The organism is Candidatus Zixiibacteriota bacterium (genome assembly GCA_034003725.1).
In the GTDB taxonomy this organism is placed as follows: Bacteria; Zixibacteria; MSB-5A5; order GN15; family FEB-12; genus WJMS01.
The window spans coordinates 57,672-115,342 of the sequence record JAVEYB010000010.1 but is presented as its reverse complement, the minus strand read 5'-3'; the positions used below and the strand labels follow the sequence as shown (position 1 = coordinate 115,342).

Annotated in this window: 56 protein-coding genes (2 of these 56 cut by a window edge); 42 read left to right on the top strand and 14 right to left on the bottom strand. The window is 58.9% G+C overall.

Annotation, left to right across the window (positions count from 1 at the left end; genetic code table 11):
• Positions 1 to 715, top strand: partial view of a hypothetical protein gene (locus RBT76_11980; GenBank protein ID MDX9858503.1) — the 3' portion only. It extends 251 nt beyond the left edge of the window; the window shows 715 of its 966 coding nt (coding positions 252-966); its start codon lies beyond the left edge, outside the window; it ends in the stop codon at positions 713 to 715.
• Here the strand turns inward: RBT76_11980 and RBT76_11975 are convergent, their stop codons facing one another.
• Together RBT76_11975 and RBT76_11970 are read right to left on the bottom strand one after the other, a co-directional pair.
• A complete protein-coding gene (locus RBT76_11975) occupies positions 716 to 1,261 on the bottom strand; it encodes a hypothetical protein (protein ID MDX9858502.1) in 546 nt (181 codons plus the stop codon).
• A 106-nt stretch (positions 1,262 to 1,367) separates the two neighbouring features.
• Complete coding sequence (locus RBT76_11970; protein MDX9858501.1) at positions 1,368 to 2,009, bottom strand: DUF3365 domain-containing protein; 642 nt, start codon at positions 2,007 to 2,009, stop codon at positions 1,368 to 1,370.
• A gap of 263 nt (positions 2,010 to 2,272) precedes the next feature.
• Here RBT76_11970 and RBT76_11965 point away from each other — a divergent pair, with 263 nt between their 5' ends.
• The 29 genes from RBT76_11965 to RBT76_11825 all read left to right on the top strand — a co-directional run bounded on the left by RBT76_11965 (position 2,273) and on the right by RBT76_11825 (position 30,029).
• Positions 2,273 to 2,539: an AtpZ/AtpI family protein gene (locus tag RBT76_11965; GenBank protein ID MDX9858500.1), complete on the top strand. Its 267-nt coding sequence runs from the start codon at positions 2,273 to 2,275 to the stop codon at positions 2,537 to 2,539.
• A complete protein-coding gene (locus tag RBT76_11960) occupies positions 2,529 to 2,933 on the top strand; it encodes a hypothetical protein (GenBank protein MDX9858499.1) in 405 nt (134 codons plus the stop codon). The genes RBT76_11965 and RBT76_11960 overlap by 11 nt, the downstream gene beginning before the upstream one ends.
• Positions 2,930 to 3,811 carry a F0F1 ATP synthase subunit A gene (gene atpB / locus RBT76_11955; GenBank protein ID MDX9858498.1) on the top strand — a complete coding sequence of 294 codons (882 nt, stop codon included), beginning with the start codon at positions 2,930 to 2,932 and terminating at the stop codon, positions 3,809 to 3,811. The genes RBT76_11960 and atpB overlap by 4 nt, the downstream gene beginning before the upstream one ends.
• 55 nt (positions 3,812 to 3,866) lie before the next feature.
• Entirely contained in the window at positions 3,867 to 4,103 is a 237-nt protein-coding gene (atpE, locus tag RBT76_11950; protein ID MDX9858497.1) for an ATP synthase F0 subunit C, read from the top strand.
• 67 nt (positions 4,104 to 4,170) lie between these two features.
• Entirely contained in the window at positions 4,171 to 4,665 is a 495-nt protein-coding gene (atpF, locus tag RBT76_11945; GenBank protein MDX9858496.1) for a F0F1 ATP synthase subunit B, read from the top strand.
• Positions 4,666 to 4,670: 5 nt separating this feature from the next.
• Positions 4,671 to 5,219, top strand: coding sequence for an ATP synthase F1 subunit delta (atpH, locus tag RBT76_11940; GenBank protein ID MDX9858495.1), 549 nt, complete (start codon positions 4,671 to 4,673; stop codon positions 5,217 to 5,219).
• 165 nt (positions 5,220 to 5,384) lie between these two features.
• On the top strand, positions 5,385 to 6,896 hold the full coding sequence (gene atpA, locus RBT76_11935; GenBank protein ID MDX9858494.1) for a F0F1 ATP synthase subunit alpha: 1,512 nt from the start codon (positions 5,385 to 5,387) through the stop codon (positions 6,894 to 6,896).
• Between the two features lie 31 nt (positions 6,897 to 6,927).
• A complete protein-coding gene (locus RBT76_11930) occupies positions 6,928 to 7,587 on the top strand; it encodes a porin family protein (protein MDX9858493.1) in 660 nt (219 codons plus the stop codon).
• 114 nt (positions 7,588 to 7,701) lie between these two features.
• Positions 7,702 to 8,574 (top strand): ATP synthase F1 subunit gamma, encoded by an 873-nt coding sequence (gene atpG, locus RBT76_11925; protein MDX9858492.1) that lies wholly within the window; start codon positions 7,702 to 7,704, stop codon positions 8,572 to 8,574.
• 42 nt (positions 8,575 to 8,616) lie between these two features.
• A complete protein-coding gene (atpD, locus tag RBT76_11920) occupies positions 8,617 to 10,020 on the top strand; it encodes a F0F1 ATP synthase subunit beta (GenBank protein ID MDX9858491.1) in 1,404 nt (467 codons plus the stop codon).
• Between the two features lie 6 nt (positions 10,021 to 10,026).
• Positions 10,027 to 10,446, top strand: a complete 420-nt coding sequence (gene atpC / locus RBT76_11915; GenBank protein MDX9858490.1) for an ATP synthase F1 subunit epsilon — start codon at positions 10,027 to 10,029, stop codon at positions 10,444 to 10,446.
• Between the two features lie 232 nt (positions 10,447 to 10,678).
• A complete protein-coding gene (locus RBT76_11910; GenBank protein ID MDX9858489.1) occupies positions 10,679 to 11,197 on the top strand; it encodes a DUF177 domain-containing protein in 519 nt (172 codons plus the stop codon).
• Positions 11,198 to 11,377, top strand: coding sequence for a 50S ribosomal protein L32 (rpmF, locus tag RBT76_11905; GenBank protein MDX9858488.1), 180 nt, complete (start codon positions 11,198 to 11,200; stop codon positions 11,375 to 11,377).
• Between the two features lie 33 nt (positions 11,378 to 11,410).
• On the top strand, positions 11,411 to 12,511 hold the full coding sequence (gene plsX, locus RBT76_11900) for a phosphate acyltransferase PlsX (GenBank protein MDX9858487.1): 1,101 nt from the start codon (positions 11,411 to 11,413) through the stop codon (positions 12,509 to 12,511).
• Positions 12,438 to 13,427, top strand: a complete 990-nt coding sequence (locus tag RBT76_11895; GenBank protein ID MDX9858486.1) for a beta-ketoacyl-ACP synthase III — start codon at positions 12,438 to 12,440, stop codon at positions 13,425 to 13,427. The genes plsX and RBT76_11895 overlap by 74 nt, the downstream gene beginning before the upstream one ends.
• A gap of 9 nt (positions 13,428 to 13,436) precedes the next feature.
• Positions 13,437 to 14,375 carry an ACP S-malonyltransferase gene (gene fabD / locus RBT76_11890; GenBank protein ID MDX9858485.1) on the top strand — a complete coding sequence of 313 codons (939 nt, stop codon included), beginning with the start codon at positions 13,437 to 13,439 and terminating at the stop codon, positions 14,373 to 14,375.
• An 8-nt stretch (positions 14,376 to 14,383) separates the two neighbouring features.
• Positions 14,384 to 15,115, top strand: coding sequence for a 3-oxoacyl-[acyl-carrier-protein] reductase (gene fabG / locus RBT76_11885; GenBank protein MDX9858484.1), 732 nt, complete (start codon positions 14,384 to 14,386; stop codon positions 15,113 to 15,115).
• Positions 15,116 to 15,152: 37 nt separating this feature from the next.
• Entirely contained in the window at positions 15,153 to 15,395 is a 243-nt protein-coding gene (acpP, locus tag RBT76_11880; protein MDX9858483.1) for an acyl carrier protein, read from the top strand.
• A 55-nt stretch (positions 15,396 to 15,450) separates the two neighbouring features.
• Positions 15,451 to 16,698, top strand: a complete 1,248-nt coding sequence (gene fabF / locus RBT76_11875; GenBank protein MDX9858482.1) for a beta-ketoacyl-ACP synthase II — start codon at positions 15,451 to 15,453, stop codon at positions 16,696 to 16,698.
• The gene (gene rnc / locus RBT76_11870; GenBank protein ID MDX9858481.1) at positions 16,699 to 17,457 is read left to right on the top strand and encodes a ribonuclease III; all 759 of its coding nucleotides are present in this window, start codon (positions 16,699 to 16,701) and stop codon (positions 17,455 to 17,457) included.
• Positions 17,458 to 17,820: 363 nt separating this feature from the next.
• Complete coding sequence (locus RBT76_11865; GenBank protein ID MDX9858480.1) at positions 17,821 to 18,246, top strand: histidine biosynthesis protein HisIE; 426 nt, start codon at positions 17,821 to 17,823, stop codon at positions 18,244 to 18,246.
• A gap of 154 nt (positions 18,247 to 18,400) precedes the next feature.
• Entirely contained in the window at positions 18,401 to 19,186 is a 786-nt protein-coding gene (locus tag RBT76_11860; GenBank protein MDX9858479.1) for an electron transfer flavoprotein subunit beta/FixA family protein, read from the top strand.
• 112 nt (positions 19,187 to 19,298) lie between these two features.
• Positions 19,299 to 21,542 (top strand): hypothetical protein, encoded by a 2,244-nt coding sequence (locus tag RBT76_11855; GenBank protein MDX9858478.1) that lies wholly within the window; start codon positions 19,299 to 19,301, stop codon positions 21,540 to 21,542.
• A 51-nt stretch (positions 21,543 to 21,593) separates the two neighbouring features.
• On the top strand, positions 21,594 to 23,414 hold the full coding sequence (locus RBT76_11850; protein MDX9858477.1) for an ABC transporter ATP-binding protein: 1,821 nt from the start codon (positions 21,594 to 21,596) through the stop codon (positions 23,412 to 23,414).
• Entirely contained in the window at positions 23,414 to 25,243 is a 1,830-nt protein-coding gene (locus tag RBT76_11845; protein MDX9858476.1) for an ABC transporter ATP-binding protein, read from the top strand. The genes RBT76_11850 and RBT76_11845 overlap by 1 nt, the downstream gene beginning before the upstream one ends.
• Complete coding sequence (locus tag RBT76_11840; GenBank protein ID MDX9858475.1) at positions 25,240 to 26,025, top strand: inositol monophosphatase family protein; 786 nt, start codon at positions 25,240 to 25,242, stop codon at positions 26,023 to 26,025. Before RBT76_11845 ends, RBT76_11840 begins: the two co-directional genes overlap by 4 nt.
• A 90-nt stretch (positions 26,026 to 26,115) precedes the next feature.
• Positions 26,116 to 27,474 (top strand): phosphoglucosamine mutase, encoded by a 1,359-nt coding sequence (gene glmM, locus RBT76_11835; GenBank protein MDX9858474.1) that lies wholly within the window; start codon positions 26,116 to 26,118, stop codon positions 27,472 to 27,474.
• A 15-nt stretch (positions 27,475 to 27,489) separates the two neighbouring features.
• Positions 27,490 to 29,316 (top strand): glutamine--fructose-6-phosphate transaminase (isomerizing), encoded by a 1,827-nt coding sequence (gene glmS / locus RBT76_11830; protein MDX9858473.1) that lies wholly within the window; start codon positions 27,490 to 27,492, stop codon positions 29,314 to 29,316.
• Positions 29,317 to 29,594: 278 nt separating this feature from the next.
• Positions 29,595 to 30,029, top strand: coding sequence for a DoxX family protein (locus RBT76_11825; GenBank protein MDX9858472.1), 435 nt, complete (start codon positions 29,595 to 29,597; stop codon positions 30,027 to 30,029).
• A 984-nt stretch (positions 30,030 to 31,013) separates the two neighbouring features.
• Here the strand turns inward: RBT76_11825 and RBT76_11820 are convergent.
• The 4 genes from RBT76_11820 to RBT76_11805 all read right to left on the bottom strand — a co-directional run bounded on the left by RBT76_11820 (position 31,014) and on the right by RBT76_11805 (position 36,501).
• Entirely contained in the window at positions 31,014 to 32,213 is a 1,200-nt protein-coding gene (locus RBT76_11820; protein ID MDX9858471.1) for an acyl-CoA dehydrogenase family protein, read from the bottom strand.
• A 471-nt stretch (positions 32,214 to 32,684) separates the two neighbouring features.
• The gene (locus RBT76_11815; protein ID MDX9858470.1) at positions 32,685 to 33,938 is read right to left on the bottom strand and encodes an ABC transporter permease; all 1,254 of its coding nucleotides are present in this window, start codon (positions 33,936 to 33,938) and stop codon (positions 32,685 to 32,687) included.
• The gene (locus tag RBT76_11810; GenBank protein ID MDX9858469.1) at positions 33,931 to 35,160 is read right to left on the bottom strand and encodes an ABC transporter permease; all 1,230 of its coding nucleotides are present in this window, start codon (positions 35,158 to 35,160) and stop codon (positions 33,931 to 33,933) included. Before RBT76_11810 ends, RBT76_11815 begins: the two co-directional genes overlap by 8 nt.
• 21 nt (positions 35,161 to 35,181) lie before the next feature.
• Complete coding sequence (locus RBT76_11805) at positions 35,182 to 36,501, bottom strand: efflux RND transporter periplasmic adaptor subunit (GenBank protein MDX9858468.1); 1,320 nt, start codon at positions 36,499 to 36,501, stop codon at positions 35,182 to 35,184.
• A gap of 236 nt (positions 36,502 to 36,737) precedes the next feature.
• Here RBT76_11805 and RBT76_11800 point away from each other — a divergent pair, with 236 nt between their 5' ends.
• The 4 genes from RBT76_11800 (at position 36,738) to RBT76_11785 (ending at position 42,276) form a co-directional block, all read left to right on the top strand.
• On the top strand, positions 36,738 to 37,223 hold the full coding sequence (locus tag RBT76_11800; protein ID MDX9858467.1) for a GNAT family N-acetyltransferase: 486 nt from the start codon (positions 36,738 to 36,740) through the stop codon (positions 37,221 to 37,223).
• A gap of 27 nt (positions 37,224 to 37,250) precedes the next feature.
• Positions 37,251 to 38,105, top strand: a complete 855-nt coding sequence (locus RBT76_11795) for a 3-hydroxybutyryl-CoA dehydrogenase (GenBank protein ID MDX9858466.1) — start codon at positions 37,251 to 37,253, stop codon at positions 38,103 to 38,105.
• Positions 38,106 to 38,139: 34 nt separating this feature from the next.
• Positions 38,140 to 38,925, top strand: a complete 786-nt coding sequence (locus tag RBT76_11790; GenBank protein MDX9858465.1) for an enoyl-CoA hydratase-related protein — start codon at positions 38,140 to 38,142, stop codon at positions 38,923 to 38,925.
• 165 nt (positions 38,926 to 39,090) lie between these two features.
• Positions 39,091 to 42,276: a M1 family metallopeptidase gene (locus RBT76_11785; protein ID MDX9858464.1), complete on the top strand. Its 3,186-nt coding sequence runs from the start codon at positions 39,091 to 39,093 to the stop codon at positions 42,274 to 42,276.
• Positions 42,277 to 42,328: 52 nt separating this feature from the next.
• On the opposite strand, the gene RBT76_11780 is transcribed toward RBT76_11785, so the two are convergent.
• Together RBT76_11780 and RBT76_11775 are read right to left on the bottom strand one after the other, a co-directional pair.
• Positions 42,329 to 43,315: a hypothetical protein gene (locus RBT76_11780; GenBank protein ID MDX9858463.1), complete on the bottom strand. Its 987-nt coding sequence runs from the start codon at positions 43,313 to 43,315 to the stop codon at positions 42,329 to 42,331.
• Between the two features lie 65 nt (positions 43,316 to 43,380).
• Positions 43,381 to 43,863 carry a hypothetical protein gene (locus tag RBT76_11775; GenBank protein MDX9858462.1) on the bottom strand — a complete coding sequence of 161 codons (483 nt, stop codon included), beginning with the start codon at positions 43,861 to 43,863 and terminating at the stop codon, positions 43,381 to 43,383.
• A gap of 254 nt (positions 43,864 to 44,117) precedes the next feature.
• On the opposite strand from RBT76_11775, the gene RBT76_11770 reads away from it, so the two are divergent.
• The 4 genes from RBT76_11770 (at position 44,118) to RBT76_11755 (ending at position 49,526) form a co-directional block, all read left to right on the top strand.
• Positions 44,118 to 44,597: a GNAT family N-acetyltransferase gene (locus RBT76_11770; protein ID MDX9858461.1), complete on the top strand. Its 480-nt coding sequence runs from the start codon at positions 44,118 to 44,120 to the stop codon at positions 44,595 to 44,597.
• Positions 44,598 to 44,880: 283 nt separating this feature from the next.
• A complete protein-coding gene (locus tag RBT76_11765; protein ID MDX9858460.1) occupies positions 44,881 to 48,327 on the top strand; it encodes a DNA polymerase III subunit alpha in 3,447 nt (1,148 codons plus the stop codon).
• A gap of 77 nt (positions 48,328 to 48,404) precedes the next feature.
• Positions 48,405 to 48,932: a thioredoxin family protein gene (locus RBT76_11760; protein ID MDX9858459.1), complete on the top strand. Its 528-nt coding sequence runs from the start codon at positions 48,405 to 48,407 to the stop codon at positions 48,930 to 48,932.
• A gap of 42 nt (positions 48,933 to 48,974) precedes the next feature.
• Positions 48,975 to 49,526: a TlpA disulfide reductase family protein gene (locus RBT76_11755; GenBank protein MDX9858458.1), complete on the top strand. Its 552-nt coding sequence runs from the start codon at positions 48,975 to 48,977 to the stop codon at positions 49,524 to 49,526.
• Positions 49,527 to 49,622: 96 nt separating this feature from the next.
• Here RBT76_11755 and RBT76_11750 read toward each other — a convergent pair whose 3' ends face one another.
• The 5 genes from RBT76_11750 to RBT76_11730 all read right to left on the bottom strand — a co-directional run bounded on the left by RBT76_11750 (position 49,623) and on the right by RBT76_11730 (position 53,190).
• On the bottom strand, positions 49,623 to 49,988 hold the full coding sequence (locus RBT76_11750) for a hypothetical protein (protein MDX9858457.1): 366 nt from the start codon (positions 49,986 to 49,988) through the stop codon (positions 49,623 to 49,625).
• Positions 49,989 to 50,157: 169 nt separating this feature from the next.
• Positions 50,158 to 50,850 carry a hypothetical protein gene (locus tag RBT76_11745; GenBank protein ID MDX9858456.1) on the bottom strand — a complete coding sequence of 231 codons (693 nt, stop codon included), beginning with the start codon at positions 50,848 to 50,850 and terminating at the stop codon, positions 50,158 to 50,160.
• Positions 50,851 to 51,441 (bottom strand): hypothetical protein, encoded by a 591-nt coding sequence (locus tag RBT76_11740; GenBank protein MDX9858455.1) that lies wholly within the window; start codon positions 51,439 to 51,441, stop codon positions 50,851 to 50,853.
• 172 nt (positions 51,442 to 51,613) lie between these two features.
• Positions 51,614 to 52,435, bottom strand: coding sequence for a hypothetical protein (locus RBT76_11735; protein MDX9858454.1), 822 nt, complete (start codon positions 52,433 to 52,435; stop codon positions 51,614 to 51,616).
• A gap of 326 nt (positions 52,436 to 52,761) precedes the next feature.
• Positions 52,762 to 53,190: a GNAT family N-acetyltransferase gene (locus RBT76_11730; GenBank protein MDX9858453.1), complete on the bottom strand. Its 429-nt coding sequence runs from the start codon at positions 53,188 to 53,190 to the stop codon at positions 52,762 to 52,764.
• 422 nt (positions 53,191 to 53,612) lie between these two features.
• On the opposite strand from RBT76_11730, the gene RBT76_11725 reads away from it, so the two are divergent.
• The 4 genes from RBT76_11725 (at position 53,613) to groL (ending at position 56,921) form a co-directional block, all read left to right on the top strand.
• Positions 53,613 to 53,921 (top strand): hypothetical protein, encoded by a 309-nt coding sequence (locus tag RBT76_11725; GenBank protein MDX9858452.1) that lies wholly within the window; start codon positions 53,613 to 53,615, stop codon positions 53,919 to 53,921.
• Between the two features lie 12 nt (positions 53,922 to 53,933).
• Positions 53,934 to 54,698 carry a type III pantothenate kinase gene (locus tag RBT76_11720; protein MDX9858451.1) on the top strand — a complete coding sequence of 255 codons (765 nt, stop codon included), beginning with the start codon at positions 53,934 to 53,936 and terminating at the stop codon, positions 54,696 to 54,698.
• A gap of 247 nt (positions 54,699 to 54,945) precedes the next feature.
• On the top strand, positions 54,946 to 55,239 hold the full coding sequence (gene groES / locus RBT76_11715) for a co-chaperone GroES (protein MDX9858450.1): 294 nt from the start codon (positions 54,946 to 54,948) through the stop codon (positions 55,237 to 55,239).
• A 41-nt stretch (positions 55,240 to 55,280) separates the two neighbouring features.
• On the top strand, positions 55,281 to 56,921 hold the full coding sequence (gene groL, locus RBT76_11710; protein ID MDX9858449.1) for a chaperonin GroEL: 1,641 nt from the start codon (positions 55,281 to 55,283) through the stop codon (positions 56,919 to 56,921).
• Positions 56,922 to 57,116: 195 nt separating this feature from the next.
• On the opposite strand, the gene RBT76_11705 is transcribed toward groL, so the two are convergent.
• Positions 57,117 to 57,671 carry the 3' end of a hypothetical protein gene (locus RBT76_11705; protein ID MDX9858448.1) on the bottom strand. It continues 1,488 nt past the right edge of the window, so only the last 555 of its 2,043 coding nucleotides appear in the window; the start codon falls outside the window, past its right edge; its stop codon occupies positions 57,117 to 57,119.

The following is a 57,671-nucleotide window of genomic DNA, read 5'->3' as shown; positions in this document are numbered from 1 at the left end:
GGACTTTCTCGCGTATATCGACGCCCGTCCACGACCGAACAGCGCCCTGCGCGCGTTCGGCTTTTACGTCTATTATCTCGGCGGCGGCGGGATCAAAATCACCCAGCTCAACGAATTCGAACGCCCCGAAGTAGTGCGGGAGGAGTCGCACGGTGATTTCCTCTTTTCCGCCGCCGTTTCCGGCAAGCTCTGGGGAAAAGTCGATTTCGGACTCACCGGGAAAATCATCTATCGCGACCTGGGAACCGAGTCCGGCTATGGCCTCACCCTGGATGCAGGGGCGCTTTACCAGCTCTATCCTTTCGCGAGGCTTGGAGTAACCGTGACCGATATCACCAGCGGTTTCATCAGATATTCGGGCGACACATTCGACTCAGGCGCCAACACGGAATCGATCTACCCGGCGATCAAGCCCGGCCTGCTGCTTGAACACGCCGTATCGGATTTTACCGGCCGATTTGCGATGAGCGGCGATATTCGCTTCGAAGGAATCAAGTACGGGGCACAGTACTGGTCGGGGGAAGTCTCTCTGGACACGCACTACGGGTGGGAGATCGGCTGGCGCGAGATGGTTTTCGGCCGCGCCGGGTTCGACATCGGCCGGTTCACCGCCGGTGGCGGGGTCGATATCCGCAGTATCACCGTCGACTTCGCCTACCTGCACGATGATGCGCTCGACGAGACCTTTCGGGTCAGCGCCGGCTATCGCTTCTGATCAGCGCACGCGCTCGTAATCGAGCCGCCACTGGATTCGCCAGCTTTCCCCGTTATCGTCGGAGCTCTCCCAGAACCAGATAAAGCTGCTGTCGGTTATCTCGGTGAAACGCATCCGTTGCACATATCGCCCGCTCTCCGTATCCACCGTTCGGCCCAGCGTCATCACGCCGTCGACGAACTCCCCCTCGAAGGCCATGTACGATCCGTTGTTGTCGACCCAGGTCTGTTGCCACTTGCCGAGTTCCGCGTTGTAGACCGACAACGAGCGCCCCACCAGACCGATCGTGGCGCCATCGAAGTTCTCCACGATCACGCAGCCGCCGAGTTCCCTGGTGATCGTGTTGCGAACCGTGTACGGGTGATCGACGCCCAGTGAGTCCGTGTATGACGAGTGACAGTGCCACTCACCCAGCCAGAAGTCGAACTGCGACGTTTCCGGCGCTCCGCAGGGGGAAGGTGCGGCCCCCGAATCGGTCTGAGCCGCTGTTGATGAGAACAAAACGCCCGCGATCACGCAAGCGCCCAGAACCGCACGAATTTTCATGAACGGACTCCTCGGTTTCCGATTGAACGGGCGTGGGCAAGATTTCCCGGCCCGCCTTTATCGACGAATCACGAGCCGATTGTGCTGAACGTGAATGCCGACCGACCTACAACGAGTCGTTCACGAGTTCCCGTGCAAGTGCTTCGCCGTCCGGCCACGCTGCCGTCACGACAAACATGCCGCGAAGATCGCCCACCTGGTAACCGGTGGCTTTGTCGCTGGGATACCGGTTCCGCACCGCCTGCATGACGCCGGGCGCGAGCGTCTGCAATTCGCCGTGGCAGTTCAGGCACATCGACCCGATCCGGATCGGCTCATAGTAGACGTACGCGTTGGTCGAGTCGGTCTTCTCCCAGCGCTCGACAAACTTCGGAGCCGTGCTGTCGCCAAAGGCCGCCAGGATTTCCAGTTCCGTCATGGTGGCCCGGTTGTCGGGATTGCGGAAACGATCCGTGACCCGGCGAATACTCCATCCCTTGACCGAGAAGCTGTCGGCTATCGCCGGCGCGACCTCTTTGCAGACGTTGATCGCTCCGGCCGGCTCGTGTGCTGCGACTGCGGCCAGCAATTCGCCTTTCAACCGACCGGTAAACGACATGACGAGTCGCGTAGCAGCGTTTCTCGCCAGGACTGTCTCGGTGTCAAGGGTCGTATGGGTAGCGTTGCTGTCAGGCTTTTTGGCCGTTTCCGATGACTGACAGCCGATCACTACCGCGCCGCATATCAGAGTCCAAACTAACAAACGCAACAATTGTCTCACGCGACACCTCCAGCTTGATGTGGGGTCAAAGTAAAGCCGGATGCGGGCGCGATCAAGCGATTACTTCGTGAAGAATGTCACTTGGTCCGGTGTCGATTCACCATGATCTGAGTTCGCTAAGCTGTTGTTTTATATGGTATATATCCGTATCCTGACACAATCGGTGCGAATGCCGGGAAAAGGCAAAAATCGGTTGACTTTGCCTGAACGGTTCCTATATTTCCGGCTTAAATTTGGCGGGTTGGGACGTTATGCCCCTGTTACACGGTCCGTCCGGCTCTGACAAGCAAAAAAGCTACCGTCAGATCGGGTTGCTGACGGCGATCCCGGCGATTTTGGTGGCGGCTCCGCTGGTCGGCTATTTTTTTGGTGAATGGCTGGATGGTAAATGGAATACCGAACCCTACCTGGCCGTAGCTGGGGTGGTTCTGGGGTTTGCAGCTGCGGGTCGGGAGATAGCCTCTCTCATTAAAAAAGCCCAGGCACTGGACAGCGAAGACAAAGACAATGGGAATTGAGTTTCTTCACCGTACCCTCAAGACATTCAGCGCCGTGCTGCTGCTCTTTCTGCCGTTCGGCGCCTTTTATTTCGGTGTCTATCCGACTCTGGCGGTGCTGTCCGGCGGCGTGTGGGGCATTATCAATCTCCTGCTGCTGATTCGTCTGGTCCGCCTGGTTATTCGTCCCGGCGGCGTCGAATCCGCCAGGCCCGTGGTCATGGTGCTGGCGCTGATGGCGCTGTTGTTTGTCGCCGGGTACTACCTGCTGACTGTCCCGCAGTTCGAGGCCTGGCAGCTGCTTATCGGGTTCACGGGCCTGTTTCTTATCTTGTTTTTGAAAGCGCTCGGACGCGTACTGGTGAAGGCTGATAATCAGTCATCGGTCCACACAGATATACAAAAGGTACTATGATTTTGCTGCTCCTGCACAAGTTGGCGCTTATCGCTCCCACGTGGCTGCCGACCCTGATTACCGCGGTTACCGGTGCGGACCACGATGCCGGCCACGCCGCCGGGGACGATCATGGCGGTGACCACGGCGAGGACCATAGCGGCCCGCCGCACCTGCCGTCGCTCATCAAGCTGGTCTTCGGACACGGCCTGCTCTACGACTGGTCCGATATCATCTACGCCTGGGGAACCATCCTGTTTCTCGTGGCGGTGGCGATCACGGCCTACAGCCGCCGGTCGATGATTCCCGCCGGCGTGCAGAACGTAGTCGAGATGTATGTCGAGGGAATGTACAGCTTCTTCAAGAGCATTCTGGGCGACCACGAGGCGCGGCGCTACACGCCGTACCTCGGAACGCTGTTCATCTATATTTTCGTCAACAACCTGTGGGGGCTTATTCCGGGCGGCCACTCGCCGTCCACGAGCATCAATATCACCGGCACGCTGGCGATCGCGACCTTCTGCTACGCCCAGTACACCGGCATGGCCAGACTCGGCATTCTCGGTTATCTCGACCATCTCGCCGGTCAGCCGCGCGGTGTGATGGGCTGGGTGCTCGTGCCGCTGATGCTGCCGCTGCACATTATCGGGGAGCTGGCCAAGCCCCTCAGCCTGGCCCTTCGTCTGTTCGGGAACATCACGGGCGAGGACGTGCTGGTGGCCGCATTTGTCGGTCTGGGCGTGATGGCCCTCGCGTTCACCGGCTCGCCGGTCGGTCTGCCGCTGAACCTGCCCTTCATTTTCCTGGGCATCCTGCTGTCGCTGATCCAGGCCCTGGTGTTCACCCTGCTGTCGTCGATTTACATCCTGATGATGTTGCCGCACGAGGAGCACCACTGATACGAACGTAAGAAGTGAGTTGAGATAGAGACAAAACACCCTTTAGGAGGAAGTCATGGATTATCAGTCAATGTTGTCGCTCGCGTTGCCGCTCGGCGTTGCCATTGCCGCAGTAGGTTCCGCGCTTGGTCTCGGAAAGGCCGTGGGCTCCGCGATGGAAGCAATCGGTCGCCAGCCGGAGGCGGCGGGCAAGATCCAGACCGCGATGATCATCGGCTGCGCTCTTATCGAGGCGCTGACCATCTACGCGCTCGTGGTCTTCTTCATCGCGCAGGGCAAGATCACCGGCTGAGACGACGTAACTGGGTACGGCACGTCCGCAGCGCACACGGCGGCGTGCCAGAACACGGAGCAGAGTAGTGCTTGAAGCCATTGGTTTTGATCTTGCTCAGGCGATAACCCATCTGATCAGCTTCCTGCTGGCCTTATGGCTGCTGAAGAAGTTTGCCTGGACGCCGCTGATGAACCTACTCGATGAGCGTCGAAACAAAATCAAAGACGAGTTCGACCTGATCGAGAACGAAAAAGCGAACGTCGCACGGCTCTCCGACGACTACGAGTCCAAGCTCAAGCATATCGATGAAGAGCGGCGGGCGGAGATCGTCAAGGCGGTCGAGGAAGGCAAGAAGATCGCGGCGGAAATCAAGACGACCGCGCAGCACGAAGCGCGCGAGTTGGCCGATAAGGCCAAGCGCGATCTCGAACGCGAAGTCGCGAAGGCCAAAGTGCAGCTTCGCGACGACATGGTCGGCATCACCCTGACCGCCGCCGAGAAAGTGATCCACGAGAGGCTCGACGATAAGAAACATCGCGAGCTGATCACCCGCTTCATCGACGGACTCGAGAAGGTGTAGCGCGCATGCTGGTCTGGGAAGTCGCCAAAAAATACGCCTCGGCGCTGTTCATGTCGGTGCAACAGCGGAAACTCGTCGACCGCGTTGACGAGCAGATGCTCGCGCTGAAGATCGTACTGGACAAGGATCGCGCGCTGCTGGACTATCTCGCCGCACCCCAGATTCCCGACGAAAGCAAGCTGGAACTCGTCAACAGCGTCTTCGGGCCCCGGCTCGAAAAGATCCTGGTCGAGTTTCTGCTGCTGCTGGTGCGCAAGCACCGCGCCGACTATCTGCCGGAGATCGTTGACGCCTTCGACCGGCTGGTCAAGGCGGAGAAGGGGATAGGGACCGTCACCGCGATTACGGCGGTGCCGATGACCGGCGACGAAGAACGCCGTCTGGTGAAGACCCTGCAGGCACGGACCGGACTTACGATCGAACTGACGAAGAAGCTGGATCGGTCGATTCTCGGCGGCATGATCGTCATCATGCACAACGAGGTTATCGACGGTTCGGTGCGGCACGGCCTGCAGACGATGAAAGAACAGCTGGCGGGAGTGCGCGTGCATTAGCCCGCGGGAAGCCGGCGCGGCCATGCCCGCACGGGATGTCGCGGAGGCACACGGCGGCTCGGTAGTCGGTCTGCATATCGACACTCGAGTGCGCCGACGCCGCGGTCGTTGCGACCCGGCGAACAGGCGAAGAAAAGAACGTTGTGATAAAAGTGGGAGTTCGAAATGGGTCTGAACCCTGAAGAAGTTTCATCAGTCATCAAAAAGGAGCTTGAGAAGTACGAAACCAAGCTCGAGATGAAGTCGGTCGGAACCGTACTTCAGGTTGGTGACGGCATTGCCCGTGTCTGGGGACTCGAAGACGTCCAGATGTCCGAGCTGGTCGAGTTCTCAGGCGGTATCAAAGGCTTGGTGCTGAACCTCGAAGAAGATAACGTCGGGGTGGCCATTTTCGGACCGGATACGACAATCAACGAAGGTGACCAGGTGCGCCGGACCGGCAGCGTGGCCTCCGTTCCCGTGGGCGATGCGCTCGTGGGTCGTGTGGTTAACCCGCTCGGACAGCCGATCGACGGCCAAGGACCGATTGTCACCGACAAGTATCGCGTGATCGAAGGCATGGCCCCGAACGTCGTGCAGCGTCAGCCCGTGAAAGAACCGCTGCAGACCGGGTTGAAAGCCATTGACTCGATGATTCCGATCGGCCGGGGCCAGCGCGAGCTGATTATCGGCGATCGCCAGACCGGCAAGACCGCCGTCGCGATCGACGCGATCATCAATCAGAAAAGCACCGACGTGTTTTGCATCTATGTCGCCATCGGCCAGAAAGCGTCAACCGTGGCACAGGTCGTGGAGACGCTGCGCCAGCACGGCGCGATGGAATACACGACCGTCGTCTCCGCCACGGCGACCGACCCCGCGCCGCTGCAGTATATCGCCCCGTATGCGGGATGCGCCATGGGCGAGGAGTTCATGCGTAACGGCAAACACGTGCTGGTGATCTACGACGATTTGTCCAAGCAGGCGCAGGCCTATCGCCAGCTGTCGCTTCTGCTTCGCCGTCCACCGGGACGCGAGGCGTACCCGGGTGACATCTTCTACTGTCACTCCCGTCTGCTCGAGCGCGCGGCGAAACTCTCCGATGAACTCGGCGGCGGGTCGCTGACCGCACTGCCGATAATCGAGACGCAGGCCGGCGACGTGTCGGCGTACATTCCGACCAACGTGATTTCGATCACCGACGGCCAGATCTTTCTCGAAGGCGAGTTGTTCTACGCCGGTGTGCGTCCCGCCATCAACGTCGGTATCTCCGTCTCGCGTGTGGGCGGCAACGCCCAGACCAAGATGATGAAGCAGGTCGCCGGTTCGCTGAAGCTCGACCTCGCGCAGTACCGCGAGCTGGCCGCCTTTACGCAGTTCGGCTCGGATCTCGACGAGGCCACCAAGCGCCAGCTCAACCGCGGTGAGAAGATGGTGGAGCTGCTGAAGCAGGGACAGTACGAACCGATGCCGGTGGCCAAGCAGGTGATGATCATCTGGGTCGGCGGCAAGGGCTATTTCGACGACATCGACACCGAGAAAATCGGCACGTTCCAGGAAGAGTTCTTCAAATTCTGCGACCAGAAGTATCCGGATATCGAACATTCGCTCGCGAGCGAAAAGAAGATTTCGGATGAGTTGAACGCGAAACTGAAAACGGCCGTGGAGCAATTCAAGGCTCAGTTCGCAGGCAAGTAGAGATCCCCAAGGACGGGATCGGGAGGATGTAATGAAACGTGTAATGTGCTTTTTCGTTGTGGCAGCGATAGTGCTTCCACTTGCCGCACCGACTTTCGCCGCCGGTAAGATCGGTTTCGGCGGCAAGGCCGGTCTTGCTATTTCAAAGATCACGGGTGACGACGCGGATGGATTGGACTCACGCACCGGCTTCGCACTGGGAGGCTACCTTGAGTTCCCGATCGCGCCGACCGTCGCCTTCCGTCCGGAAGCGATGTACATCCAGAAAGGCGCCAAGGAAGACCTGTCGGGCGTCGACATGACGTTCAAACTCGACTATATCGAAGTACCTCTCCTACTGGTCGTAAAGATCCCCACCGAGACCGGCAGTGTGACGCCAGAGTTCTTCGCGGGTCCCGCTATCGGTATGAACGTGACCGCCAAGGTTACGGGTGAGTACGAGGGCGAATCCGAATCTATCGACATTGACAACGCGAAGTCGATGGATCTCGGCGTCACGGTCGGCGGCGGTGCGGCTTTCAAGGTCGGCGAAGCCAACAAACTGACGATCGATGTTCGGTACACGCTTGGTCTCACCAAGCTCTTTGACGATGTCGACGACCCGGGTGAAGGCGACCTGGTAAACGACGATGGCTCCACACCCGACGTCAAGAACGGCAGCATCGTGGTACTGGTAGGATTCGGCATCTAGGCTGACCGACGCCGCTTCACATGCGGTGTGTTTGAGATTTGACAATGATACCGCGTGCGGTCGTTAGACCGGCCGCACGCGGCGAAGATAAGCAGGAAGGATTAGCCGTCACCAATGGCAACAACTCGCGAAGTACGCAATCGGATCAGGGGCGTCAGGTCGACCCGCCGCATTACGCGGGCGATGGAGATGGTCGCGGCCGCCAAGCTGCGCAAGGCGCAGCAGCGTGTCGAGCAGGCCAAGCCGTATGCCGCCAAGCTCGACGAGATGCTCAGCCACCTTGCGTCCGCCTCCACGGACGAGATCCAGCATCCGTTCTTCGAGCAGCGCCCCGTCAAGCATTCCACCCTGGTCCTGGTGACGGCCGATCGCGGTCTGTGCGGTTCGTTCAACGCCAACCTGATGCGCGAGTCCGATACCTGGCGCAACGAACACGCCGACACCGCATTCGAGTTTATGCTGTTCGGCAAAAAAGGCTGGGACTACTACCGGCGGCGCGGCGTGACGGTGCTCGATCACCAGCTCGGCTGGGAAGGGGAGATGGATTACGGTCGCGCCCGCGAGGCGGTCGCGCGCCTGTCGCAGCGCTTCATAGACGGCGAAACCGACCGCATCGATTTGATTTATACGACCTTCGTATCAATGGGATCGTTCCGCGTCACGCGCGAAACCTTCCTGCCGATTCCGCGCCACCCGGTGGGCGCCCACCAGGAGCACGAACGGGAACGAGATTACATTTTCGAACCCGGACCCCAGGAGATTTACGCGCAGCTGCTGCCGTATTACGCAACAACCAAGCTGATAACCGTGCTCACCGAGTCGTTCGCGTCGGAACAGGCCAGTCGCATGCTGGCCATGAACGCCGCGACGAAGGCGGCCGGTGACATGATTGATACCCTGACGTTGGAAATGAACAAGGCCCGCCAGGCGCAGATCACCAAGGAATTGCTCGAGGTTGTGTCGGGCGCCGATGCGCTCAAGGGCTGATAGTACGATAAATGTGAATGTACATATACTGGAGTGATGTCAATGGCTGAGAATATCGGCAAGGTTGTTCAGGTAATCGGTCCGACGGTCGACTGTGAGTTTCCGTGCGACTCGCTTCCGGACATTCTGAACGCGATCAAGATCACCGACGCGGAGCGAAACATCAACCTGACGATCGAAGTCGCGAGTCATATCGGCGACAATGTCGTCCGCTGCGTCGCACTGGCCTCGACCGACGGTCTCGTTCGGGGAATGCCAGCCGTCGATACCGGCGCCCCGATCTCCGTCCCGGTCGGCAAAACCTCGCTCGGGCGAATCTTCAACCTGCTGGGTGAACCGCTCGATACGATCGGCGCCATTCCGGCCGACGCACCCCGTCGACCCATCCACCGTCAGCCCCCGTCGTTCGAGGATCAGGTCACCAAGGTCGAGATGTTCGAAACCGGTATTAAAGTCATCGATCTGCTGGAACCGTACTCCAAGGGCGGTAAGGTCGGCCTGTTCGGCGGCGCCGGCGTCGGCAAAACCGTGATCATTCAGGAGTTGATTCACAATATCGCGACCGAGCACGGCGGCTACTCCGTCTTTTCCGGCGTGGGCGAGCGTACCCGCGAGGGCAACGACCTCTGGCTGGAAATGAAGGAATCTGGCGTGATCGAGCGCACGGCGCTGGTCTTCGGTCAGATGAACGAACCGCCGGGCGCGCGCCTTCGTGTCGGTCTCTCCGGCCTGACCATGGCGGAGTACTTCCGCGACGAGGAAGGCCAGGACGTGCTGCTGTTTATCGACAACATCTTCCGGTTCGTGCAGGCCGGTTCCGAGGTATCCGCACTTCTGGGCCGCATGCCGTCCGCCGTGGGCTACCAGCCGACTCTCGGCACCGAAATGGGCTTCCTGCAGGAACGGATCACGTCGACCCGCGCCGGCTCGATCACGTCAGTGCAGGCCATTTACGTTCCGGCCGACGACTTGACCGACCCCGCCCCGGCCACCACGTTCTCGCATCTCGATGCCACCACCGTGCTGTCGCGTCAGATCGCCGAGCTGGGCATTTACCCGGCCGTCGATCCGCTCGATTCCACGTCGCGCATTCTCGACCCGCACGTGGTCGGCGAAGAGCACTACCGGGTCGCCCGCGAGGTCCAGCAGACCCTGCAGCGCTACAAAGACCTCCAGGATATCATCGCCATTCTGGGTATCGACGAACTCGGCGAAGAAGACAAGCTGACCGTGCAGCGAGCCCGCAAGATCCAGCGTTTCCTCTCGCAGCCGTTCTTCGTCGCCGAGGCCTTCACCGGCAAAGCCGGCAAGTACGTCAAGGTCGATGATACCGTCAACGGGTTCAAACGGCTGGTCTCCGGTGAGTTCGATCACATCCCGGAACGCTACTTCTACATGACCGGGACTATCGAGGAAGTGCTCGCGAACTACGAACGGGAAAAGTAAACGACCATGTTTACACTATCGATTGTCACACCCGAGCGGGTTTACTATGACGGCAAGGTGTCGTCGCTGGTCGTTCCCGGCACCGAGGGTTATCTCGGCGTCCTTTCGAACCACGCGCCACTGATTACGTCGCTGCGCAACGGGCGGATCGAGTTTCGCGATGAGAAGAACGCGGTCCACATCCTGGCCGTGTCCGGCGGATTCCTCGAGGTGTTCGATAACAAGGCGACACTGCTCGCCGATACCGTCGAAGCGTCCGAGGAGATCGATGTCACCCGCGCCCAGCAGGCCTTCGAGCGCGCCAAAAAGCGGCTTGAGATGATCAACGCCGGCGAGTCACCCAACGGCGCGGGGGAGCAGGAAGCGCGCGAAGCGATCGAGCGGGCCCGCAACCGCCTCAAAATCTACCGCGATACTCACTCCTAACTGTTTGGGGCGTGGGCCTGTATGCAAATGGCCGGTGCAAACCGGCCGTTTTTGCTTGCGCTCCGTCGGCCTGTCCGTGGTCTAATTGAAGAGGATAGACCGAAAAGCTCTCCGTTCTATCGGGAAATTGCGCTAACCCCTTGCGGTTCATTGTGATTACGCTCAGGATTCCGCTTGACTTCACGGGCGCATATGCCTACTTTTCGAGGCTGTGATACTGGAACTGCGGGATTTGGACGAGTTCCCTGCCCATGTCACCCTGCTGTCCCGCGACGGCGAAATTGCGCCGGTTCGCGAGGATGTGAAGTCGGTCGGCCCGGTCACGGTGTCGCTGACGATACAAAAGTCGGGTGACGAGTTTTTTTGTCAGGGGACGGTGACAGCTGCGTTGCGGTTAGAATGCGCCCGCTGCCTGGTCGCGTTCGAATACGACGTCGAGGGACACGCCGGCTTTATCGCCACCACCGAACAGCTCCGGGAACAGTATCGTGCCGAAGCGGTTGATGACGAGGAGTACGTCACGTTTATCGCCGGCGAAATGCGCGTCGACATAACCGATCTTGTGCGTGAAGCGCTCCTTTTGGAATTGCCGATGAAACCGCTGTGCCGCGACGAGTGTAAAGGAATGTGCAGCCGATGCGGCGCCAACCTGAACGAGAAACCGTGTGAATGCGAGACGAAATCGATAGATCCGCGATGGGAGGGCCTGAAGGTCCTGCTCAAACGCGCGCCCGAGAAAGGAAACGAATAGATGCCACTGCCTAAACGGAGACACTCCGTTACCCGAGGCCGGAAGCGCCGCACCCACTGGAAGATAACGGCGCCCCGGGTTGTCACGTGCAACTGCGGAGAGGCGAAACTGTCGCACCACGTGTGCCCGCACTGCGGCGAATACAAAGGACGCAAGCTGCTGCACGTGACCGAAGCGTAACCCCTTCCGGTATAGCAAAGGATGCACCCCACGGTGACGGCTGCGCAAACCTACACGATCGTGCTCGATGTCATGGGCGCCGACCGCGGCCCTGAGTCTATCATTCTGGGCGGGCTCGAGGCTGCGCGGATGATCGGCGACAGCCTTGTGGTCGAATTGGTCGGCGACGAAGACGCCATCCAGAAAGTGCTCGACACGCAGGACGCCGTGCCCGCCAACGTCAGCGTCCGCCACGCCGAGCAGGAGGTCCCGATGGACATGGCCGCCACCGAAGGCGTACGCCTGCGCCAGAGTTCCATCGCCGTGGGCATCCGTCAGGTGAAACAGGGGAAAGCGCACGCGTTTGTGTCGCCGGGAAACACCGGCGCCGTCATGGCCACGTCGCTGCTGACCCTCGGCCGCATTCCCGGCGTCAGTCGCCCCGCCATTACGTCCACCTTTCCCACCAGCACCGGCAAACCGTGTATAGTTCTCGACGTCGGAGCCAACGCCGACTGCAAGCCGCAGCACTTGTCCCAGTTCGCGGTGATGGGCTCGGTCTACGCGCAGGTCAGTTTCCGCGTGCAGGCGCCGAGAGTCGGGCTGATTTCGATCGGTGAAGAGCGGAGCAAAGGCAACGAACTGATCTTCTCGGCACGCGAGCTGCTGAAAGACTCGCAAATCAATTTCGTCGGCAACATCGAGGGCCGCGACATATTGTCGGGCGTGGTTGATGTCGCCGTCACCGACGGCTTCACCGGGAATATCCTTTTGAAATTCGCGGAGTCGATCCAGCCGATGCTGGCGACTGCCATCAAGCGCCAGATTCAGACCAACATCTTCTCGAGATTCGGCGTGATGATGATGCTGCCATTCATGCGGCGCATGAAAAACACCTTCGATTACGCACAGTGGGGAGGCGCGCCGCTTCTCGGCGTCAACGGCGTTATCGTGATCTGTCACGGCTCCTCCAGCGCCAAAGCGATCCGCAACGCCGTCGCCGGCGCCCATCGCATGGCCCAGCAGGACATCACCGTGCGGCTCAGGGATGAGCTGATCACCAACCACTTTGGAATTGAGAATGGCTCAAAAGGCAAAGGCGAGGATATCGGGAACGGGGTCATATATACCTCCGCACCGGATGACCAACGCTGATTTCGAGAAGATAGTCGACACATCTGACGAGTGGATCACCACTCGCACCGGTATCAAAGAACGACGAATCGCTCGCGACTCTATCCAGACGTCAGATATGGCGCTGGAGGCATGTCGGCGTGCGCTCGATATGGCCGGCTGCGCTGCGGACGAAGTGGACGCGCTCATCGTGGGAACCGTCACCCCCGATTACCCCCTGCCGTCGACCGCCTGCGTCGTGCAGGAAAAAATGGCCATGCCGAATGCGGTCGCTTTTGATGTCGTTGCCGCCTGTGCGGGCTTCATCAACGGTGTATCGATCGCCCGCGCCATGATCGAAACCGGAGCCGCCCGAAAAATCCTCGTCGCCGGGTCCGAAAAGCTGTCCTCGATCACCAATTACGGAGACCGCGGCACCTGTGTGCTTTTCGGCGACGGCGCCGGCGCGGTCGTCCTCGAAGAATCGCACGGCGACTCCGGCGTCCTGGGCACTTTCCTCCGCTCCGACGGAAGCATGCGCAAGTGGCTATGGATCGAATCCGGCGGCACCTGCCGCCCGGTTACGCCCGACTTCGCGTTCGACAACTCGAACAAGATCGTGATGAACGGGTCCGATATTTTCAAAGTCGCCGTTCGGGAGATGACCAGGGCGTGCCTGAAAGTGCTCGACGACTGCTCGCTGACCGCGGATGATGTCGCGCTGGTCGTCCCGCATCAGGCGAATATCCGTATCATCGAAGGCGTCGCGAAACGACTCAACATCGGTCTCGACCGATTCTTTCTGAATATAGATCGCTATGGAAATACGTCAGCGGCCTCCGTGCCGCTGGCGCTGGACGAAGCCAACCGGGCCGGTCGCATCAAAGCGGGCGACCATGTCCTGATGGTTGCATTCGGCGGCGGACTCATCTGGGGTTCGGCGCTGGTAAAATGGTAGACATGACGCATGAACAAGACTGCTCTCTTTTTCCCCGGGCAGGCATCGCAGTATATCGGCATGGGCAAGGACCTGTACGACCACTCGGCCGAGGTGCGCCGACTGTACGAACTGGCGTCCGATGAGATAGGCGAGGATATCGCCCGGCTCTCGTTCGACGGCCCGGCCGAAGAACTGAAACGAACACGTTTCACGCAGCCGGCCATCCTGCTGCACTCGCTTGCCGTGCTGTCGGTCATGGAATCCGACGGCGTCGCGTTCGACTATGCGGCCGGACACTCCCTCGGCGAGTACGGCGCCCTGGCCGTCTGCGGCGCCCTGTCATTTGAAGATGCCGTCCGCGCCGTGGTCCGACGGGCCGCATTAATGGAGGACGCCTGCGTCGCCAATCCGGGAACTATGGCCGCCGTCATGGGTTTGAGTGAGGAGCAGATCGCCGATGTGTGCAGGCAGGCGTCGAGCGCCGGAATCGTCGTACCGGCCAATTATAACTCCGACGCTCAGATTGTTGTTTCGGGAGCGGTCGCAGGAGTCGAAAAAGCCGCCGAACTTGCCAGACAGGCAGGCGCCAAACGGGCGATTGTGCTCGAGGTGGGCGGCGCGTTTCATTCTCCGCTTATGGAGCCGGCCAGGGAAGGCCTCGAGTCGTACCTCGCCGATGTCGCCATCAACGCCCCCGCGCGACCCGTTATCGCCAATGTTACGGCCGACGAAGCTCGCGACGGCGCCGAAATCCGCCGGCTTTTGGTGCAGCAGATTACCGCGCCGGTCCGGTGGGCACAGACCATGACGTTCTTGCGCGACCGAGGCGTGACTCGTATAATCGAGATCGGCCCCGGCAAGGTGCTCACCGGCCTCGCTCGTCGGGAGATGAAACCCGAGCAGTCGATCAACCTCGACCGGCTCGAAGACATCCATGTGTTCGCCGCGGCGAACGTCGAAAACTGAGGATTACAGTGGACTTTACCGGAAAAACCGTAGTGGTCACCGGCTCCGGCCGGGGGATAGGCCGGACGATCGCCGAGCGGTTTGCCGCCCTTGGCGGTACCGTCGTTATCAGCGATCTGGACGAGGGCGTGGTTCAGGATGTGGCGTCGCAAATCGGCCGGGGTGCGATCGGCATCGCCGCCAATGTTACCAATTCCGATGATGTTACGCGGCTGATGGATACGACCCGGGACCGGTGCGGATCGGTCGACGTTGTCGTTAATAACGCCGGAATAACGCGCGATACCCTCATGATCCGGATGGACGAGAAGGACTGGGATATGGTGCTTGACATCAATCTGAAGGGAGCCTTTCTTGTCACGAAAGCCGCGTCGCGAATCATGATGAAACAACGCCGCGGACGCATCATTAATATAAGCTCGGTTGTCGGCATCATCGGAAACGCCGGCCAGGCCAACTACTCGGCGTCGAAAGCCGGTCTGATCGGCCTGACGAAGTCGGCAGCAAAAGAACTAGCGTCCCGGGGCGTCACGGTCAACGCCGTCGCGCCAGGGTATATCGAAACCGACATGACCAAAAACTTGCCGGAAGCGGCGCGCGAGGAATTCATGCGCAATATCGCGCTCAACCGTCCGGGGTCGCCCGATGACGTCGCATCGGCCGTCCTCTTTTTTGCGTCCGACGAAGCCGCCTATATCACCGGCCAGGTCCTTGCCGTCGACGGCGGCCTTACCATGTAACAAATACTGAACACCTGTCGCATACAAAAGGAGTACGATCATGTCTGTTGAGGAGAGAGTGAAGGAAATCATTGTCGAGCAGCTTGGCGTCGACGCAGCCCAGGTTACCGAACGGGCAAAATTCGTGGACGATCTCGGCGCCGACTCGCTTGACACCGTGGAACTGGTCATGGCGCTCGAAGAGGAATTTTCGCTCGAGATCCCCGATGAAGACGCCGAGAAGATAACCTCCGTCGGCGAAGCCATCGACTATATTAAAGCGAACGGAAAGGCCGACTGAGCGACCGCCGGCCGCTCGGCTGTCGCAGGTATCCGACCTTCTGTCGCGTGAGCCTATGAGTATACGAACCGTCATCACCGGCATGGGTATCATCACCCCGCTCGGCCACGACCTGGATGTATTCTGGAGTGCGTTGAATCGCGGGGATTCCGGCGTGGCGACCGTGACACGCTTCGACATTTCCGATTATCCGACCAAGATCGCGGCCGAAGTCAAAGACTTCGATCCGACCGAGTTCATGGATAAAAAGGAACTGCGTCGAGTCGACCTCACGGAGCAGTACGCTATCTGTGCAACGGAGAAGGCGATTCGGCACGCCGGTCTTGACCCGACGGCGGTGGATCCGGACCGGTGCGGAGTCGTCATCGGGTCAGGTATCGGCGGCATCTCCACGTTCGAAAAACAGCACGAGAATCTTCTGACGGCCGGACCCGGCCGCGTCTCGCCGTTTTTCATTCCGATGATGATTATCGACATGTGCGCCGGGCTGGTGTCGATGCGGCTTGGTTTTCGCGGTCCCAACTACGGGACGGTGTCGGCCTGCGCCTCATCCGCCCACGCCATCATCGACGCCTTTCGCATCATCCAGCGTGGTGAAGCTGATCTGATGATCAGCGGCGGAGCCGAGGCGACCATTACGCCGACATCGATGGCCGGCTTCTGCCAGGCCAAGGCGATGTCGACCCGCAATGACGAGCCGCATCGCGCGTCGCGACCGTTCGACAAGGGGCGTGACGGCTTCGTCATGGGCGAAGGCGCCGGCATCGTCGTACTCGAATCGCTCGAGCACGCCAAAGCGCGCGGGGCCGCTATCTACGGCGAAATTCTCGGCGCCGGCATGACCGCCGACGCCTACCACATGACAGCGCCTCACCCCGAGGGGCTCGGCGCACGCAAGGCCATGGAAAACGCGCTTCGCGACGCAGGTCTGAGGCCCGACCAGATCGACTATATCAACACGCACGGAACCGCCACCGACCTGGGAGATATCGCCGAGAGCCGCGCCATCAAGGCCGTCCTGGGTGATCACGCCCGCAAGATCCCGTGTAACTCGACCAAGTCCATGACCGGACACTTGCTCGGTTCGGCCGGCGCGGTTGAGTTGATCACCACCCTTCTGTCAATCAATCACGCTCGGGTCCATCCGACGATCAATCTCGATGAACCCGACCCGGAATGTGATCTCGACTATGTTCCTCATGTCGGTCGGGACTGGAACATCACGTACGCCATGTCGAACTCCTTCGGGTTCGGCGGTCACAATGTCACACTCGTGGTCGGGAAAGCCAACGGCACTGACTAAATGAGTTTTTGGCGTCGCCTGTATTCGCTGTTCTCCGCATCGTCCCCGGGCATCTCTCAGGCGCATCTTGCCGACGTGCAGGAGATACTCGGTTATTATTTCCGAAACATCGATCTGCTCTCGCTGGCGTTGACGCATCGCAGCGCCGCCAATCACGGCGCCAACGGTTCCCACTCCAACGAGCGTCTCGAATTCCTCGGCGACTCCGTCCTCGGCCTGGTGATCGCCGACCGCCTCTACGACGACAATCCCGACATGAGCGAGGGAGATCTGACCAAGACCAAGGCGATGCTGGTCAACGAAACGACCCTGGCCGCCGTGGCGATCGAGGTCGGGCTCAACATGTGTGTGTTGATGTCTCCCGAAGAAATCCGATCGGGCGGCCGCGAACGCAATTCGATTATCGCCGATGCGTTCGAAGCGGTGATCGGCGCCGTGTATCTCGACGGCGGTTACCACGCTGCCCGCGATGTCGTGCTCCGGCTCATCTACGTTCGTCGCGATCGCATCACCCGCGATGCCTCGCAGCGCAATTTCAAAGGCGATCTCCTCGAGTTGATTCAGGCCCGCGGCGAAGGCATGCCGCACTACGACATCGTTTCCGAGCGCGGCCCCGATCACGCCAAGGAATTCCAGGTGCGGGTGACGGTCGGCGGGCAGACTGTCGGCGAAGGCGTCGGATTCTCCAAGAAAGAGGCCGAGCAGAAGGCCGCTGCCGTCGCGCTCGAATACTTTCAGACCCACCAACTCGACGACTGACACCGCATCGTGCGCGGCACGATCGTCGGTGCCCTCTTCCCGTTTCATTCGCACTCGGTGACTATCACACGCACATCCACTCGCCAGCGCAGCACACTCACTCGTGAATAGCACGGCAGCGATGCGGTCGTCGCACGCGCGCGGTCAGCGTGAATGTTGCTGCGCGAGTTGAGTGAGTCGATTGACAGATCGCTAACATACATCATGCCGACGCATTTTTTTATTGACTTTATTTTTTCATGGTCGTTATTGGTGGCAATACGGTGGTTAGGGAATCATGAGATGACTGACGTGAGTTCTCAAAACGCAATGACCATAAGCAACATCACTTGTTTCCTGTAACACCATTCAAGGAGTGATTCAATGCGCAAGGCAACCAAGAAAAAAGCGACCAAGAAGGCGACCGCGAAGAGGAAAGGCGCGTCCAGACGCAAAGTCAGCGACTGGAGCAAGGAAGACGTTGCGCTGCTTCGCAAGATGTATCGCACGACGCCGACGAAAGAGCTGGCCAAGCAGCTCAAGCGTACGGTGGCGTCGGTGCAGGCCAAGGCTCGCTCGCTGGGATTGAAGAAGGCCGTCAGGAAAGCCGCGAAGAAAGTGAAGAAGGTCGCGAAGAAGATGGCCCGGAAGGCGCGCCCGAAAAAGGCCGCGAAGAAGAAAACGACTAAGAAAGCCGCGAAGAAAAAAACGGCGAAGAAGGCTACCAAAAAAGTCGCGAAGAAGAAAGCGACGAAAAAGGCAGCCAAGAAGGCCCGGCGCCCGCGCAAGAAAGCAACGCGCAAGCGCTAAGCGCCGAACGTACGACTCGACAAGAAGAAAACCCGCCCGCACAGGCGGGTTTTTTTCACGGTCAACCCGCCCGACCGCCTCGACTTGACAAGCCCCGGCTCGTTCGCCATATTCGACTTCAGTTGTATAGTCTATCGTAACGGAAGGGTTCGCCATGAAGACGGTTGTGCTGATAAAGCAGGTGCCGGAGATCGCTCTTATCAAAGTCGACGAGGCCGCTAATCAGGTGGTTCTGCCGCAGGGACCGGGAGTGGTCAATCCATTCGACGAATACGCAGTTGAAGAAAGCCTGCGCATTAAAGAAAAAAGCGGCGGCACCTGTGCCGTCATGTGCGTCGGGACCCAGCGAGCCGAATCGGCCCTCCGCGACTGCCTCGCCCTCGGCGTGGACGAAGCGTACCTTCTGACCGACGATGCCTTTGCAGGTTCCGATCAACAGGCGATTGGACGAATCATCGCCGCCGGTCTCAAGAAACTCGGCGAATTTGATCTTGTTCTTGCCGGCAAACAGGCCATCGACTCCGATGCCGCCCAGGTTCCCGGCGCGGTCGCCGCGATCCTCGACCTGCCGCAGGCGATGTTCGTCAAAAAATTCGAAAGCATCGAAAACGGCAAAGCCGTCGTCCAGCGCTCCACGGAAGACGGTGTCGACCTGATCGAACTGCCGCTGCCCGCGGTTGTCTCAGTCGTCAAGGAGATCAACGAACCGCGCCTGCCGTCGCTGAAGGGCAAAATGGCCGCCAAAAAGAAGGAAATCGTGAAGTGGACCGCAGCCGACCTCGGGATCGACAGCGCCACGGTCGGCGCCGGGTCCGGCACGAAAACGGTCAAGGTGGCTACACCTCCGCCACGGCCGAGCGGCGAAATGATCACCGGCGACTCGCCCGACGATGTCGCCGATAAGCTGTTCAGGAAGCTGCGCGAAAATCAGGTCATCTGATCCGCACGAATTCACAAAGGCCGCCCCCGGGCGGCCTTTTTTGTTGCGCTGGACGACCGCACACTCAATGTTGACTCTCAGCGAACAACACCACTATGGCGGTCATTAACGAATGGACTGGACTGAAACGCTTACTCTTCGTTATCGAGCGATCGCACGCCGGCTCGTGTGTCTGGTGGCGCTGATCGCCGCTTCCCCGGCGAACGCCGAAGACCCGGCGCGGTACGCCGTCACGGATCTCCGTGTCGCTTACCTGTACGACAGCCCCGGCCAGATCGACTGGCCGACCCTGTACTACCTCAATGACACGTATGGCTGCCGCATCGATTTGATCCGCTTTGTCGCAGGCGGCGGCCTGTATGTGACGGAACGCTCGCTCGCCCCAAAGCAGATCTATCGGACCGATATTCACGTGCCGGCCAACCGCGATATCGCAGTCGACTCCACGCTTCGCCTTGCATTTCGTGAGCGACCGCCGGATATCGTGCTGATCGGCAGCGTAAATCCGCGCGGCGCCTTGGCGGGCGCACGGGACTATCTGAGCAAACTCGCTCCCGATCCCCGAAGCCTGTTCAACATCCAGAAGATTTACCAGCTTGCCGACAACTCGGCCGCCGGTACCGAGGCCGTCACTTTGGGCACGCGCGGGCTGTACGAGCGGTTCCGTGACCGCATGTTTCTCGAGGTCCCGGTGCTGTTCGACGAGTTCGTGTCGGATACGTACGAACCGCCTCAGATGACGCGGTATTCACTGATAGCGGCGGCCCCGCACATCGACCGCACCGAGCCCGATATAGTCGGCGCCATGCCGCAGATCCGGCTGGATCGTGTCCTTGACTCGCTTCTGACCGACGGCAAGTTGCGCGAAGCCCTCGGCAATCGCGCCCGCAATTTTATCGCGCTGTTTACGCTCGCGCAGAACGTCATCGGGGGAAAACGCGTCGAAAGCGTGGTGCAGGGCTACAAGGAACTCGTACAACTCGAATATCAGTGTCGCAGCCAGCGCACGCTGGCGGATACCCCCGGCCTGATCGCCTACCTGAACAGGCTCGTCGACCGCGCTCGCACCACGACTCTGGCCGAGATCGGAATGGTGTGGGACGGTCGGATTGCGATTCGACAGTCACCCCAGGGCCCCAAAGTCAAGTTCACCGCGCACGTCTCCGTCAATGGTCCCAAAGAAATCGAGTTGTCCTATCTCAAGTTCAATCCGTACTGGGACACGGCCGCCGTCGTTCTCGACTCGATCTCCCGCAAAATTCAGCCGCACCAGACCTATGTGCGCGAATTCCTTGTCGATGTCGATCCGCAGTACCTCGAATCAACCCGTCCGGAGTCGCTGCTGTTCACGGCGGAAATCGTCTATAGCCGTATTCCGCTGACAGTAACGTCGAGCGTCCCCCTGCGCGAAACACCCAATCTGGCTGTCTCCTTCCAGCCTGACTACCATTTCGTTCCGCCGTCCGCTCGCCTGACGGTAGACAAGGTTGTCTCATCCATGCGCTGGAAAGTCCGTATCGACAAACCGCGCTCTTATGCCGGACCGGTCCGGCTCGTGCTGGAGACGCCCCGAGGCGTTTTTGCCGGCGCCTACCGTCAGGAGATTCAGCTGGAACCGGGACGCGACAACGAAATTATCGAGATCCCGTTCTCCGTCTCGAACCTCTTTGAGATGGGAATTCAGGCACAAACGCTGGCGCTCGTGGTCGACGACCGGGTTGTGGCCGCCGACACCGGACACATTCGCATCGCCGCCTGCGAGGTCGATGACACCCGGCGAATCGCCTTTCTCGCGGATACCTCCGGCGCGCTCGAAGATGCGCTTCGAATCGCCGCGCTCGGCTTTCACGCCCTCACCGACCGCTCGCTATGGACCGCGGAACTTGATGCGTACGACGTCATCGTTGTCGGTTCCGGCGCGGCTCGGCTCTTCCCGTCGCTGCGCGACGCCAAAAGCCGGTTGGAGACGTATGTCCGCGACGGGGGATCGCTCGTCATTCTCGGACAGCCCTACGATTGGCCGGATAACGCCTTGCCCGTTTCGCTGACGCCGGAGCCGGAGTCTGTCCGGTCGGCCGACATAACCAACCGTATCCCGGCCGCCAATGTGCTCTCCCGGCCGTACGCTATCAGCATGGGCGAACTGCTGAGTTTTCTGTCCGGTCCAACCGCCGTCTCCTCAGCTGTCGTGGTCCCCGCCGAGCGCGTCCTCACGACGTCGTCAGGGGCCACCCTGCTGTCGGTGTCGCGGCTGGGCGACGGACAGATCATCTACTGCGGTCTGCCGGTACTCGAGGGTATCGCCCAACTGAACCTGGAAGCGATTCATCTTTTTGCCAATCTGCTGAACTATTAGTCGGTCGGCGTGTTATACTAGTTTCGACGAATCAAGCAGGCTGGATCGCAGATGGCACCTCATGACATGTCCGACCACTCCCCGAGCCGCTTCTCGACTATCGTGGGTTACCTCCGCGAATATAAGTCATCGCTGGTCTGGGGCGGCGTATTCATCGTCCTGGCCAACGCCCTCAGTCTTGTCAACCCGTATATCATCAACTCTGTTTTCACGATCCTCGAAGGCGAGGGCGTCCACTCGGACGGGCTCGCGCGGTACCTGAACTGGTTCGGCGCCCAGAGCGCGATGAGCATGGTGATGCACCTGGTCGGGCTGATGATCGTACTCGTGCTGGTGGCGGGCGTGTTCCGATATCTGGTCCGCCGCACGATCATCTGGACCTCGCGGCACATCGAATACCGCTTGCGCGGTCGGCTGGCCCGGCATCTGATGTCCCTGTCGCAGTCCTACTATCATCGCACCCGCACCGGTGACATCATGGCCCGCGCCACCAACGACCTCGAGGCTGTCCGGATGATGGTCGGTCCGGGGGTGATGCATATCGCCAACACCGTTGTGGGCCTGGTTATCGCCCTCGGGTTCATGCTTTCGCTCTCGCCGAAATTGACCGTGTATGCCCTTGCACCGATGCTGGTATTCCCGTACCTGGTCAACAAGCTCGGCAACCTGATCCACCGCAAGTACACGAAAATCCAGGCCAAGTTCTCGGATATGAACGTCGCCGCACAGGAGAACCTCGCCGGCGTCCGGGTCGTCAAGGCATACGGTCAGGAGGAAGCGGAAATCGAACGCTTCGCGGGAATTTCCCGCGAGTATGTCGACCTCAACCTCGGCATGGCCAAACTGCAGGGGCTGTTTTTCCCGCTCATTCATTTTCTCGCCGGCGGCATCAACCTCATTATCCTGTATTACGGCGGGCGGCTGGTGATGGCCGACGCCGTCCCGCTGGGTACGGTTGTCGCATTTTTCGCATACTCGCAGATGATGTTCTGGCCGCTGTTCGCGATGGGCTGGGTCGTCTCGCTCTATCAGCGCGGCACCGCGTCGCTCGACCGCATCAACCGCGTTTTGTTCACTGAGCCCGACGTCAAAAACAGCCGACCTACCGGGTTATACGGCGGCCCTCTGCGGGGCAAAATCGAATTTCGGAACCTGACATTCGGGTACGACACTCAGCCCGTGCTCACCGATATCAATCTGACCATTAATCCCGGTCAGACGGTCGGCGTAATGGGCATGACGGGCTCCGGCAAGACCACACTTGTTTCGCTCATCGCCCGCCTGTATCCGGTCCCGCACGGACGGCTGTTTATCGATGATATCGACATCAATGAATGGGACCTGTCCGCGCTGCGACGCCAGATCGGGTTCGCCACGCAGGAGCCGTTTTTGTTCTCCGATACGATGGCCGACAACATCCGCTTCGGAAACGACCGTGCCTCTGCCGAACTGGTTCGCGAAGCCGCCGTCGCTGCAGACCTGGCGAAAGACATAGACACTTTCCCGAATCATTTCGATACCATCGTCGGTGAGCGCGGCATCACGCTGTCGGGCGGCCAGAAACAGCGGACCGCCATCGCCCGCGCCCTCGCCGTCGATCCCGGCATTCTCGTGCTCGACGACGCCACCTCGTCGGTCGATACCGAAACCGAACACCAGATTCACCAGCGCGTCCACCGGGCCGAATCCGATCGGACCACCATCATCATCTCTCACCGCGTGTCGTCGGTCAAGGACGCCGACATGATCATTTACCTCGATGACGGTCGGATTGCCGAACAGGGCACGCACGAAGAACTGCTGGCGCTCGACGGTCACTATGCCACGCTGTATCGCTCGCAATTGCTCGAGCAGGAGATCGAGGCGCTCTGATGTCGGCCGCCAACGGATACCACGAAGAAGAAGCGCTGGGAAAAGCGTACGACTCCCGGCTCATGAAACGCCTTCTCCGGTACATGAAACCGTACCGGGGATGGGCGCTGCTGGCGGTGGTGCTGCTCTTGCTGGGGTCCGTCGGTCGGTTGGCGATGGTGAAGCTGACCCAGGTCGGCATCGATGAGCACATCACGCCGGGAGTGCTCGAGGGGTTTGATCTCATCGCCCTCGTGTTTTTTGGCCTGATGATCGTCTCCTTTATCGCCGCCGGCGTTCAGTACTACCTCACCCAGTGGCTCGGGCAAAAAGTCCAGTACGACATCCGGATGCAGATCTACCGCCATCTGCAATCGCTGCATCTCGGCTTCTTCGACAAAAACCCCGTCGGTCGCATCCTGACCCGCGTGACCAACGACGTTAACGTACTCGACGAAATGTTCTCGTCCGGCGTGGTGACGATCATCGGTGACCTCGTCATGGTCGTGCTGATCGTAACGTACATGCTGCTCGAAAACTGGAGGCTCGCGCTGGTGAGTTTCGTGGTGCTGCCGCTGCTGGTTGCCGCCACCGCCATATTCCGCGTGAAAGTCCGACAGGTCTATCGCGAGGTCCGGACGCGACTCGCCCGCCTGAATGCCTTCCTGCAGGAACACATCACCGGCATGTCGATCGTCCAGCTCTTCGTGCAGGAAAAGCGGACGTTCGACCGCTTCGATGAAATCAACACGGACCTCCGCTCCGCCCACCAGCGCTCGATCATCTACTACGCGACATTTTTCCCGACCGTCGAAGTGATCGGCGTCCTGTCGGTGGTCCTTATTCTCTACTACGGCGGGCTGCAGGTCGAATCCGATATCATGACCCTCGGACAACTGGTCGCATTCATCCAGCTCGTGGAAATGTTCTATCGCCCGATACGCGACCTCTCCGACAAGTACAACGTCCTGCAGTCGTCCATGGCCTCGTCGGAGCGCATCTTCAAGCTCCTCGATACCCCGCCCCAGATTGAAGCCCCCGCAACTCCGGCCGAAACCAACGGTCTCTCCGGGCGGATTGATGTCGAGAACCTGTGGTTCGCCTACAACGACGAAGACTGGGTGTTGCGCGACGTCACCTTCTCGGTTGCACCAAAAGAGAAAATCGCGATCGTCGGGGCCACCGGAGCAGGCAAGACCTCGCTGATCTCCCTGCTGTACCGCTTCTATGACTTCCAGAAAGGATCGATCAGTTTCGACGGGATCGATATACGCCGGTGGTCGATCCCGAAACTGCGGGGCCACATGGCCCTCGTGCTGCAGGACGTCTTTTTGTTCAGCGGCGACTACGCCGGCAATGTTCGCCTGCGCGACCAGTCGATCACGGACGACGAGGTCCGGGCGGCGCTCTCACGCGTCGGTTTCGATCGCTTCCTCGAAAGACTGCCGAACGGTATCCAATCCGAGATCCGGGAACGCGGCGCCACTCTGTCGACCGGCCAGAAACAGTTGCTCTCGTTCGCGCGCGCGCTCGCTTTCGATCCGGAAATCCTCATCCTCGACGAGGCCACCAGCTCGGTGGACACCGAAACCGAACTGCTTATCCAGCGTGCGCTCGACGAACTGCTCAAGGATCGGACGTCAATCATCATCGCTCACCGACTCTCGACAATCGAGCGGGCCGATAAAATCCTCGTCTTCCACCACGGCCAGCTTCGCGAATCCGGTCGCCACGACGAGTTGTTGAAGCAGCGGGGCATTTACTATAAGTTGTACCAGATGCAGTTCAAGCAGGAACGAGGGGCCGGGCCCTCCATCGTCTCGGAGCAGCCCACGAGCAAGAGTGTATGAGCGACAGACAGACGCGGGAACTGACCGGATATTGCCGCGAGCTCGCGGCCGGCGCCGGCGCCATCCTCAAACGGGGATTCTCCCTGTCTAAGACCATCGATTACAAAGGACGAATCGATCCCGTCACCGAATTCGACCGCAAAGCCGAACGCTATCTCGTCTCCCGGATCGAGCGACGCTACCCCGACCACGAGGTGCTGGCCGAGGAAGGTACCCAGACCGGACAACGGTCCAGTTGGCGCTGGGTGATCGACCCCCTCGACGGCACCGTTAACTTCATGCACGGCTTTCCTATCTACTGCGTCTCGATCGCCGTCGAGCGCGACGGCGTCATCGTGGCTGGAGCGGTGTTTGATCCCGAACGCAATGAAATGTTCTCCGCCGGCCTCGGGCAGGGAGCACACATTAATAAGCGTAAACTTCAGGTCTCCCGGGAACGCCGCCTGGAACGCGCCCTGCTGGCTACCGGTTTCGCCTACGACATCGGCACGGCGAAACGGAATAACCTCGGTCTCTTTGCCCGAATGGCAAAAAAGGCCCAGGGAATCCGGCGTCCCGGCTCCGCCGCGCTGGATCTCTGCTGGCTGGCAGCGGGCCGGATCGACGGCTTCTGGGAGCTGAAACTACACCCCTGGGATACTGCTGCGGCCGCGCTGGCCGTCACCGAGGCGGGGGGACGGGTCAGCCGAATCGACGGCCGCCCGTACTCCATTTATGACAAGGACCTGCTGGCCTCCAATGGCCGCCTGCACTCTGCAATGGCAGCCGTTCTGTCAGGGTAGCCCGCAGGGCCAAACTCCACTCTGCCTCGGCAGGATGTGAACAAACCGCCAAATTGATCGATACATTACTAGGATACTGGACATATCTCTATGAAGAAAAAAGAACTCAAAGAGTCGACCTCGGGTGTACGAGGGGTTATCGGCAACGGCCTCGATCCCATCCTCGTCGCCCGGTACGCCGCCGCCTTCGGCACTATGCTGAAATCCGGAACGGTCGTTCTCGGCCGCGACAGCCGAAAGACGGGTCCGATGGTGCGCGATGCGGTCGTCTCCTCCCTGCTTGCGGTGGGCATTGATGTCGTCGATATCGGTGTAGTTCCGACGCCGACCGTCGAGATTGCAGTCAAAGAACTCAAAGCCCGGGGCGGCATGTGCATCACGGCGTCACACAATCCCGCCCAATGGAACGCCCTCAAGTTTTTCAGCGACCGTGGGGACTTCGTCACTCCCGCCCAGTTTGACAAACTCAAAGCCGCCAAAGACGCCAACTCGTTTGCGTTCAAACCTCATACGGCGCTCGGGAAGCTTTCGTATAACGACCGGTTTATCGATATTCACATCCAGAAGGTGTTGGCGCTCAAAGTAGTCAATCGACCAGCGATTAAAAAAGCGCGGTTTACGGTCGTGGTTGATGCCATCAACGGGGCCGGCTCGCACGCCCTCCCCGAACTGCTGCACCGGCTCGGTGCCAGAGTCATCCGGCTGAACTGCGACGGCAACGGCGAATTCGTCCATGAACCGGAGCCAATTCCCGAGAACCTCGGGCCATTGGCCGCGGCCGTCCGCAAACACAAGGCCGACCTCGGTATGGCATGCGACCCGGACGCGGATCGGCTCGCCCTCGTAGACCACACCGGGTGCCCGATCGGCGAAGAATTGACGCTGGCCATCGCCGTCCGTCACGTCCTCAGGAAAGAAAAAGGGCCGACCGTCATCAACCTCTCGACATCGAATGTCACCGCCGAGGCCGCCCGAAAGTCCGGCTCCCGAGTGTACCTGTCAAAAGTGGGCGAAGCGAATGTCGTCGAACTCATGCGTCGGAAAAAGGCCGTAATCGGGGGAGAAGGCAACGGCGGCGTCATTTACCCGCGTTTCCACGCCGGGCGCGACAGCCTGATCGCCGCCGCCTTGACCCTGTCCGAATTGGCGACCGAAAAGAAAACGCTCGCGGACCTTGTTGAATCGTTTGGGCGTTATTATACTATGAAGACGAAGGCGGCCATGCCGGATGACTTTGATTCCCGCCTGGCCCGGCTCGAACGGGAGGTTCCGGCCCTCCTCGGCAACACGACCGTGGATCGACAGGACGGCCTCCGCTTCGACTTCGCCGACGGTTGGGTGCAGGTCCGGTCTTCGAACACTGAACCGATTTATCGACTCATCATCGAAACGAACGACGAACGTTTGACCGCCCGCCTGGGTACAAAGGTCAAATCATTCTTTAGATAGTCAGGGGCGTACGGAATGTGTGGAATTGTAGGATACGTCGGGCCACAACAGGCCCTGCCGATTCTGATGTCGGGCCTTAAGCGACTCGAGTACCGGGGATATGATTCAGCCGGCGTGGCGCTGGCCACCGATACCGGGCTTCGCATCACCAAGCAGGTCGGCAAAATCAAAATGCTGGAGCGCGCGCTCGAGGGTCAGGTAATCAACTCCTGCCAGGGCATTGCCCATACCCGCTGGGCAACCCACGGCGAGCCGAACCAGGTCAACGCTCACCCGCACTACGATGCCAAAGCGGAGATAGCCCTCGTCCATAACGGCATCGTCGAGAACTATCGCACGCTCAAGGAGTTCCTGAGCCAGAAAGGATTCGTCTTTCGGAGCGACACCGATACCGAGGTCCTCACCCACCTGATCCGCTTCAACTACAAGGGCAATCTGACCGACGCCGTCCGCGACGCCCTCAGCCAGGTCGAAGGTACCTATGGAATCGCGGTCGTGTCCTCGCTTCATCCGAACGAGATTGTCGCGGCCCGCATGGGATCACCCCTGGTCATAGGCCACGGCGTCCACGAGAATTTCGTGGCGTCCGATGTGTCCGCGATGCTCGAGCACACCAATCAGGTGGTCTACCTGGAAGACGGTGAAATCGCCACCATTACGCCCGACGACTACACCATCACCACGATTCAAAATGTCGAAATAACGCCCCATATCCAGGAAATAAGCTGGACGCTTGATGAGATCGAAAAAAGCGGCTACGACCACTTCATGCTCAAGGAGATCCACGAGCAGCCGTCCACTCTTCGCAACGCCATGCGCGGCCGCATAAATATGGAGGAAGGAATTTCCCGCCTCAACGGACTGAACCTCCAGTACGACGAGCTCAGGCGTATCAAACGCATCATCATCAGCGCCTGTGGGACTTCCTGGCACGCCGGACTTATCGGCGAGTACCTCATCGAAGAGGTCGCGCGAATACCCGTCGAGGTGGAATACGCCTCGGAATTCCGGTATCGATCCCCGATTTTTGACGACTCCAGCGTATTTTTCGCGATCAGCCAGTCGGGGGAGACCGCCGACACGCTCGCTGCGATGCGCGAGTCCAAAAAACACGGCATCACTTCCCTCGGAATCGTCAACGTGGTCGGATCGACCATTGCCCGCGAGTCCAACGGCGGCGTTTACATCCACGCCGGGCCCGAAATCGGGGTCGCATCCACCAAGGCCTTCACCTCGCAGGTGACCCTTCTGGCGCTGATCGGCAACCTGCTCGGTCGCATGCGCCACCTGTCGGTGCAGCAGGGCCAGGAACTGCTCGGCGCGCTGCAGCGCATTCCCGAACAAATCGAGTCCATCCTGGCCCGTGAGGATCATGTCAAAGACATCGCCGCCGCCTACTACAGCCACAACAATTTCCTTTACCTCGGCCGGGGGATCAACTTCCCGGTCGCTCTCGAGGGCGCCCTCAAGCTCAAGGAAATCTCGTATATCCATGCCGAGGGGTACCCGGCCGCTGAAATGAAACACGGGCCGATCGCCCTGATCGATGAAAACATGCCGGTCGTCGTTATCGCCATGAAAGACCCGGTCTACGACAAGGTGATGTCCAATATCGCCGAAGTGCGCGCCCGCAACGGACGCGTGATCGCAATCGCCACCGAAGGCGATACCGAGATCGCCCAGCGCGTCAACCATGTCATCTACCTCCCGCACACGCACCGTCTGCTCACGCCGCTCTTGTCCGTGATACCGCTGCAGCTGCTGGCGTATCATATCGCGGTGATGCGGGGATGCCATGTCGACCAGCCGCGCAATCTCGCCAAGAGCGTGACGGTCGAGTAGCCGACACGATGGCCGCAACCGGACGGGCGTCCGACGGTTGCACGGAGACAGAACTGCCGAACGGCTCAGAATTCTCTGAGCCGTTTTTCCTGTCACCCCAACCTTCAGCGCACCTCACCCTGAGCTCCTTGAAGGGCGACTACGTTTATTTAACCTGGCCTCGCCCAGCGTGTCTTCAGACTGTCGATGAACTCTGCCCGACCTGCGGGTGTTTCACTGAGGAAGCCTCGAACCGACGGCGCCCGGACGGGCGTCAACACCACAACAGGGAGCGACCGATGAAGAATCTTTTGTTCAGGACCGGCCTTGTCTCGCCCGCCGCCGACTGGGGACTGCTGTTACTTCGGCTTGGCGTCGGACTGCTCATGATTATCGGCCACGGATACGGCAAGGTCGGCCGGGTCCTAGCCGGCAATATGCAATTTGGCGATCCGCTCGGGCTTGGTCCGGGCACGTCGCTGGTCCTGGCCGCTTTCGCCGAGTTTGTGTGCTCGTTGGCCGTTATCCTCGGCCTTATGACTCGGGCGGCCGTTATCCCGCTGATCGTGACAATGTCGACCGCGGCGCTGATCGTCCATGCCGATGACCCGTTCGGGAAACAGGAGCTTCCCCTGCTGTTTCTGTCCGCCTACGTCCTGTTGTTGCTGACCGGTCCGGGCAAACTGTCGCTCGACGCTTTCATCGGCCGCAAGCTGGGTGTAAACACGAAGTAGGGACTACGCCGTGCTGTCCGGCGACCCCGCCCGACAGTCGTATCGAAGCAAGGGGCATTGTGTGCTGTCAGGCGACCCCGCCTGACAGCCCTTTGAGTGGCGTGCGTGGGGTACGTCCTCGTGCCTCGACCTCGCCATTGACGACACGCTGCAGGCGTGTCACTCCCGCGTGGGCGGGAGTCTATCTTTGATCCGTGCGTGGCGTACGTCCCCGTGCGCCGCGGAACCCAGCCATCCAAACCGTCACCACATGACGCACCGCTGCGACATGTGATCCACTCCGCACACGCGAGAGAACAGAAAAATCATTGTACAAGCGTGGTTGCGTGAGCGTTACGGGGAAATAGGTTCGTTTTGTCATTTTATGGGGGCCCCCATTTTGGACTGTTCTTCTCCGATGCAGTCGTATTGCGTTGACTGAGAGACTCCTCCAGTGTCGCAGCCGGATGATCGTCGGTCGATTTTCGGTCGCATCGATTGCATTCTCATTGGCTCCATCGTCTACTATAGGGGCCGCGCCGTTTTTACCATCGAGGCTGTAGTGAAAATGTGAGGGGGAATTAGCTCAGCGGTTCGCGTGGCGCACTGGGACGTACTCCACGCACGAGGGCTGTCAGGCGGGGTCGCCTGACAGCACTCATATTGGCTTTCTCAACAAGCCCCAAGCTGTGGGCGACCCTTGCCCCCGCCTTATCAAAAAACTGGGCGGTTCCGACCGCCCGTCGAGGGAGAGGGGAAGAATCGCACTCCTCGGAAAACGACAAAACGAACCTATTTCGCTGTAAGTCACGCGTGATCAGACTTGTACAACGAAAAAGTTCGTTTCTACCGTGTGTGTTGATACGGTACTGTGGGGGGCTATGTGATGTTATTGAGGATGATAGAGCTTGTGGTCGAGAAATCAGGCGCGGTCATCGGCACTCAATTGCGACAGGCGTGCGAACCGTGACTGAAGTCACGGCCACACGCCATAGAATCTGAAACCTACTGCTCCACCCTCGGCAGATCCCGCTCGAGCTCCGTGTCCTGCCGTGAGCCGAGCGCGTAGTCGGCCTGCATCAGCGTGTGGACCTCGCGAGTGCCTTCGTAAATCGACGCGCCCTTGGCGTTGCGATAGAACCGCTCCACCGGGTACTCATCGGAGAAGCCGTAGGCCCCGAACACCTGGACGGCGTTGGCGGCGGCTTCTTCGGCCTCTCGGCAGGCGATCCACTTGGCCAGCGAAGTCGCTTTGGTCGAGCGCTTGCCCTGGTTTTTGAGCCAGCCTGCTTTCATCCACAGGTAGGTGCTGTACTCGTACCCGGCTTCCATGTTGGCGATCATCTGCTTGACCAACTGATGTTCGGCGATCTCTACGCCAAAGGTCTTGCGCTGATGAGCGTAGCCCACGCAGGCGTCCCGGCACGCGCGAATAAGCCCGCACGATCCCGCCGCCACCGTGTAGCGCCCCTGATCGAGGCAGAACATCGCAATCTTAAACCCGGCCCCTTCCTTGTGCACGAGGTTGGCCGACGGCACGCGGACGTCCTGCATCGCGTACGACCCCGTGTCGCCCGACCGCACGCCCAGCTTTCCCTCGATCTTGCTGGTGGTCAGCCCGTCCATGCCTTTTTCGAGGATGAACGCCGAAATGCCGCTGTGATCGCGTCGGCGTTTCTTCTCCAGGTCCGTCCATGCGAAGGTCAGGAAAAAGTCGGCCGCCGTCGCCAGTGAGATCCACATTTTTTCGCCGTTCAGGATGTAATGATCACCGTCGCGAACAGCCGTCGTCTGTATGCCGACGACGTCGGAACCCGCCCCCGGCTCCGTCAGTCCAAAACAGCCGATCTTTTCGCCCCGGGCCGCCGGCGTAAGAAACTTCTGCTTCTGCTCCTCACTTGCCCACGTCAGCACCGGCAGACAATACAGGCCGATATGTACCGACAGCACTACCCGGGCCGCCGTGTCCGCGTATTCCATTTCCTCCGAGGCCAACCCGAGCGAGATGTAGTCCATGCCGAGACCGCCGTACTGCTCGGGAATACAGAAGCCAAGCAGGTTAGCCGAGGCCATGGCGTCGAGCAATTCAGGGTTCGGTTTGTGCGCCCGGTCGTACTCGCGGATTTTCGGAAGGACCACCTTCGACGCCACATTGCGGGCCATGTCACGGACAGCGAGATGATTGTCGGTAAGGGAGAAGTCTATCATGTCGGCCTTTCTGCAGATGAATTCCTCGTTGATCCGGTATATACCGCGCCCCGGATATATTGTCAACGGGGGAGGGGCCAACTCGGTTCCCACGGGTCCATGATTAATCTGTTGTCCACCATCGGGATAGGCGTCGAGACCTCCGACGGGCGAAAAATTCCGCTGTTTGGGAACCCCAAACCGGCCGATAGGGTTTAAGAGGGTGGACGTGATTAAAAGAGTATTACAAAGGTCTATGAAAAACATCTTGACAAGATAGAAAAAGATTCCTACAATAGGCCCTGACCATACACCCTCCCAGCAAAAGTGCCGTCAGATTCATCTGGCGGCTCTTTTTTTGCCCTGTAATTCCTTGGTCGAATGATAGTTCCATCAGTCAGTGAGATGACCCACTTTTGCCGACAGGTCGTCTGTCGATTGTTTGACGTGGGTTCGTTTATGGCGGGCATAGGTCTACGATAGCGTGTATCACTCGTACCGAAGTGCGACAATCGGATCAACCCGCGAGGCGCGCCACGCCGGGTAAACTCCTGCCGCAAGTCCCGTCCCCGCGGACATAGCCAGCCCGATCGCCGCCCACAGCGGCGAAAGATAATAGGCCCAGTCCAGCGACGAGGTCACGATCAGGCCCACGAGGGCGCCCACCACGATGCCGACGGCGCCGCCGACACCCGTCAATGTCGCCGCCTCTACCAAAAACTGGAACAGGATATTCGCGCGGCGTGCGCCCACCGCCTTGCGCACTCCAATCTCCCGAGTTCGTTGTGTCACCGACACCAGCATGATATTCATCACGCCGATCACCCCCACGAGAAGCCCCACGATCGCCACGGCCACCGCGCCCAGTTTGATATTGGCCGTGATCCGGGTTACCTGCTCTTCGAATTTGACCTGTGTCTCCACACTGAAGTTGTTCTCATCTTCGGAGCGAAGCCCGCGCACCCGGCGAAGCGCATTGACTACCTGGTCGAGCGCGTCGGGGAACTGATCGCGCGAAACGGCGCTCACCATCAGGATCGTACTTTTGACATCCGGGTACAGCCGGTCGAACGTGGTCATCGGTATGTAGATGTAATCGTTTTCACTGATCTCGAAGAAATCGTCGATCTGTTCCTGCACCCCGACCACCCGAAACTCAAACCCGTTCACCCGAATCGTACGGTCGACGGCATCGGCCCGCGAATCAAACAACGCGTCCGCGACCTCCGGACCGATTACGCAGACGCGCGCGGCCCGCTGAAGATCGTTTTCGTCGATAAAGCGTCCGTATTCGCAGTCGCGGTTGGTGACAACCGCCAGCTCCGGCCAGCAGCCGCGAAAATCGTCGGGATTGCGCACCGTCCTGTCCCCGTACCGTGCGATATTGTCGTACGCCTGCTTTTCGGGGGAGACCGCCTTCACCAGCGGGCACATCTCCCGGATCGCGTACGCTTCGTCCATCGTAATATCTTTCCGTCGACGCTGCTCCTCGGTCAGCGCATCGAAATCGGTGTTTTCGTCCCCCTTGCTGATGTACATCACGTTGCTGCCGATCTTTTCGATCGACGACAGCAGGTACGCCTGAAACCCGTCCATTATGGTGTTCACCAGAATGACCGCCCCGACACCGATCGTGACGCCGAATATGGTCATCGACGACAGAAACTTGTTTGCCGCAATCGCCATGAGGGCAAGCCGCACGCCCTCGCGGACCTGCGCGATCGTCAGTTTTACCCTACTCATAACTGAGCGCCTTTATGGGATCGAGACGGGCGGCCTTCAGCGCCGGGTAAATCCCGAAAAAGAGACCGACACCCGTTGAAATGCCGAACCCGAGGATAATCCCCAGCGTAGTCGGCGTCATGAGAATGCCCATGAGATCGCGGAGGATCACCTGCCCGAGTTTTACCCCGAACGCAATTCCCATCAGGCCGCCGACCAGCGACAACGCCAATGACTCGTAGAGAAACTGGGTCATGATATGCCGACGGGTCGCGCCGAGTGATTTGCGGATTCCGATTTCCCGCGTGCGCTCGGTTACCGAGATCATCATGATGTTCATGATGACGATGCCTCCCACGACGATTGACAGAAGCGGGAGAGAGACTAAGAGCACCCGGAATGCCCGGGTGACGTCGTTGACAAACGTCAGGATCGCCTCCGGCGTGACGACCTCGAAATCGTCCTTGTCGTCGTAGGTGAGTCGCCGGGCCGAACGAAGCACGACCCGTACCTGGTCCATCGCCCGCTCCCGCTCCTCGGCCGACGCCGCATCCATGTACAGCATCACCGGGTCGCCCGGCTGTCGAAACAGCTTCTGGTGCGTCGACAGCGGAATGGCGACGAAGTTGTCGATCCCGTCGATCATGTCGCTGTTGCCGAGTTTCTCGGCCACCCCGATCACCGTAAACTCTTCCGCGTTGACACGAATTCGCTCGCCCACCGGGTCGCCTGTCTCGTCGAACAGCTTCTCGTAGATCTCCGCGCCGATAAAAGCGAATCGCTGGCGACGGACGTCGTCCTCCTCGGTCAGGTACCGCCCCATCGCCACATCGATATTCTGGATATCCATGATGGCCGGTGTTTGTCCCTGAATCTCGACTCCGGTGAGGCGTCGCGATCCGAATTTAACGTCCGCACCCGCGAACCCCTGTGCACCGATATGACGGCAGTCCGGACATCCGTCCTCGATGACGTCAACCAGTCCCCGGGTGAGCGGCTTGCGGCGTCGCCGTTCGAGATACTCCTCCATCGTCAGGTTGAACCCGAACCGGGTCACCATAAAGGCGTTGGTGCCCATCGATGCGAAAACGTCTTCGATGCTCTTCTGCATGCCTTCGACCGTAGAGACGATCGCGATCACCGAGGTGACGCCCATCACCATCCCCAAAATGGTGAGACCCGAGCGAAGACGGTTCGCCCAGAGGGCCGCAACCGACTCTGTGAGCAGGGACAGAAATACCATGTATCGACCTGCGCGCGGCGGTTACTTGCGCTCCACCATGACATTTATGGATCGTTCGTCAATGACAACCAGGGTGCTGTCGGTGAGTTCCCGAAGCGTCTTGAATGATCCGGAGATGACCGTATCCCCGTCGGAGACCCCCGAAAGCGCGACGATGTTGCGCTCGTCGGCGATCCCGGTCCGGACTTCGATGAATCGCGCTTTGCCGTTTTCACACAGAAAGACGCCGGACTTCTTGACCTTTCCCGCGCTCTTCGGTCTGCCGCTTCCCTCCGGCGCTTCGTCGCTTTCGATACCGGCGGAGGCCAGCGTACCATCAAGCGAATCATCGACTGTGCCGCTGGAGTCCCGGTCGAATTCGCGCGTGACGACCGCCGCGTACGGTATCAACAGCGCGTTTCTCTCCGAGGCCACTTCGATATCAACGGTCGCCGACATGCCCGGGCGCACCGACGCCACCGAATCCGTGAAACGCACCTTCACCCGGAAACTGGTCATGTAATTGTCGGTGCCCTGTCCGGAGATTTTCGCCGAGTTGCCGATCTCGACGACCCGCCCGGCAAACGCCGTGTCCCGGAATGCGTCAACCCGGATGTCCGCCCGCTGGTCGAGATGCAGTCTGGCGATCTCCGTCTCGTCGACATCGACTTCCACCTCGAACACCGACAGGTCCGCGATTGTCATCAGGGTCTTGCCCTGGGTGAAAGACGTCTGGGCCTGCGCAATTTCACCCGCCTCGGCGTTCACGAATGTTATCACACCGTCCATGGGCGCCACGATCCTGGTTTTCGCCAGGTTATCCTCGGCTTTCTCGAGGCGGGCCTTGCCGGTTTTTACCTGCGCCAGCATCGCATCGTACTCGGCGGCCGAGCTTTCAAATGCAAACCGCGCGTCGGTGTAAGCGGTCTCCGACGTCAGCTTCTGCTCGAAAAGCCGCTGCTGGCGCTCGAATTCGAGTTCGTTTTTGTCCCGCTGCGTGCGCGCAGCCTCCGCCCGGGCCGACAATTCATCGAGCGAAAACCGCGACTGCTCAACATCCGACTTCGCCTGGACGGTGTCCAGGAGCAGCAGCAGGTCGGCGCGGGAGACTCGATCACCGTCGTTGACACAGACGCGAAGAATCTCGGCCGACACCTCGGCGACAATATCAACGCTGGTCTGGGGTTGAATCCGTCCCGATGCCGTGACGATCTCGGAGATGTTGTCGCGATACGCGAGATCGGCCTGAACCATGGTGCGACCGTTTTCTGAACTGCGCAGATTTACGATCACGACAATCACGATGACAATGACGACCAATCCGGTGATGATCCGCCTGGTCGTGAACGTCTTTTTGGCCATATGGATTCCCCGCCATCTTCTGCAAAAGGTTATTAAGAATCTGTCGCACAGCGGCATATAGCGGCGGATCGGTTTATCGGACGATTCCCCGTATGCCACTGTGGAAAGTTAGACAGCGTGGGAACCGCCAATGTTGCAGGTCGCGCCGATTCCGCTCTGATTCGAAGCGTCCCGGTTGCTGTGCCCCGGCCGATTGATTATATTCCCTGCCTGATGAAACCCGAAGGAATGCCCCGGTGAGCGACTCGACCCGCGTCAAAGCGGATATTATCAAGTACACGTCCGAATACGCCCGCACCGTCCGCTCCTGGATTGAAACCGAGCAGACGGCCGCCGACCTTGACATTGCCGCCGAGTACCCCCCCGCAGAGGAGATTGTCGACGAGTGGCAGACCGAAGAAATGACGTCCTACCTGCTGTTGTCGGGGAACGGGCCGGTCGCCTATGCCGAATTGTGGTCGCATCCGATCGAGATGGGCCTGGAAATCAAGCGCCTGCTGGTAGATCCGAAACGCCGCCGGAACGGCTACGGCTGCAAGATGCTGTCCCTGCTGTGTGAAATCGCCGGCCGTCGCAAGGATATCGCTAAGGTCTTTTTGACGGTCGACTGGGACAACCGCTCCGCGCTGGGCTGCTACCTGAAATCCGGGTTCACGGTAGCCGGGACGACACACGATCGCCCCGGTCTGTATCTCACCCGTATCGTCGAAAGACATGACTAAGCGCATAGATGTGTATGGGAGGTGTGTATGATCGCAAGAGTCGGTATTGTCGGATTCGGCCAGATGGGCTCCGGCATCGGGCAGGTCGCCGCGGCCGCCGGCTACACGGTGCTGGCGTGCGATATCTCCTCTGAGGCGGTTCAACGCGGGCTGGGGTATATCACCCGGTCGCTGGACAGAGCGATCGAAAAGGGGAAAGCCGATCAGGCTCTCAAAAGCAAAGTCCTCGGAAACATCAGCCTTCACACCGATCCCGCCGACCTCAGGCAGTGCGATCTGATCTGCGAGGCGGTCGTCGAGAGCCTGGAGGCGAAAAAAGAAGTCTATCTCGCCCTCGACGGCATCTGCCACGATCATACCATCTTTGCGTCCAACACGTCCTCGCTGTCCATCAGCGACATGGCCGCGGTCACGACACGCCGGGACCGGTTTGTCGGGCTGCACTTTTTCAATCCCGTCCCGATCATGAAGCTGTGCGAGGTCGTACGCACGATCGACACTTCCGATGCCACGTTTGAGGCCGCCTTCGCGTTTGCGGAGTCGGTCGGCAAGACCTGTGTCACCGCCAAGGACTCGCCCGGCTTCGTGGCCAACGTGCTGCTGGTGCCGTACCTGCTCGATGGTATCCGCCAGTACGAGCGCGGTCTGGCCAGCCGGGAAGATATCGACAACGCCATGATGCTCGGCTGCGGGCATCCCATGGGACCGCTGACCCTGACCGATTTCATCGGTCTCGACACGATCCTGTACATCGCGGACATCATGTTCGAGGAGTTCAAAGACTCCCACTACGCGGCTCCACCGCTGCTTCGGCGCATGGTCAACGCCGGCTATATGGGCAAAAAGACCGGCCGCGGTTTCTACGATTACGCCAAGAAATAACGTGAATGCATAGACTGACGGAAGGGCAAGACGCATGACGGAATACAAAAACATCCTGGTCGAGCGCAAGGACAAGGTACTGGTCGTGACCATAAACCGCCCTCGTGCGCTCAATGCGCTGAACATGGAGACGGTCATCGAACTCCAGCAGATGCTCCACTATCACTGGAAAGACGACACGATCGGCTGCGTCGTGATCACGGGATCGGGTGACAAGGCGTTTGTCGCCGGCGCCGACATCAGCGAAATCGCCGATCTCGACGTCCGCAGCGGCACGGACTTCTCCGCCCAGGGGCTCTACCTGATGAAGACGATCCAGAATTTCCCGCGGCCCGTTATCGCCGCCATCAACGGATTTGCGCTTGGCGGCGGGTGTGAACTCGCTCTCGCCTGCGACATCCGGCTTGCCTCCGAAAAAGCCAAGCTCGGCCAGCCCGAGGTAAACCTGGGCGTCATTCCCGGATTCGGCGGTACCCAGCGCCTCGCCCGTCAGGTCGGCCGGGGCAAGGCCATGCAGATGATCATGACCGGCGATATGGTCGATGCTGCGGAAGCATACCGGATCGGGCTGGTCGAAGCCGTCTACCCGCCCGAACAGCTCATGGAAAAGGCGATGGCGATGGCCAACACCATTTGCTTGCGTGGTCCGCTGGCGATTGCGATGGCCAAAGAGTGTATCAACCGTGGGCTCGATGTCAACCTCACCGCCGGCTGTGACCTGGAGAAAGCCAACTTCGGCGCCGTCTGCGGGACCGGCGACAAAAACGAAGGCTGCGAGGCTTTCCTCGAAAAGCGCCCGCCGAAATTCTCGGGACATTGATCCCGCATTCCGACCTACGTGCCGTCAGGCGACACGTCTGACGGCACCTGTGTCGGGAATCCGGCGCCCCGACGCAGACTGCTCGGGACAATTCCCTTGTACCGCCCACCCCGTACCAGCTATCTTGGCGTGATTATTCATCGAAATTCCTCTCTGGGGAGAAGTATGGTTCTTACAGCCGCGCGTCGCACCGTGTTGCCTGTCGTTCTGTTCGTCGCCACCCTCATCTTCACGTCCGCAATCTGCCCGGCGTCCTCCGTCCCCGGCGATTACTGGCAGCAGGAAGTCAATTACCGGATGGAGATCACCCTGCAACCGGATCTGCGTACCATCGATGGAAAAATCGCGATCGACTACAACAACAACTCACCCGATACGCTCTCCGTCATCTATCTGAAAGCGTGGCCGAATGCGATTCAAAAAGACTCGTACGCCGATCGCAAGCAGCGTCGCCAGCTCGATTACTCGTACGCCTCGCTGAAGCCCGGACAGGAAGGGCGGCTGGAGCTGTTCGAGCTGAGGGACGGCGATCCGTTCGTTGTCGATCCGAGCGCACACCGTTCCTTTGAATTTGACAACAGTATCATCGCGGTTCGCCTGCAGGAACCTCTCCCGCCCGGCCACGCCTGTGATCTCGTGTTCGGTTTCAAGACGACCCTCCCCAGTCCTTCCCGGATGCGTATGGGCACAGTCCGCGGAGTCGTGCGGGCCGCTTACTGGTTCCCGCAGGCCTGCGTCTACGACCGCGTCCTTGGCTGGGTCAATGCGCAGTATCTCGGATGGGGGGAGAACTATGGCGACTACGGCTGGTATGACGTAGCTATCACCGCCCCGTCGCCCATGATTGTCGCGGCCACCGGCGTGTGCGTCAACGAACAGGAGATGCTCCCGCCTGACCTTCGCGCCGCCCTCGATATCGCAAATTTCCGCAAACCTCGCAGCGAGTGGCCGGTCATAGAAACCGATCAGCGCGCCACTAAAACCTGGCTTTATCTCGCCGAAAACGTCAATGACTTCGTGTTCAGCGCCTCAGCGAACTGGTGCATCGACAGCGATACGGTCAACGGCGTCGAAGTCGTCGCGTACGCGCTCCGACACAACGCCGAGCGGTGGCGCGATGCCGCCCTGTTGGGCGTCCAGTCCATCGAAACGTACTCCGACCTTTTCCTGCCGTACCAGTGGCCGGTCATCCGCATCTGCGACGCCTACTCCGGCATGGAGTACCCCATGCTCACCAACTGCGAGGGCGGTTCGCCGTCGCCGTATTTCGCGCTCCTGCTCTATCACGAGATCGGGCACCAGTGGTTTATGGGGCAGATCGGTTCAAACCAGATCGACCGCCCGTTTCTCGACGAGGGCTTCACGACGCACGCCGAACATATCGCCATGGAGAAATACCTCGGCCGCGATCGAAATCTCAACTACCCGCGCAATTTCTACCAGAAGGCGTTCGAACCGCCCATCACCGACCGCAACCAGCGCGGGTTTCGTCCCCTGTTGCTGCTGATGGAACAGGGCTACGACCAACCGATGGTTTTCTCGTACGATCGCGGCGAGGAATACTGGCCGTGGCGCGTGTCCGCCTACTACAAGTCGGCCGCCATGCACTATTCGCTGCGGTCCATACTCGGCGACTCGGCGTATTTCGATGCCATGCGCTCGTACTGCGCCGACTGGCTCTTCAAGCACCCCTACGAAGAAGACTTCCTCCGCAGCATGGAGCAAAGCTCGGGGCTCGAACTCGACGAGTATCTCCGCCAATGGTACCACGGCGACGAGCGGCTGGACTATGCGTATGACGGCATGTCGGTCGATCAATTCGGCGGGGAGTACGTTCACGAGATCCGGCTCCGGCGACCCGGCGAATTTGTCGCCCCCGTCGACCTTGCCGTCATCTGGGAGCAGGGAGACACGACCTTCTACACCGTTGCGCCCGAAGGGATGGGCTTTCAGAAACCCGGCTACCGGATGGCGCCCGAGTGGAAGCAGTTCCGCATGCCCAACGACAAGTACAAATTCACCATACGAGCCAAACGCCGCATCGACAAAATCGTCGTCGATCCCCACGAACTGCTGATGGATATCGACCGCCGCAACAACGTGGCGCCGACCTTCTGGTTTATCCCGCCGACCGAAGTCCGGCTGGACAACCTGTTGTACGACCGGACGCCGATCGACAAGCAGGCGATGCGAATTCGCCCGGACCTCTGGTACGACGATATCAACGGTCTGCAGATCGGCGTTCATTCGCACGGGTCGTTTCTGGAAACGCGCGGGCAACACAGTGTCGACTTCCGCTGGGCCACTCGTTCCGGTGACCCGTTTTTCGACTTTTCCATTGCCGGACCCGTCAGCTTCCCGTCCCGCTTCGGCTATGGCGCCCATCGATGGATGTTTTCAGACCAGCGTCAATTCAGTTCCACGTCGTACGATGTCATCAGTAAGCCGAAGTACTCGCGCCCCGACCAAAGCTGGATTCGGGTCGAGTTGAACTACCTGGATTTTGACGACACCGACAGCGCGCAGGGAAACCGGTTCGACCCCATTCAGTATGACACGCGCCGGTATTTCGAAGGCCAGCCGTGGGACCAGACATCGACCATCTACGTGGATTTGGAAACCGGATGGCTGAAAACCCACCGTTACGGGTCGCTGTCATTCGAAGAGCGCGCGCGGGTGGGACGGTATGCTTTTTCCGATGAGCGACGAGGGTTTTTCGAAAACGCTTTCGTTATGACCGTCGACTTCACCTCGCGGTCTCGAACCTGGTTGTCGCTCCGCGCCGAAGTGCTCAATGTTTCCGGCGCGCCGCCCTCCCAGTTCCTCCGTCACATAAGCCGTGCCCCGGCGGTGGATCGTTTCACTGAAGCGCCGGTCTTTCGTTCCCCCGGCACCTTCCCGACTGACTGGGAAGACGACTTCTACCTGGCAGAGCGGCGCGTGCGCGGCTATCAGGATCGCACCGTTTTTGTTACGGAGGCGGTTGGAGGCTCGCTGGAGTACACGCCGCCGGATCTTCTGCCGTTTCGCTGGTTCAACCGGGTTCCGTGGATCGGATCGTGGCTTGCCCGGACAGACAATTTGGTGTTTCTCGACGCCGCCGCGGTTACGATGAACGGCAAGGAAGCGCAATATCCGGAGCCGATCGCGTCAAACGAGACGAGTGCGTATGGTACAAGCCGGGAGTGGTATGTTTCGGCCGGGCCGTCATTCACGTTCCCGCCGTTTTGGAAAGGCGGCCGGCACCGCGTGCGAATCGATTTCCCGATCTACCTGAACCACCCGGCCCCGGGGGAGAAGGAGACCGATTTCCGTTTCTCGGTGGCGTGGCTGGTGGCGGGGGGGTTGTAATTGTAGGTCCAAACTTCTGTGGTTCCGACATTCGGTGGCCGTTGGGGATTACTCAGTCGTCGGTGGTCCGTTCTACCAATCTGGACCACCCTTCTTCGAGAGTCGAAGGTATCGGGACTAGGTAATCGTCGAGCGAACTACCGAAGTATCTCCGGACTCTCTCTGCAATTTCTTTGGCGTCAGGACTGAGGATTACGATGCGGCGATCCACGATGCGGTTTCTGTAGAGAAAGGCAGTCAAGAGAAGCCAAAGAAAAGTATCTTCCTGGCGAAGTCCGCATCCAAGCACGATAAGGTAGCGGGACCCCATCGCGCGCTCCAATGCAAGCAGCATAGTGTTGTTTATCTCTGGCCCCGAGATCTTAACGAAACCGGGTAGAATGATGTAAGGTCGTGCCCCGTCCGGGTGAGAGCCCAACCCTGGGAGAAGGGATCTCGACCCGAAGTGCTGATTTGAAGCTGACCGCGGCAAAACACGTCCGTCAAACTCCAGAGTCACCGCTCCGAACTCTGGCTTGTCCATCATCTGTTTGTAGGTGAAGTTTTCGGAACCATGTACTTTTAGAATCTGAATATCCGAGCTGCCTTCGGCATCTTTCTCCACAATGGGATTGACAATTCCGCCGTATCCACTCTTGGGGTCCCACACCCCGAGGTGGTCAAGGAGGCCTTCAAGAAAGCAGTCGTAGTTCAAGGTTACTATCGCATCTTCCGGCGAAAAGGCAGATTTTGCGAATGTCGTCAACCACGCCGTGTTTTCTGAAAGGTCCGAAGTGAATCTAAAGCGTTGACAGAAGTTCGCGATCTCATATTCGGCTCTCCTGTTGTTCTCAAGATTAGCCTTGCCAGTGATTATGTCCAAAAAGTGCTTGGTCATGAGGATTTCGATGTTCTTCTCTTGGTAGTGCTCGGAAAGCTGGGCAATGACACTATTGGCGTTGCAGGATGCGAGTGCTTCAACGAATCCGTCGTTTAGTGGCGCGTCAGGAAATACCGAGCGAGTGAACCCTGCGCCAATGATGAAAGTAGATCTCCGCATCAGCCCCCTCCAATTATCAATTGCTGAACACCCAGACCAATAATTTATGCGTCCTAAAGACTCCTTCAAAACTCATTCTTCGCATCCGGCGGTATCTGGTCCGCGCCCACCCGCCCGATCTCAATCGATGCCTTGCTGTAGTTCTCACCCTTCATCGGACAGCCCGCCATACGCCGTATCATGGCAAGCTGCCCCGTGTGCGTAAGCGCATCGGCCACCGGACCTGAGAAAATACGGGTCAACTCAAAATCAATCGAATCATCCGATGCAAGCACTCGGTCAACCGCTTCGAGCGCCGTGAAAAACCTCGCACACTCAGTCTCCCAGTCGGTCGGCGGCGTGTCATGCCACTTGGCAGCACCCCGTGTCATGGTATACGCCCACTCGTACAAATCCGCCATGTGCGCCACGATCACCAGCGGCGTGTTTGATCCCGGGTCGGCCTTGAAATGCGCAAACGACTCCGGCGCATCGCGCATGGTTTTCGATGCCCGGTAGGCGAGGGTCGCGATTGTATGGCGAAGGAACCGGCGGTCGGTCATTGACATCGGCAAACTCCCCTGTGTATTTTCTGACTAGAAGGTACGGATAGCTTGTCGGGTGTCAATCACAATGACGCTCCAATCGATAGATCGCGTGGTGCACGAGTACGTACACCACGCACAGCGCTTGCGAGGTATGTTCTGTCGGATGCTTCCCCGCCATGGCGGGGTACATCCGACAGCGGCGGTCGAGTGTCGCCGCCCCGCCGTGGCGGGGCGACTGGCACCCGACGGAACATCAATGTTCGAATGGACCCAATATGGAAATCACGATAGAACTAATCCACTCAAGCAACCGGCAAATCGTCAAAGACTGGATCGCCACCTGGCCCGCGCCGTATATCATCTCGCGCGGACGCAAACTCTGGCCGGGGGAGCTGGAAGGATTTGCTGCGTTCGACTCGGAGCGCGCACTGGTCGGGCTGGTGACGTATGAGATAGTCGGCGATCAGTGCGAGGTAGTGACGCTTGATGCCCGCATGCAGTGGGCGGGGATAGGGACGAGGCTGATGGCGCTGATGCCGGAAGTCGCCCGACAAGCCGGCTGCAGGCGCCTGTGGCTGATTACGACCAATGACAATGTCGATGCTATCCGGTTTTACCAGAAGCGGGGCTTTACAATCGCCGCCGTCCATGTCAACGCGCTTGAACATTCACGGAAGCTCAAACCGGAAATCCCGACAATCGGCATGTACGGCATCCCCATACGCGACGAGGTTGAGTTTGAGATGTGGCTCTGAGGCAATTCCGTCTTCGAACCCGCCGTTTTCTTACCGTGCGTGGTGTACGTCCCCGTGCACCACGCAGCCCGTGCATCGAATGGTGCCACTGCCGTGATTAAGCTGCTCCTGCCGGTTCGAACCACACAGACTGAAGCGGCACCCACATATCCACACAACCAACGCCTTGTTGCGCAATACACTGGAGCAATATTATCGCGCCGACGAAAAAGTCATTGCTGATCCGCACCAATCTTGATATCTAGAGTTCGAATTGAACCCGTAACCGCGCACTTGTACAGCCATGAGATTCGCCAACTTCGTTCACCTCCATACTCACAGCCAGTATTCGCTGCTCGATGGCGCCTGTCGGCTCGATGAAGTCATCGAACGCGCCAAAGAACTCAACATGCCCGCGCTCGCGATCACCGACCACGGCAACATGTTCGGCGCGGTCGAGTTTTACAAAAAAGCCACCAAAGCCGGGATCAAACCGATTATCGGAGTCGAGGCCTACTGCGCCGGCACCACCCGGTTTGACAAAAAACCGTCCAGCGAGTTCCCCGACGGCGGGTTCCATCTGATCCTGCTCGCCAAAAACAACGTCGGCTATCAAAACCTGATGAAGCTGTGCTCGACTGCCTATCTCGACGGTTTCTACCATCGCCCGCGAATCGACAAAAGCGTCCTGCGCCAGCACGCCGAAGGGCTTATCGGCACCTCGGCCTGCCTCAAGGGCGAGGTCAACTGGTACCTCCAGCAGGGAAAAGCCGACATGGCGGTCGCCTCCGCCCGCGAGCTTGCCGATATCTTCGGCCCCGGCAACTTCTACCTGGAAATCCAGAATCACGGCCTGCCCCAGGAGACGGAGGCCATCCCGAAAATGGATTTGATCTCCCGCGAGACCGGCATTCCACTGGTCGTCACCAATGACTGTCATTATCTCCGCCGCGAGGACTACGAAGCGCACGACGCCCTGCTGTGCATTCAGACCGGCAAGCAGATCGATGACGAGAAGCGCATGCGCTACAACACCGACCAGATTTATTTCAAATCCGAAGAGGAAATGGAGAAGGTGTTTGGCGACTTCAAGCCCGCGATGGAAAATACGATTCGGATCGCCGAAGAATGCAACGTCGAAATCGAAATGGGAAAACTGAAACTCCCGGTTTTCCCGATTCCGACGTCATTTGTCGACCCGGACACATACCTTCGCCATCTCTGCGAACGCGGCCTCACCGAACGATACACGGAGATTACCGACGAAATTACCCAGCGCCTCGAATACGAGCTTGGCGTGATCAAACAGATGGGCTATGCGGGTTACTTCCTGATCGTAAAGGATTTTTGCGACTACGCCCGCTCCCAGAAAATACCGGTCGGCCCGGGGCGCGGCTCCGCCGCCGGATCGCTGGTCTCCTACGCCCTCGGCATCACCAATGTCGATCCAATCGCATTTGAACTGCTGTTCGAGCGCTTTTTGAATCCCGAACGTATTTCCATGCCGGATATCGATATCGACTTCGCCGATCGCGGCCGCGACAAAATCATCAAGTACGTCATCGACAAGTACGGCAAAGATAACGTCTGCCAGATTATCACCTTCGGAACCATGGCGGCCCGGGCGGTGGTGCGCGATGTCGGCCGGGTGCTCGGCATCCCCTATGGCGAGGTGGACAAAATCGCCAAGATGATCCCCATGGCCCCCGACATGAATCTCGAAAAAGCCATCGCACAGGTAACCGAGTTGTCCGATCTGGCCAAGGCCGACCCGCGTGTCGAACGGCTGCTGCGGTACTCCCGCACGCTCGAAGGTCTCGCGCGACATTGCTCGACCCACGCCGCCGGCGTGGTGATCGCGCCGTCGGCCCTCACCAACTACGTGCCGCTTTTCAAAGGGTCCAAGGACGAAATCACGACCCAGTACGATATGAAGATGGTCGAAGAAATCGGCCTGCTCAAAATGGACTTCCTCGGACTGCGCACGCTCACCGTTATCGATGACGCCCTGCGCATGATCCGCGAAAACACCGGTACGGAAATCGATCTCGATGCCATCGGGCTCGACGATCCCAAAGTCTACAAACTTTTCGCGCGCGGCGAGACGATCGGCATCTTCCAGTTTGAATCCCCCGGCATGCGCGAATACCTCCGCAAACTCGAGCCGACCACCTTCACCGACCTCACCGTCATGAACGCTCTGTATCGGCCGGGTCCGCTGGATTCCGGCATGATTGACACCTATATCAGCTGCAAGAAAGGCGAAGAGAAAGTCCATTTCCTGCACCCGATTCTGGAGAAGATCCTCGGCAGCACCTACGGCGTGATCGTCTTCCAGGAACAGGTGCTCCAGATTGCCAACAAGATGGCCGGTTATTCGCTCGGCGGCGCCGACCTCCTGCGCAAGGCGATGGGCAAGAAAATCGCCGCCCTCATGGCCGAACAGAAGAAGACCTTCATCGAAGGCTCGGCGAAAAACGGCATCGAACAGAAAACCGCCGAGGACATCTTCCATCAGATCGAAACCTTCGCCCGGTACGGCTTCAACAAAGCGCACTCCACCTGCTATGCGTACGTCGCCTACCAGACCGCGTGGCTCAAGGTGCACTACCCGAAAGAGTTCATGGCCGCGCTGATGACCTCCGAAATAACCGACTCGGACCGCATCAATATCTTCCTCGAGGAATGCCGACGGCTCGCCATCACCGTTCTGCCGCCCGATGTAAACGAATCCATGATAGATTTCAACGTAGTCGACGGTACCATCAGGTTCGGCCTGCTGGCGGTGAAAAATGTCGGCGAGGGTCCGGCCCGTGCGATTGTCGAAGAACGAGAGAAAAACGGCCCGTTTGTCGGGCTCGACGGGCTCATCGGCCGCATACCGCCTCGGATGATGAACCGCCGCACGCTGGAGTCGTTAATCGCGGCCGGCGCGTGTGATTCACTGGGCGGCGGCCGGGCTCAGAAACTGGCCGCTGTCGAAACCATGCTCGAGTACGGGCACCGCGTTTTCGCCCAGCAAAGCACCCACGATCTCTTCGCCGCCGCCGGCGGCGAGGTTGCCCGCGTCGCCCCCAAACTCCCCGATATCGCCGAATGGTCTACCACCGAATTGCTCAACCGCGAGCGCGATATGCTCGGGTTCTACGTCTCCGGTCACCCCCTCGACAAGTTCCGCGACGAACTGTCCTGTTTCACCACCGCCACCAATCAATCGCTCGCGGCGGTCGCCGACGGACGAGAGGTGACTGCCGGCGGCATTGTTGTCGAGGTCAGAAAGATGCCCGACAAGAAGGGCAATATGATGGCGTTCGCCACCATTCAGGATTTCACCGGACAAGTGGGCCTGCTTCTGTTCTCCAAAGTCTTTGATAACGTGAAGGAGCACATCGAAATAGATCAGATCATCCTGGCCACCGGACGAGTTTCGACCCGTGAGGGAGAGGCCCCCAAGATCATTGTCAGCGAGGTCCTCCCGCTGCAGAACCTCGCGGAACGATTTAATTGTCAACTCGTTATAAAGGTCGAGCCGGATTGTCCCGAATCTATGATAGATAAGGCGTTAGCTTCGCTCGAAGACTACCGGGGCAACTCCCCGGTGCTTCTGGCCGCCCGTGAAAACGGTTCTGAAGTGTACATTCGATCGAACAAATATTCCGTTCGGGCGGATTTCGAGCTCGTCAACCGACTCAAGGAGATGTTAGGTGATTCCGCGGCTTACCTTCGGCCGCTCTCCGGCCGGGAATCGTGATTTTGTGCGAAGCGATTTCTGTGTAATTCCGTCTAATAGGTAATGCACGAAGAGGACTACCAATGGTGGAGTTTCGTATGAACAGATGGCCCCGCATTCTGGGCAGCGCCCTGATACTTGCAGCGCTCGCCCTGCCCGCTGTGGCCCAGGACAAGGCGGAAAGTAAGAAAGCTGATTCGGCTAAAGCCGACTCGATCGTCTGGCTCAGCTTCCCCGACGGTCTCGTCAAAGCCAAACAGGAGTCCAAACACGTCCTGGTCGACTTCACCGCCTCATGGTGCAGTTGGTGCAAAAAAATGGATAAGGAGACCTTCAAAGACTCCGCCGTCGTGGCGAGGATAAACGAGAAGTTCGTCCCGGTGAAGGTCTGGGGCGACTCCGATGATATGCTGGAGATCGAGGGCTACAAAATCTCGCAGAAACAACTCGCCGTTTCGGAATTCAACGTCCGCGGTTACCCCGCGTTCTGGTTCATCTCGCCCGAAGGACAGCGGATCGGTCCGCTTCCGGGTTACCAGCCCGCCGAACGGTTTATTCAGGCTCTCGACTATGTCTCCACGAGACAGTATGAAGTTGACGCAAAGAAACAGGGCGACGGCAAGTAAGCCCGTCGTCGCACGCCATTGGGAATGACAAGGATCCGATTCATGCTCAGAAAGTCCGTTCACGCTGTCGCACTGCTAATGGCCGCATTAACCGTATACTCGTGCAGCGGCGATAACCAGAACTCATCACAGGCCGCGAATCAGTCCGGCGCGGTCGCCGCGACCGCCGGCCAATCCGCCTCGCAGTCGGTGCCGGCGTTTGCCGCCTACGATCTCCGTGGCACCCTCCGCCAGTCCTCCGAATGGGTCGGCAAACAACCGGTGGTCCTCAATTTCTGGGGTACCTGGTGTCCGCCCTGCCGCCACGAGATCCCGGCCTTCAAACAACTCTACAGCGAGTATCGAGACAAAGGCGTCGAGATTCTCGGGCTGGCGCTGGACTGGAAAGACAACCCCGAAACCGTGCGGAAGTTCGCCCTCGAAAACGATATGCAGTGGCAGATGCTCATGGCCGACCGCGATACCTTCGCCAATTACAAAGGCACCGGCGTCCCGACCACGTTTTTCCTCGACAAAAACGGCAATGTCGTGGCCCAGTTCCTCGGACCGCGAAGCTACGAGGAGTTCAAGAAAGCATTCGAAGCGATCCTGTAACAGTGCAGCTATAGAATATGATCAAGGCCGGTTGGGTGAACCAACCGGCCCAGCTCCAGATTTCGGTCAGAAAGACAAACCACTGTGACTCTCCGGTCAGAGCATCAGTAGCTTCGCAGCCTCCGTTAGGCCGCTTAAATACACCAATCGATCTTTGTACAGAGTCGGTCCAACTGGCCATCTTCCCTGCGTCCGCACAGGGTCGACCCAGGCCAGATTCCCGGTCTCAATGTCATATGCCGCGACCCAGGAGCCGGCGTGATTGGCTACCTGGACGTACCACAAACCATATCCAGCCGCAGCTTGCCCGAGAGAGTAGGCCTCCGCAGTTATCGTGTCCGCCCAGAGCAGCGCACCGGTGCGCGCGTTCAAACACACGGCGAGATTCGTGGAGTCGTTCCAACTCAGGGCGTTGGTCACCATTGCGTATCCGTCGTAGACGGTAACAGGATGAAGCTGCAAGTGGTACAGCTACTTACTCCAAGCCATCTCCAGTGGGGGCTGGATGGTTGACCCCGGATTGTAGCCGGTGTTCTGCGCATCACACTGGTACATTGGCCAGTCATTTGCATGTGTCGCACTGGACAAGGCGGCAAAAACAACAAGCAAGATGGTGCAAGCAAGTTTGGATTCACTGGCCATACATCGTCTCCGTTCCGCTCCCCGCGAGGACTTCGGGTAGGAAGTCTAATGTATCTAAGTCAAACTTATACATCGATGAACTGGACGCCCCGTTCCAGTCGACTCGCATGCTCAGACCCGTAGAGTCTTGGCGGACAAATCTCGCATCCCTCGCGTCTACGAAATGCGCCCTGATCCCATACCATTGTGAGTCGCGCCAGTCAGACTCACGCTGCAATCGCGAGGCGCGAAGAAAAACTATTTCTGGGTCGCAGTTCAACGACCACAGCGTGGCGTAGCCATCAGGGATGGCGACCGAATCTAGCATCTCTTTCCTCGGACAGGGATAGTTTGAGTTTGCAACATAGGTCTCCCCTGACCAGCTGGGGAGATGGGCAACAAAGTACTCCGGTGTGCGATTGTCGATCTCATAGTACGTTCTGATAAACAGTGTCCCGTCCTCGTCAAGCCGCAGAACAAATGCCGGCCGGGTACCTATTTGTTGAAGCACCCTTTTCGACATCGGCCTGGTTACCTCCACATTGAGCACATCCGGGACGGTTGCAACGCTGCGCGGTTCGAAAGCTGTTACGGTAAAACGGTCATTGGAGACTGTTGCTACGGGCTTGCCGCGACCGGCGCATGCAGCTATAATCACGGCAAGAGCTACAGAGAGAAGCAGCAAATACCTCGTGTCAGTCACTTACCTACCTCCAATCGTGCCGAAGGGGAAGTATGGGTTGGCAAAGTTGTCGTGATAGCCCATCCTGATAAAAAACTGATCAACCGGATCATCCCAACCCATTGGTAGAAAGAACGTCTTCCAAGATAGATAATCAAGGCTTGACGTCCCTCGGATGATTTGTGCGAATCCTGCACCGTTTCGCAGGCTGAACAACGACCAACCAAATTTCTTTCCTATCTTCGCCCACAGAGCATTGCCGATGAATTGATTTTCTGCAATAGTCCCATGGACTATTGAGTATTTGTAAGCACCGCGACCGATTGTGAGATTCGGCATTTCCTTGAAGTCAAGTCCCAACTCCGGATTGTTTGAGAGACTCATTGTCCTAAAATACACGGGATCTCCATAGGTGACGCTGATTAATCTCGAGCCGCCAGCTTCAAAAAACTTGTCGAACTGTCTGGACCAGTAGTCATATAGCTCGTCGAATTCCGCGCTCGCATTCGGGATAATGCGTTGTTCGTCGGGGTTGATGACCTTCCCAGTATAAGGAGCGATCAGCTCAGTGCCAACCCAGATGTACCCTGGCCCGGGGTCCACACCGTCCACAGAAGTGTTGCTACGACAAGTCTCACTTTCACAATCAAGCCATTACCCAGCGACTCATCCGGGCAACTGGAGCAGGCCCTTACCCTCGTCGGCATGGTACCCATGTTCATCCAATCTCGACAATCATGTTGAAGTCGCTCGCCATGGCAAGCAGCTCATAGCAGCGACGTCCTTATTCGGACCTGATGGTGAGACTCACCTCATACTCGTCCCGCATCCTCCTCAATGCCTTAACGGTCTTTGATACATTCTGCTTGCTGAAGAGTAGTTCAATCCGGTCGATTTCCCGGCTCAAGACTGGTCTCCATTGCATGAAGGTCTGAAGACTAAGGTTATCAAAATTACTTTCATATAATCTACGGATCCACTCAAGACCGAACCACGTGCCGAAGTGCAAGCGGCTCCCCAAGATCATCTCTTCACCCCGCTCAATCCTGAATGAAAGCTTCAGATTTGACCCCTTGAGAATGAGTTGGGTGAAGTCGTGTCCGACATGCGAGACCTTGTATCGATTATTCAACAACAAGAATCCAAATTGATCGCTGACAAATTCCTCTAAGTCTTCGCTAGTCAAGGCCCCACAACGAGTATCAGTCGCAACAATCTCCGGGCGACGGTATAGCCTGCGCTCCTTACGGCTCGACAGAAGCCTCTGCGTACTACCGAGAGACCCAATGGAGAACGCTTTCTCAATTCGTCCAATGGATGGCTGTAGCACATTTGACAGATCTTGGAAGTCCACAATTCCCAAGGGATCAAAGTCCTCGCACAACGCCGCCAGGACGTCTCGGATGTCAAACCATGGAGATCCGTACACGGAAGCTACAGCGAGGAATGCTTGGCCGTCCTCAAACGAGAAACGAAAGGCCGCGTGCCGTCCTCGTATTATTACGAACTCATCGGAGTCAACTCCTGACTGCGATTCAGTCACATGAAATGAATCCGACAGGAACAAATATGGGAAATGAATCTCCAACTCATGTAGGACAGTCATAGTTGACCTCCGAACCATCGCGGTGGAAGCATCAATCTCCAATATGTCCGATAGTCTGTAGGGCGGGTCCGTCCTCGAACCCGCCATCTCTATCCGTACGTGGTGCACGTCCCCCTGCTGGGTGGGTGAAAAATGTGCGTGGTGTACGTCCCCGTGCACCACGCACCCTCGCGTAACATCGCCCCACCCGAAAGATCCCACTGACCGATCCTTCCGGTTACCGGCATCAGGTCGAGACTGCCCTTCGGCTGCGCTCAGGACAAGCTTGCGGCCCGACACATCGTGTTGTCAGGCGAGTCGCCTGACAACACTGCCGAGATGGTCCCTCACGCCTCCGGGTGCGGTCGCTTCGAATAATACTTGATCTCATCCATCACCACATACCCTGCCTTTGAAAACGCACGAATCGATGGATCGTTGGTGTCTTCGATCAACGCCGAAATCACCAGCGCCCCCTTGTCGTTCAAGAAGCGCTCCGCTTCGGCAATCAGCATTCCGGCCAGCCCCCGGCCGCGATAGTCCGGATCAACCGCCATCCGTTCTATCCATGCCCGTCGATACGTGAAGTTCGCGATCACCACCCCGACCATCCGTTCCCCGTCGAACAGTCCGAAATACCGGCAATTCGGATCGCCCATCTCAGCCACAATCCGCTCGCGCTTGTCGCGACCGTTCGGACGAAAGCCCAACCCGGCCCGTTTCCACAGCGCGATAACGGACTCGTATGAATCGGCGGTCAATACTCGAAACTCCATGCACAAAATGTATCGTGAAGAACGCAACGATGCAATATCCGACGGTAATTGAAATCAGCCGTCCCCGCAGGGCGGGTCCGTCCTCGAACCCGCAGTTCTCTATCCGTGCGTGGTGTACGTCCCCGTGCTGGATGGGTGAAAAATGTGCGTGGTGTGCTTCCCGTGCTGGATGGGTGAATAATGTGCGTGGTGTGCTTCCCGTGCTGGGTGGGTGAAAAATGTGCGTGGTGTACGTCCCCGTGCACCACGCACCCTCGCGTAATATCGCCCCTCCCGAAAGACGCCACTGACCGATCCTGCTGGATGTCGGCACTCGGGGCATGACCGGCTCCGCCTGTCTCACCCTCCCAAGAAACGGGTTGAATTCCTGCGCCCCGTCATAGTATACTGTACTGAACCGTCGGGACTAATCAGGAGGGATTATGCATTACCAGGGACCGCCGCCGATCTTCTATAAAAATCCGGGCCTTGCTGCCGTCCTGTCGTTTTTCTGGATGGGGCTCGGCCAGATTTACAACGGCCAGATCGCCAAAGGCATCGTGTTCATCATCGTCTACGCCATTTCGTGGATTCTCATGCTCGTCATCATCGGCTTCATCACCACGCCGATCATGTTTATCTACGGCATATACGACGCGTACTCGTCGGCGCAGAAAATCAACATCGAACTCGCCCGTCAGGCCGGAGGCCCCGGCGCCTATGGCGGCCAGCCCGGTCCGCCGGTCAACTGACCACCTGACCATATGCTGCTCGCCATCGATATCGGCAACACCAACACGGTTGTGGGCGTGTTTGACAAAGACCGCCTGCGCGACCACTTCCGCGTCGCGTCATCGGTCCATTTGACTTCCGACGAGGCCGGGCTGTTTATCACCGGTTTGCTCGACCGGATGAAAATCGACCCTGACGAAATCGATCGGATCGTCATCAGCTCGGTTGTTCCTCGCCTGTCGACTGTCTACGCGCGCATGTGCCCCCGGTTTTTCAAAGTCGATCCGCTCTGGGTGTCCGTCGATATCAAGCTGCCCGTGACAATCGATATCGACAACCCCCGCCAGGTCGGAGCCGACCGGATCGCCAACGCCTCCGCCGCGTACGTGCTGTTCGGCGGGCCGGCGATTGTCGTGGACTTCGGAACGGCGATCAATTTCGATGTCGTCACGGTCGACGGCGTCTATATCGGCGGCGTCCTCGTTCCGGGACCGGAAACCTCGATGGCCGAACTGGCCCGCCGGGCCGCCCGCCTGTTTGATATCCGCATGGTCGAACCCGAACGCGCCGTCGGCCGCTCCACTAAACAGGCGCTCGAATCGGGCCTCTTCTACGGTACCCTCGGTCAGGTTGACTTTATTCTGGAGAAGATTATCGAAGAGTCCGGCTTCACGAATCCAACCGTGATCGCCACCGGCGGCCTTGCCAACGGAATCGAGAAACACTCCCGCTACATCAGCCGCATCGAACCGACCCTCACCCTCGAGGGCCTGCGCATCATCGCCGACTCGAACTGAATCAATCGTAGTATCCATATAGCCCGCTATATTTCAATCAGTTAGGCGAGAGAACGGTGCCCTCTCCTCAACGCCCCCCAAAGCCCGCTTTGGTATCCCGTTTTTTCCGGAAACTTCTTGACAGCTCCGACGTTAAACACTACAATAACGGTTGTTAGCACTCGATTGTGATGAGTGCTAACAGGGGATTGTAAAACAAAAGATAACCCTATAACAATCAATAACTTGTCCATTGAGGAGGACGGAAATGAACATCAAACCGCTTGCTGATCGCGTCGTCGTCAAGCCCATCGAAGAAGTCGAGACGAAAAAAGGCGGCATCATCATCCCGGATACCGCCAAGGAAAAGCCGATGCAGGGTCAGATTGTCGAAGTCGGCCCCGGCCGCACCAGCGACGAAGGCACGCGCATGCCGCTCGAAGTCAAAAAGGGCGACAAGGTTCTCTACGGCAAGTATTCCGGCACCGAAGTCTCCATCAACGGTGAAGAGTACCTGATCATGCGTGAATCCGACATTTTCGCCGTGATCCAGAACAGCTAACCGCCCCCGTACCCAAACGACAAAAAACAGGAGTTATGTATATGGCGAAGATGATTGAATACGATGTCGATGCGCGCGCCAAGCTCAAAATCGGCGTGGATAAACTCGCCAACGCCGTCAAAGTCACGCTTGGCCCCCGCGGTCGCAATGTCGCGATCGACAAAAAGTTCGGCTCCCCGACCGTCACCAAGGACGGCGTCACCGTCGCGAAAGAAATCGAACTCGAAGATCACTTTGAAAACATCGGCGCCCAGATGGTCAAAGAAGTCGCCTCCAAGACCTCTGATGTCGCCGGCGACGGTACCACCACCGCCACCCTCATCGCCCAGGCGATCTTCCGCGAAGGCATCAAAAACGTGACCGCCGGTCACAACCCGATGTCCCTCAAGCGCGGCATCGACCTCGCCGTCAAGGCCGTCACCGATGAAATCGCCAAGATGTCCAAGCCCGTCTCCGACAAGAAGGAGATCTCCCAGGTCGGCACCATCTCGGCCAACTCCGACTCCCAGATCGGCGAACTTATCGCCGAGGCCATGGAGAAAGTCGGCAAGGACGGCGTCATCACTGTCGAGGAAGCCAAGACCGCCGAGACGACTCTCGAAGTCGTCGAAGGCATGCAGTTCGACCGTGGCTACGTCTCCCCGTACTTCGTTACCGATCCCGATGCGATGGAAGCGGTGCTCGAAGACCCGATGGTCCTCATCCACGACAAGAAGATCTCCAGCATGAAGGACCTCCTTCCGGTGCTCGAGAAGGTCGCCCAGTCCGGACGTCCCATGCTGATTATCGCCGAGGATGTCGAGGGCGAGGCGCTGGCCACCCTCGTGGTCAACAAGCTTCGCGGCACGCTGAAGATCGCCGCCGTCAAGGCCCCCGGCTTCGGCGACCGCCGCAAGGCCATGCTCGAAGACATCGCGATCCTCACCGGCGGCAAGGTCATCTCCGAAGAGCTCGGCTTCAAGCTTGAGAACGCCGTCCTCTCCGATCTCGGCACCGCCAAGAAGATCACCATCGACAAGGACAACACGACCATCGTCGAAGGCTCCGGCGACAAGACCCAGATCCAGGCCCGTATCGGCCAGATCCGCAAGCAGATCGAGGACACCACCTCGGACTACGACCGCGAGAAACTCCAGGAGCGTCTCGCCAAGCTCGCCGGCGGCGTGGCCGTCATCAACGTCGGCGCCGCGACCGAAACCGAGATGAAAGAGAAGAAGGCCCGCGTCGAAGACGCCCTCCATGCGACCCGTGCCGCGGTCGAGGAAGGTATCGTCCCCGGCGGCGGCGTCGCCCTGCTTCGCTCCATCAAGGCCCTCGACAAGGTGAAGGCGGATTCCGAAGAGATGGTCGGCGTGAACATTATCCGCAAGGCCCTCGAAGAGCCGATTCGCCAGATCGCCCAGAACGCGGGCGTCGAAGCGTCCGTCGTGGTCAACCGCGTCGCCTCCGAAACCGGCGCGTTCGGCTTCAACGCCCAGACCCAGACCTACGAAGACCTGCTGAAGGCCGGCGTCCTCGACCCGACCAAGGTCACCCGGTCGGCTCTGGAAAACGCTGCCTCCATCGCCGGGCTGCTGCTGACGACCGAAGCGGTCGTGTGCGACAAGCCCGAAGAGAAGAAGGCCGGCGGCATGCCGGGCGGCATGGGCGGTATGGGCGGCGGCATGGGCGACATGTACTAGTCGTTCCGCTCGCGCGAACCATAGACACGCATCATTGCACGACAGCAAAAAAGCCCGATCCGCACCCCGCGGATCGGGCTTTTGGTTGCCCGATATGTCTGGCACTATCACCCCGAACCGGAGTCTTTGTAGGGCGAGTCCGTCTTCGAACCCGCCAACGCACCTGAGTGCCCCACACCGTCATGCCGAGCCAGACTACTGCCAGTCACTCAGCCCCTTGTAATGGTCACGAATCCGCTCATAATCCGACCGCTCTCCTCCATATCGCAGAAACTCTCGGTAGTGCGCGCTTGCAGACTCGTAGTCTCCATTGTTTAACGCCACGGTCATCTTGATCAAGTGTGCCCCGGCCGAATTCGGATCATTCTGCAAAAGCGTGTCCGCGAGCGCCGACGCGGGGCCGTAATCCTGCCTCCTGATATGCACCAGAGCCAGCGTCTCGGTGATGAAGGTCTTTTCCGGTTCAAGAGAATGTGCTTCAGTTGCCCACGCGAGGCCTTCGTCAAATCGCCGCTCGTCGATATAGAGCTGGGCGAGCTCATTCATGAGCGGTGCGTGATACGGCATCAGCCGGAGCGCTTTCGTGTAAAAATATTCGGCACTGTCGGGCTGGTGCTTCTTCCGAAATACGTTAGCGGTCAGCTGCATGAAATGAGGACTGTACGGATTCTTTGATAGAAGGTCGGCGGCCAGTCGTTCTGCATCACCAATACGCCCCGACTCCAGATAGTCGTATGCCGTGAGCAGCGC

Excerpts from the sequence above, each read along its gene's own strand:
- RBT76_11765 (MDX9858460.1), top strand. The coding sequence starts at position 44,881 with ATGAGATTCGCCAACTTCGTTCACCTCCATACTCACAGCCAGTATTCG.
- fabD (MDX9858485.1), top strand. The coding sequence starts at position 13,437 with ATGAACAAGACTGCTCTCTTTTTCCCCGGGCAGGCATCGCAGTATATC.
- RBT76_11960 (MDX9858499.1), top strand. The coding sequence starts at position 2,529 with ATGGGAATTGAGTTTCTTCACCGTACCCTCAAGACATTCAGCGCCGTG.
- RBT76_11755 (MDX9858458.1), top strand. The coding sequence starts at position 48,975 with ATGCTCAGAAAGTCCGTTCACGCTGTCGCACTGCTAATGGCCGCATTA.
- atpG (MDX9858492.1), top strand. The coding sequence starts at position 7,702 with ATGGCAACAACTCGCGAAGTACGCAATCGGATCAGGGGCGTCAGGTCG.
- RBT76_11725 (MDX9858452.1), top strand. The coding sequence starts at position 53,613 with ATGCATTACCAGGGACCGCCGCCGATCTTCTATAAAAATCCGGGCCTT.
- RBT76_11815 (MDX9858470.1), bottom strand. The coding sequence starts at position 33,938 with ATGAGTAGGGTAAAACTGACGATCGCGCAGGTCCGCGAGGGCGTGCGG.
- atpB (MDX9858498.1), top strand. The coding sequence starts at position 2,930 with ATGATTTTGCTGCTCCTGCACAAGTTGGCGCTTATCGCTCCCACGTGG.
- RBT76_11810 (MDX9858469.1), bottom strand. The coding sequence starts at position 35,160 with ATGGTATTTCTGTCCCTGCTCACAGAGTCGGTTGCGGCCCTCTGGGCG.
- RBT76_11930 (MDX9858493.1), top strand. The coding sequence starts at position 6,928 with ATGAAACGTGTAATGTGCTTTTTCGTTGTGGCAGCGATAGTGCTTCCA.
- RBT76_11975 (MDX9858502.1), bottom strand. The coding sequence starts at position 1,261 with ATGAAAATTCGTGCGGTTCTGGGCGCTTGCGTGATCGCGGGCGTTTTG.
- RBT76_11965 (MDX9858500.1), top strand. The coding sequence starts at position 2,273 with ATGCCCCTGTTACACGGTCCGTCCGGCTCTGACAAGCAAAAAAGCTAC.
- RBT76_11855 (MDX9858478.1), top strand. The coding sequence starts at position 19,299 with ATGGACTGGACTGAAACGCTTACTCTTCGTTATCGAGCGATCGCACGC.
- RBT76_11860 (MDX9858479.1), top strand. The coding sequence starts at position 18,401 with ATGAAGACGGTTGTGCTGATAAAGCAGGTGCCGGAGATCGCTCTTATC.
- RBT76_11895 (MDX9858486.1), top strand. The coding sequence starts at position 12,438 with ATGGCTCAAAAGGCAAAGGCGAGGATATCGGGAACGGGGTCATATATA.
- atpC (MDX9858490.1), top strand. The coding sequence starts at position 10,027 with ATGTTTACACTATCGATTGTCACACCCGAGCGGGTTTACTATGACGGC.
- rpmF (MDX9858488.1), top strand. The coding sequence starts at position 11,198 with ATGCCACTGCCTAAACGGAGACACTCCGTTACCCGAGGCCGGAAGCGC.
- RBT76_11760 (MDX9858459.1), top strand. The coding sequence starts at position 48,405 with ATGAACAGATGGCCCCGCATTCTGGGCAGCGCCCTGATACTTGCAGCG.
- RBT76_11825 (MDX9858472.1), top strand. The coding sequence starts at position 29,595 with ATGAAGAATCTTTTGTTCAGGACCGGCCTTGTCTCGCCCGCCGCCGAC.
- RBT76_11865 (MDX9858480.1), top strand. The coding sequence starts at position 17,821 with ATGCGCAAGGCAACCAAGAAAAAAGCGACCAAGAAGGCGACCGCGAAG.
- RBT76_11770 (MDX9858461.1), top strand. The coding sequence starts at position 44,118 with ATGGAAATCACGATAGAACTAATCCACTCAAGCAACCGGCAAATCGTC.
- atpH (MDX9858495.1), top strand. The coding sequence starts at position 4,671 with ATGCTGGTCTGGGAAGTCGCCAAAAAATACGCCTCGGCGCTGTTCATG.
- RBT76_11845 (MDX9858476.1), top strand. The coding sequence starts at position 23,414 with ATGTCGGCCGCCAACGGATACCACGAAGAAGAAGCGCTGGGAAAAGCG.
- RBT76_11780 (MDX9858463.1), bottom strand. The coding sequence starts at position 43,315 with ATGCGGAGATCTACTTTCATCATTGGCGCAGGGTTCACTCGCTCGGTA.
- glmM (MDX9858474.1), top strand. The coding sequence starts at position 26,116 with ATGAAGAAAAAAGAACTCAAAGAGTCGACCTCGGGTGTACGAGGGGTT.
- RBT76_11790 (MDX9858465.1), top strand. The coding sequence starts at position 38,140 with ATGACGGAATACAAAAACATCCTGGTCGAGCGCAAGGACAAGGTACTG.
- groES (MDX9858450.1), top strand. The coding sequence starts at position 54,946 with ATGAACATCAAACCGCTTGCTGATCGCGTCGTCGTCAAGCCCATCGAA.
- rnc (MDX9858481.1), top strand. The coding sequence starts at position 16,699 with ATGAGTTTTTGGCGTCGCCTGTATTCGCTGTTCTCCGCATCGTCCCCG.
- fabF (MDX9858482.1), top strand. The coding sequence starts at position 15,451 with ATGAGTATACGAACCGTCATCACCGGCATGGGTATCATCACCCCGCTC.
- RBT76_11795 (MDX9858466.1), top strand. The coding sequence starts at position 37,251 with ATGATCGCAAGAGTCGGTATTGTCGGATTCGGCCAGATGGGCTCCGGC.
- RBT76_11805 (MDX9858468.1), bottom strand. The coding sequence starts at position 36,501 with ATGGCCAAAAAGACGTTCACGACCAGGCGGATCATCACCGGATTGGTC.
- RBT76_11735 (MDX9858454.1), bottom strand. The coding sequence starts at position 52,435 with ATGACTGTCCTACATGAGTTGGAGATTCATTTCCCATATTTGTTCCTG.
- atpA (MDX9858494.1), top strand. The coding sequence starts at position 5,385 with ATGGGTCTGAACCCTGAAGAAGTTTCATCAGTCATCAAAAAGGAGCTT.
- RBT76_11785 (MDX9858464.1), top strand. The coding sequence starts at position 39,091 with ATGGTTCTTACAGCCGCGCGTCGCACCGTGTTGCCTGTCGTTCTGTTC.
- atpE (MDX9858497.1), top strand. The coding sequence starts at position 3,867 with ATGGATTATCAGTCAATGTTGTCGCTCGCGTTGCCGCTCGGCGTTGCC.
- RBT76_11775 (MDX9858462.1), bottom strand. The coding sequence starts at position 43,863 with ATGTCAATGACCGACCGCCGGTTCCTTCGCCATACAATCGCGACCCTC.
- groL (MDX9858449.1), top strand. The coding sequence starts at position 55,281 with ATGGCGAAGATGATTGAATACGATGTCGATGCGCGCGCCAAGCTCAAA.
- RBT76_11730 (MDX9858453.1), bottom strand. The coding sequence starts at position 53,190 with ATGGAGTTTCGAGTATTGACCGCCGATTCATACGAGTCCGTTATCGCG.
- RBT76_11840 (MDX9858475.1), top strand. The coding sequence starts at position 25,240 with ATGAGCGACAGACAGACGCGGGAACTGACCGGATATTGCCGCGAGCTC.
- glmS (MDX9858473.1), top strand. The coding sequence starts at position 27,490 with ATGTGTGGAATTGTAGGATACGTCGGGCCACAACAGGCCCTGCCGATT.
- RBT76_11720 (MDX9858451.1), top strand. The coding sequence starts at position 53,934 with ATGCTGCTCGCCATCGATATCGGCAACACCAACACGGTTGTGGGCGTG.
- RBT76_11850 (MDX9858477.1), top strand. The coding sequence starts at position 21,594 with ATGGCACCTCATGACATGTCCGACCACTCCCCGAGCCGCTTCTCGACT.
- atpD (MDX9858491.1), top strand. The coding sequence starts at position 8,617 with ATGGCTGAGAATATCGGCAAGGTTGTTCAGGTAATCGGTCCGACGGTC.